The sequence below is a fragment of the Ottowia flava genome (assembly GCF_008017535.1).
In the GTDB taxonomy this organism is placed as follows: domain Bacteria; phylum Pseudomonadota; class Gammaproteobacteria; order Burkholderiales; family Burkholderiaceae_C; genus Ottowia; species Ottowia flava.
On record NZ_VRUA01000009.1, the window covers coordinates 1 to 54,427 of the forward strand.

The window sequence follows — 54,427 nt, forward strand, 5'->3', positions numbered from 1 at the left end:
CAAGAAGTAGCCGCTAGGTCAGCGTCCTACCGTAGCCCATTGCAGGCTATGGTTTGTTAAGTACATATTTCCCAATTTTTACGCAACCAGTTGGGCGCTGCGCAATCCCGCATCGAGGAACTGCAAAGCGCCGAATCGGTTTGATACATGGCCTAACCCCCGACTTGCCCCCGTATAGGGGCAGCCATCAAGAAAGGACGAGGATGCTTTTCTTTTTGCTTCGCATTCTCGCCAGCGCAATCACCCTCACGCAGCCAGCGCCGTGCACGCGCCAATGGCTAGTGAGTCACGAGGCCTCGACAGCCTATCCGGCTGCCGCCCACAGACGCTGGCGATCATGAATCGGGTGTTGGCATGCACGGCGCCAAGACCCGCCAAGAACTTCATTCACGACTTGCCGCCGTAAGCGGCAGCCTTCATCTTGGCGCCTCGGTGGGGCGCGTCCCGGAAGGGGCAAGACACTCAACAGGCAGCGGTTTGAGTCCGCGACAAAACGAGAGCCTGCCAATGCGCCGCTGGTTCGATTCCAGCGCGCCAAGATGATGGCTGCACCAGCGGTCGCAACGCGCACGGCGGCGTTCTCCACGGCGTCGTTACTCCTTTGCCAACATCCGTGCGGTTGCGTTTCCTGGGAAATCTCACAGAAATTCCGCCAGGAAGCTGCCGACTTGAGGCGGCAGAGGAATGGCGGCTCCTTTTACTGTATGGTTGAACATGTGTATATTGAGTGGCATAATCTAGCACATGCGCCGCATGAACATCTTTTTCCCTGAACCGCTGATTGCGGCGTTGAAAGCCTTGTCCAAAAATACCGGGCTTCCCGTGTCTGAGCACATCCGCCGCGCGATTGACGAATACCTGAAGCGCCAATGAGCACCAAGGTTTACCGCTACCGTGTGAAGTCGTTGAACGGCTTGCTGAACAAGCAGGCGCGGGCGGTTTCCTACGTCTGGAACTTCTGCAATGACACGCAGAAGCATGCGCTCAAGTGGCGCAAGCGGTGGCCTACCGGGTTCGATCTTGACAAGTTGACCGCGGGTAGCAGCAAGGAACTTGGCATCCATGCCGGCACCATCAATGCCGTTACCGCGCAATACGCCAAGTCTCGAAAGCAATTCAATCGGCCTTACCTTCGCTATCGCGGCAAGAAGTCGCTGGGCTGGGTGCCACTGAAAGGACGTGATCTGAAACGCGAGGGCAACGCCTTCCGGTTCGCTGGCAACACCTTCCGCGTGTTCAATTCCAGACCCCTGCCGGAAGGCAAGATCAAGGACGGAACCTGCTTTTCTCAAGACCGGCGCGGCAATTGGTTCTTGAATATCGTGGTTGAGGTGCCCGATGTGCAGGCCCGCCAGCCGTTGCGCGGCGTTGGAATCGACTTGGGCCTTAAAGACCTTGCCACCCTGTCCACCGGCGAAAAGATCAAGCACCCTCGGTGTTTCCGCCAACTTGAGGAAAGACTGGCTAAGGCTCAGCGGGCCGGGAAGAAGCGGCTTGCCGCGAAGATTCACGCGAAGATCGCCAACACCCGGCAAGACTTCTTGCATAAGGCCAGCACAGATATTGTGCGGCGCTTCGATTACATCGCTGTTGGCAATGTCAGCAGCGGCAAACTCGCCAAGACCAAGATGGCGAAAAGCGTCTATGACGCATCTTGGCATTCCTTCAAAAAGATGCTTGCGTACAAGTCGATTGCGAATGGCGCATGGTATGAAGAAGTGAATGAGGCTTTCTCGTCTGTAACCTGTTCTTCGTGCAATGCACGAAGCGGCCCTAACGGGCTGAAAGGCTTGCAAGTAAGGCAATGGGTATGTGCTGAGTGCGGTTGCGTACATGATCGTGACCAAAATGCTGCTCTGAATATCCTTGCCCGTGCGGGGCATCGCACGCCTGTAGAGGGAATCCGCCTGCTTTAGCTGGCGGAGGATGTCAAACATGTGGCCATCAAATTGCCCGCGCAGGGCGTGACCGGGCGCGCTGAAATAGCACCGGCAGAGTGGTGAAAGTCCATGATGCAAGCGGCAACCCCGCCTCTGCGAGCCGAACTCATCCTGATAGGTTGGGCTAAGGCAGCTCCGTGGAATGCGGAGCACCTTTTTTATGACGGGAAGGCGCGAATGGTGATCGCGCGGCGAATGGAAACAACCGGGCGGATAGAGCCTCCTAGGCCGGGTCTCCGGCTGCTATAAAAAACGGTGCGCCGCCCAACGCCGGAGCAACACCACCGGCCCCGTCACCCCTTACCCAGCCCGCACTACGCGGGCTTTTCTTTTTCGCGAAGCAATGCATCAGATTGAATTCGGCAGCGTCTGCAGCGGCAAGAGCCGCACGGGCCGCCCGGCGATTGATTTGCTGGGCCAGCGTTTTGGCCGCCCACCCAATACCCTGGAGCAAGACATGCAGAAGCAGTGCACCAAATGCGGCGAGACAAAGTTGCTCCCGGATGCTTTCCATCTTTCATCAAAGTCATCGGACGGCCACGCATCTTGGTGCAAAGCATGCGTGAACAGCATTCGTCGCGAAAACCGCAAGCGCACGTACACCACCGAGAACAAGCAGAAGTGGGCGATCAAGACTCGCTACGGCCTGACGCCCAGCGATGTGCAAGCGATGCTTGAAAAGCAGGGCGGCGCATGTGCCATTTGCGTTCTTCCGCTCACCAAGCACCACATCGACCACTGCCACACCACTGGCAAGGTGCGGGGGTTGCTTTGCCACAGGTGCAACACAAGACTGGGTGGCCTTGATGACAAGCAGTGGAGAGATGCCGCATTTCGCTATCTGGGGCTGCAGGCATGAACTTCATCTCCCTTTGCTCTGGTATTGAAGCGGCGAGCGTCGCGTTTGGCCCTTTGGGCTGGAAAGCCATCGCCTTCAGTGAAATTGAGGGGTTCCCATCTGCAGTTCTGGCCCATCACTACCCCACTGTCCGCAACTACGGGGACATGTCCCTGTTGCGCGACTGGCCCGATGAACTGTTTGCCGATGCTGACGCCATCGTTGGCGGCCCGCCATGCCAAGCGTTTTCCTGCGCTGGCGCGCGCCGCGGACTGCTCGATGCCAGAGGAAATCTCACCCTGATCTATGTGGAGCTAATCGACCATGCTGATGACATCAGAAGAAAGTATGGCAAGCCGCCAATTGTTGCTCTTTACGAGAACGTGCCTGGAATCTTCAGCGACAGAACCAACGCCTTTGGCTGCCTGGTTGGAGGTCTTGCGGGCGAAGACGTACCAGTTGTCCCACCAGGGAAGCGGTGGACGGACGCTGGTTGTGTGTTTGGACCCGAAAGAGCAGTGGCGTGGAGACTCTTCGACGCCCAATTTTTCGGATTGGCCCAACGACGCCGCCGTGTGTTCGTTGTCGCAAGTGCTCGACCGGGGTTTGATCCCGCAGCGGTTCTTTTTGAGTGGAACGGCCTGCGCCGGGATACTGCGCCGAGCCGAGAAACGCGGGAAGTCGCTCCCACCATCCCTGCACGCAGCACTGCAGGCGGTGGCCTTGGAACGGACTTCGACTGCGACGGAGGAGTAGTTCAGGTCTGTCCAACCCTGCGGGCGGGCGGGAACCGAACTGGTGGCGACAGGCCACCCGGAACCGATGTAGACACAGCCGACAGCCTGATCGTGCAGACGGCCCACACCCTGCGCGGCGAAGGCTTTGACGCCAGCGAGGACGGCACCGGGCGCGGCACGCCGCTGGTGCCGGTCAGCCCGATACCAATTGACATGCGCCAAGCGAGTCGCCCGGCGAACGTCAGCAACCCGAAGCCAGGCGACCCATGCCACCCGCTGGCCGCTGGGGCGCATGCGCCTGCGATTGCCTTTGACTGCAAAGCGTCTGGCCAAAACGGCTTTGGCGTAGGCGATGTGGCGTCAACCATGCGCGCCATGGGGCACGCTGGCAGCCACCAGAACGGCGGCGGCCATCAGGCTGTGGCACAGGGTATGCAAGTGCGCCGCCTAACGCCCGAGGAATGCGAAGCGCTGCAGGGATTCCCGCGTGGCTACACCGCCATACCTTGGCGCGGCAAGTCGGCTGACCAGTGCCCGGATGGCCCGCGCTACAAGGCGCTGGGCAACAGCTGGGCAGTGCACTGCGCGCGCTGGATCGGCCAGCGCCTAGAGCGCACCTATTCAACCAAGCCCGCTAGGCGGGCTTTTTCTTTGGAGCAGCCATGAACGCCCCTGACTTTGCCCTGCGCGAGCGAATCCGTGACGCCGCCCAGTTCCAGACCCGCGTTCGCTTTGCCGAGCTGGCGGCCAGGCGAGGCGATTTTCAGGCTACCTGCCGACGCTTGTTCGCGGCTGGCGTGCCTTACGACCAGTGCTACTGCGCGGCAAAAGCGCTGATTTTGAGTGTGAGGAGTGAAGCATGAGAACCCAGTACGCCGGCACACCCACCGGCACCGGCCCTGCCCTGCCGCAGTACCTAAGCGACGCCGAGGCGCGCCAACAAGACGAAGCAGCCTACGAGCGCGCCCTGTACCCAGCGCCCAGCGCAGCGGAACGAACACTGGAAGTGCTGACCGACGATCCAGACGAGTGCTTCATTGCTGCGGAAATCGGCGAATACGACGGCGAACGCGAAGCGCTGGGCCTGCTCCTGAGCGTGCTGGCCGACCACAAAGAGAACAAGACCGGGCGCGAGGCAGACATTCTGCGGCGCTGCGACCAGTTGATTGATCTCGTTTTCAAGAACCGGGGCGACGACTACTGGCGGGGCGTGGATCGGAGGAAGGCGATATGAGCTCGCCCCACGCACACGCCGAATTCCTGCGCGCCCTGGCCGATGGCGAGGTCATCGAAACGCGGCTTGAGGGCTGCGACGACGAGTGGGTGCCGGTCTTGAGTGCCAGTACCACTGCAATGCACATGCTGCTTAACCCGGCCATGTGGACAAACGCTAAGTACGAATTTCGAGTGGCACAGGAGGCCGCATGAACTGGATTCTCACCATGGTTCTGGTGACCACAGGCGCGACTTACGACGTGCCCATGCCAACACAGGCCAAGTGCGAAGCGCTGGCCAAAACCATCAACGCCAAAGACAAGGCGTACCACGCCGAATGCAAGGAGCAGAAATGATGCTGACCATCACCGCACCAGAAATGCGCGGCGCCACCGAATCACGGCGCGCCAACTTCACCACCACCAGCAAAGGAATCATCATCGGTGGATCGTGGCTCAAGAAGCCTACGCCATGGGATGCCCAGGCGATCAGCGGGCCGCACCGCAAGACTTTCATGCAGCGGCTTCGGGCGATGGCGGGGGCGGTATGACCCGCCCGTCCGGCCCAGTGCTGGCGCTCCTTCTGGTACTGGCCTTCCTATTCGCATTCGCTGGCTACCACGACGCACCCAGCGATACCGACGACCTAATCAACACCGCCGCCAATCTGACAGACGCCCAGGGTGCGGCTGTTTTGGCGGGGCTTTCGAGGAAGTGACATGAAACGCCTCCTTGACCTCATTCGCATCTACCGGCAGTACCGTCGCCATCACTCGCGCGCCCATGCTTGGCGCATCGCATGGGGCTGTGCGATTCAGGGTCTGCCTTTCTAGGAGCAAACATGGACAACATGAAACTGTGGCAATCGGTGTCCGTCACCGACCCGAAGGCAGTTAAGCCGATCACAGGCAAGCAATACAAGGGCAACAGCCCAAAGCCATACTGGATCATCCAGCGCGCGACAGAAACCTTTGGCCCATGCGGTCAAGGATGGGGTGTACAGGTCCTTGACGAGCGCTTTGAGCGCTTTGGCGAGCATGAGGCCTTGCACGTTGCCAAGGTGCGGGTTTGGTACATGCGGGACAACCAACGCTGCGAAATCGAGCAGATGGGTCAAACCCGCGCGGCCTATATGTCAGCCGCTGGCAAGCACATCGTGGATGAAGATGCGCCAAAGAAGTCCGTGACTGACGGCATGGTCAAGTGCTTATCTATGCTGGGTTTTGCTGGTGACATTTTCAGCGGCCGATGGGATGACTCGAAGTACGTCGAATGGGCCTCCGAAGAAACGCGCCGTCGCGAAACGCCACTTATTTCCGCTGAGCAGGCCGCAGAAATCAAACAGCTATTGCAGGACACCCAGAGCGACACCAAGAAGTTTCTCGCATGGGTGAGCAAAGGCTGTGGAATGACAGTGGCTAGCGTGGACGAGATGCCCGCTGACGCTTACACCCCGTCCGTAAAAAGCCTCAAAGAAAAACAGAAGGTGCCCGCATGAGCCTGACCCTATATGAACTCAAAGGCCAGTGGCTAGCCCTGGCAGAAAAGCTGTCTGACATGGACCTGGATGCGGACACCATCGCAGACACCATCGAAGGCTCGGATGAGCAGCTTGCACTTGAGGAAAAGGTGCAGGGCTATGAGCTAGTTGCCCGCACGATGGAGGCACCTCGCCAGGCCATCCAGGCGGAAATCAAGCGGCTACAGACGCTGGACAAGGCCATTAGCGCTCGTACCGACGCCCTACGCAAGCGAGTGCAGGACACGATGACCGAATTGGGCATCCAAAAGATAGCTTGCCCGCTGTTCGAGGTTCGCATCCAGAAAAATCCGCCAGCCGTCGAAGTGTTTGACGAGCAGATGATCCCATCCATGTTCTGGCGCACGCCCGACCCGGTGCTGGACAAGGCATTGCTCAAGGAGCACATGAAAGCGGGCGAGGAAATCCCCGGCGCCCGGCTGATTCAAGGCGAGAGCCTGCGCGTGAAGTAACCCCAACCCCCGCCCTGCATGTGGGGCGGCTTTTTGAAAGAGAACCATGAACGTAATCACCATTGCCGGGAATCTGGGCAAAGACATTGAAATTCGCCGCACCCCGAACGGCGATGCGGTTGGCTCGTTTTCTGTTGGCGACAGTCAGGGGCAAGACAAGCCGACCATTTGGTGGCGCTGCCAGCTCTGGGGAAAGAGGGCTGAAGCGCTCGCGCCCTTTTTGCTGAAGGGACAGCCTGTCACAGTGTCAGGCGAGGTAACGGAGCGTGAGTACACCGACAAAGACAACCAGCAGCGCAAGGCGCAAGAGGTGCGCGTGAACAACGTAAAGCTGCAAGGAAGCAAGCAGGGCAGCGCACCCGCGCCAGCACCGCAGGCACGGCGCGCACCGGCTCCGGCTCCGCATCAGGGTGGTTCATCGGGCTTTGACGATATGGACTCAGATGTCCCGTTCACCGACCCCCTAAAGCGCCGCGCCCTAGCGCTTTCAATCTAACCCACCCAGCCCTCCCAGCGAGGGCTTTTTTACGCACAAACCATGTCCCGAATCAACGCAACCGAACTCACCATCACCAATGACCCGTACATCAGCGGGCGAATTGTCCGATCCAAGTACGACCCGATCTTTGAGCAAATCGAAGTAGGCCAGCGCATCGTCTGTCCGCAGGGCACTGCCGCGCGCCTTGCGGTGCAGTTTCGCAAGTGGCTGGCTTCACACGGCTATTCCGATGTTGAAGTGAAGGCGCGGGAACGCTGCGCCGATGGCCAGGGCGGCGTGTGGTGGCTGGCTGGCGAGAAGAAGGCGCAGACACGCTGGAATACGCCAGGGAACAAGGCGCCACTGCGGAAAGCGACGTGATGACCACGAGTGCGCGTCAAGCCTCGGCCTTCAGGCCGGGGAAGGAAAGCGCGAAGCCCTTCAGGGCTTCTTTGGGCGCCACCGATCAATCAGCAGCCGTAGCGCAGGAACACCAGCCATGCGAACCTTTTCCCATTGCGCGCGCGTGAGCCGCAGCGTGCCATGCACCAATTCCTTATCCGGCGCGACAGGCGGGCGCCCGGTCTTTTTTCGTTCTTCCATGCCTGAATTATCCGTGGCACGAGAACAGCTTGCAAGCGTCGTATTTTCGTGCCACAATAACGCCATGCAGACGGCAGTGAAGACACTCAAGATTCGCATCAAGGACAAGCACGCCAGTGTGCTTCGGCGCATGGCGCGCGACGTGAATCAGGTGTTCAACTTCGCCAACGAAACCAGCAGCCGCGCCATCCGTGAGCGTGGCAAGTGGCTGAGCGCCTACGACCTACAGAAGCTCACCGCCGGCTACAGCAGGTGCGATGGCGTTACGGTCGGCAGCGGCACAGTGCAACTGGTGTGCGTGGAGTACGCCACACGCCGCAAGCAGTTCAAGAAGACCCGCCTCAACTGGCGCGTCAGCAACCCGAAGTCGCCCAAGTATTCGCTTGGCTGGATTCCATTCAAGGGCGGGCACGCCAAGTACAAGTCGGGCCAAGTCCAGTTTGGTGGGCACAAATTCAGCCTGTGGGACAGCTATGGCCTGAGCCGCTTTGAGCTGCGAGCCGGATCGTTCAACGAAGACAGCCGTGGACGCTGGTATTTCAATGTCGCCGTCGAGGTCGAGGTTCTCCCCAGCCAGGGGGCATCGGCTGTCGGCATCGACTTGGGGCTGAAAGAGTGCGCCACCACAAGCGACGGCGACAAGCTGCAAGGACGGTGGTTCCGCGAGCTTGAGCCGCAACTTGCAGCCGCGCAGAGGGCGCGGAAGAAAAAGCGCGTCAAGGCGATACACGCCAAGATTGCGAATCGCCGCAAGGATGCAATCCACAAGTTCACCACGCACCTTGTGAAAAACAACGCCGCCATCTTCGTGGGCGACGTGGCTAGCGCCAAGCTGGTCAAAACCAAGATGGCCAAGTCCACACTGGATGCGGGCTGGGCCATGTTCAAAACCGCTTTGGAATACAAGTGCCGTCAGGCAGGAGTGGTTTTTGAGGTAGTCAACGAAGCGTATTCAACCCAGGCGTGTTCTTCATGCGGAAGCGTGGAGGGGCCGAAAGGCTCGAACGACCTAGGAATAAGGCGATGGACTTGTAGTTGCGGCGCGGAACACGACCGCGACGTGAACGCTGCGAAGAACATCGCCCGATTCGGACTGGAATCGCTAGCAGTAGGAGCCCCAGCATGAGCACGGATTTTCAGAATCCCCGTGCTTCAGCGCGGGGAGCAGTCAAAGCAGAGGATATGCTGCCGTTTGAGATCAAGGCAGGCGAACGCATCGCCCAGGCCAAGGTTCAAGACGCCCCGCAATACCGCCTCGAATGGGCAGACGACCTGTCCGCGACGGCGCGGGGTGTTGGCGGGTTTGGCAGTAGCGGGGCCTAGCCATGCAATGGATTTGCACCGACTGCGCTGCCAAGCGCGGCAGCTTCAACCCCGATGGGCACATCGCTACTTGGCACGTTGGCGAGTGCGACGTGTGCCACGAACAGAAGCCAGTGACGGAGCCGAGGGACTTCCGGCCACGGCCTGACGCAGAAGGAACACCATGAAACCCAAAAAAATCTACGGCCCTTGGATCAAGTGGCACGGCGGCGAGTGCCCTGTGCCTCCAGACACACTGGTGGAGGTGCGACTCCGAATTGGGGAGCGAGGGAAGCCAGTCGCTGCAGGCGCCTACGACTGGCCGCACAGTGATGAAGACGGTGACATCGTTGAATACCGCATCGTCCCCGAGCAACCCGATCTCGACGCCGCAGAGAATCTGTTGCGCGCCAACGGCTACACCATCATCCCGCCAGTCAAGCCGCTCACGTTCGATGACGTGGCGCCGATGAAGGAAGCGCCGGAAATTGGAACGTGGTACTGGCTGGTTCAGCCTTTTAATAGTCGAGGGGTAGAGAGTTTTGCCTGGTGCGGCGATGGGTATGACTTGGACGCTTTGCGACACCGCATGGCCTACCGCGATAGAGAGCATGCCCTGATCGCAGCGCGGCACATCTTTGGATTGAAGGGGGGTGAACTGTGACCACACCACGACAACGTGCGGAGCTTGCGACCCTGTATTACTCGGATAGAACATTGAAATGTTGGGTGAAAGATAATAGCGACCGCTGGGTCCCGTTGCGCGATCCCAACTTCAAATCAAGCGCCCTCGAATACTACGTTGGCCACGAACCCCCGCCACCTGACAAGCACACCATCACCCTGACCGTGAATGGCAAAGAGTGGGTGTTGCCCGAGCCGTTGAGGGAGGAGCCAGAAAAAGGCGCAGAGTATTGGATCGTTAACAATGCAGTGAACTCCGGGGCTATGTGCCTGCACTGGGATGGCCAGATTGGCGAACGTTTGGCGCTCAACCACAACACCATTCACGCCACATCCGACGACGCCCAAGCATGGGCCGAGTTCGACAAGTGGTGTAGGGGAGGCGGGGCGTGAGTTCCGTTGTAATCGCCGTTCTCGCCGGCCTGCCAAGCGCCCATGAACTCGCGGGCAGGCATGTCCACCTTGGGAAGCTCAAGGCAGTGCAAACGTGCTGCGTGGGAGAGCCATCATGACCATCAGTGCGTTCCCTGTGCTTGAACGAGGAGGCAGCGGCCTTGAGTTGACCGACCCTGGTATGACGCTTCGCGACTATTTCGCGGCTCGGGCGATTGGGCCGCTGCTGCAGCAGATCGAAGTCTACCCAGATGAGAACTGGCGCATAGCTCTCGCAATTGACGCATATGCAATGGCTGACGCCATGCTTGTAGCGCGAGAAAGGGCGCCATCATGACCACCGACACCGAAACCCAGCAGATTACCCATGTCGCCATCAGTTACGCGGGCCGCATCTGGTCGTTACCCGCGCCGAACCGACACCACGACGTTATCCGGTTCATCGCCAAAGAAACTGGATCGGGCCTGTACGGCCCGCACAGCGAAGGCTTTCTCACCGAGAACGGCACATACCTTGATCGCCTCTCTGCCCGCTGGCTCGCTGAGAGTACCGGCCAGTTCAAGCGCGCAGCCGGTGGAACGCAAAGCCCCCACCTATTTTCGGAGGATTTATGGTGACAGACACCGAAGCGCTGCGGGCGAAGTTTGAGGCGTGGTTCTCGGGCGGCTTCCCACGCTCAGTCGAGCGCAACGTAGACGGCGAGTACAAGTACATGCCGGCCGACTCTGCATGGCGAACCTACCAAGCCGGCCACGCTGCCGCCAAGGCTGAGACTGCGGATGTGGGGGAGCCAGCGGCGTGGATGGCCGTGGTGACGCACTCACGCTCGCAAGGACCGCAGGCGCACTTTGTATCTGATGCCAAGCTGGCAAGGCAGTGGGATTACAACGGCGTTGTTGATGGCGAGCCGTGCATCGTGCAGCCCCTATTCACAGCCCACCAGCTTGCCGCTGCGGTGGCTGCAGCGCGGGAGAAATGCGCTGGTATCGTGAACGAACTCCGCATGGAATGCGCCCGCCGCAACATGCCCGAATCGGCGACCATGCTGTGGCACGCGGAGGACGCCATCCGCGCAGGGGCGAAGGAGCCGAGCGATGGCTAGCCGCAGAGCACGCCAGCGCCGTGACAAGCGGGCGCCGATACCCGACTTTGACGAACAACGCCCCGCCTAGCGGGCTTTCTTTTTGGAGGAACGCATGAGCGCACTACCGTTTCTCAGTGAGGACGAGGTAGACACCTTGTGTAAGCCGCTAACACAGCGCGCGGCCCAACTGCGCAAGCTGTGTAGCCTGCTGGGGGTGAAAGAGCTGCCCCGGCGCCCCGATGGGTTCCCGCTGGTCGGGCGCAAAATGGCTGAGGCGAAGCTGAACCACGACAAACCGATCCAACCTGGGCAATTCAACTGGAGCAAGTGATGGGACGCAAACGCGAGCGAGCCAGCGGGTTTGGCCTGCTTCCAAGGATGGAGGCTCGCCCGCACGCGAATGGTCAAACGGTGACCTACCGCTACCACCCCGTCGGCGGGAAGCCGATCAACCTGGGCACAGATCGCCACACCGCGATGCAGCGGGTCATGGATTTGCTGGGGACGGGTTCGGACGCGGGGACGCTCACCGAACTGTGGCGCACCTACCGAGAACTCCCCCAATGGAACGAGCTGGCCCCCGCCACCCAGAAGGACTATGACAAGTCCAGTAAACACCTGCTGAGGGTCATGGGCGCCGTGCCTGCCGGGCAAATCCGACCGGCAGACATTGCCCGGTATCTTCGGGTGGAGCGGGCCTCAGCGCCCGTCCGGGCCAACCGGGAAGTCGCCCTGCTCTCCAACCTGCTGAACGTGGCCGTGGAGCGCGGCGACATCGAGGTGAATCCCTGCCGTCAGGTGCGCCGGAACAAAGAGGTGCCACGCACCGAGGCGCCGGAGCCGAAGGAGCTGCGCCGGTTCCTCGAATGGCTGGACACCCAATCACCACAGCGCCGGATGCTGGGCCTAATGGCTGAGTTTGCGTCTCGAGCTGGATCGCGCCGGGTGGAGTTCTTGGGGTTAACCCTGCCGCAGATTGATGATGAGGCCGGACTGATCCGGCTTTTCCGGGCCAAGCAGCATGGTGGCAAGCGCAAGGCTGAGGCCGTGATGATTGACGGCGGCATGCAGAGCTTGGTCGAGCGCCTGAAAGCCCTTCCACGGCCCGATACGAGCCTTTCCGTGTTCACCAACAGGGACGGCAACCCGTACACGGAAGAAGCGTTTTCGACCCTTTGGCAGCGGATCATGGTCAAGGCCGAGGCAACTGGCGTGATTGAGCGCCGGTTCACCTTCCACGACTTGCGGGCCTACTACACCACCCAGCACAAAGAAATCCTGGGCGAACTGCCAGAAATTCACGCCAACAAGGCCACCACGGCGCGCGTTTACGACCGTTCCAAGGTGTCAAAACGCCGCGCCATCTGAGGCCGGATATTCCCACGATGGGTCTATATGGGAATATTCTGATGGTTTCGCATCAACTTTGATAGCGCAAAACCCGCGTGAATATTGGTAGGGCGTGCAGGGCTCGAACCTGCGACCAAGGGATTATGAGTCCCCTGCTCTAACCAACTGAGCTAACGCCCCAGACCAGCCACAATTCTAGGCGCTGCCCGCGGGCTTGCCCTGGCTGAGCGCGTTGCTGACCAATCGCGAGGTGATGTCGACGATCTGGATCATGCGGTCATAGGGCATGCGCGTGGGGCCGATCACGCCCAGCGTGCCCACAACCTTGCCGTCGACCTCGTACGGCGCACTGACCACCGAGAGCTCTTCGATGGGCACCGTCTGGCTCTCGCCGCCAATGTAGATGCGCACGCCCTCGGCCTCGCTGGAGACATCCAGCAGCCGGATCAGCTGCGCCTTCTGCTCAAACAGGTCAAATGCGCGGCGGAGCTGGTTCATGTCGGACGAAAAATCGGACACGGCGAGCAAATTGCGCTCGCCCGATATCACGACCTGCTCCTGCGCCTGCGTCATCGCGTCAGAGCCGGCGGCCACCGCCGCCTGCATCAAGGTGGCGATCTCGCCGCGCAAGCGATCCACCTCCTGGCGCAGGCGCGAGCGCACCTGATCAATCGCCATGCCAGAGAAATGCGTGTTGAGGTAGTTCGCCGCCTCCTGCAACGCGGATGCCGAATAGTCGGTTTCCGTGAACAGCACGCGGTTCTGGACGTCACCGTCTGGCGCCACGATGATCAGCAGCAGGCGACGCTCCGACAGCCGCAGGAACTCAATGTGGCGAAACACCGAACTGCGCCGCTGCGTCATCACCACACCGACAAAACTCGACAGGTTGGACAGCAGTTGCGCCGCGTTGGCGATGACTTTCTGGGGCTGGTCAGCGGCCAGCGCGGGCGTCTCAAGCTGGCCGCGCTCGGCGGTCAGCATGGTGTCGACAAACAGCCGATAGCCCCTCGGCGTGGGCACGCGACCGGCTGAAGTATGGGGACTCACAATCAGCCCAAGGCCTTCCAGATCGGCCATCACATTGCGGATGGTCGCAGGCGACAACTCAAGCCCGGGCGCGCTGGACAAGGTGCGCGAACCCACCGGTTGCCCATCGGCGATGTAGCGCTCGATCAGGGTCTTCAGCAGCAGTCGCGCACGGTCATCCAGCATTGAAATCATTATGATGTAATTTGCCGATGAGCCTTCAGTTCCCCCGCGTCGCCGTCGTAGGCAAATACCAGGATTCACCCTCGGGTGCGGCGGTCGAATCCACCCGGGAAGTGATCGCCGATATCGCCGATTTCCTGCGCGTCCAGGGCTGCGATGTCGCGCTGGCCGAGCGCACAGCCCAAACCACTGGCCTGGACACGTATCCCACACTGGCTGTCCCTGCGATCGGCAATGAGTGCGACTTGGCCGTGGTGGTCGGAGGCGACGGCACGATGCTGGGCATCGGCCGACAGCTCGCACGCTATGGCACGCCGCTCATCGGCATCAACCAGGGGCGGCTGGGTTTCATCACCGACATTCCGCTGGGGGAATACCAGGAGTTTCTGCCCGCCATGCTGCACGGGGCCTACGAGGAGGACCACCGCAGCCTGATGCACGGCACGGTGCTGCGGGACGGCCAACCCGTGTTTGAAGCGTTCGCGATGAACGACGTCGTGGTCAACCGGGGCGCTGTGGCCAGCATGGTCGAGCTTCGGGTAGAAGTGGATGGGCGATTTGTCGCCAACCACCGCGCAGACGGCATCATCATCGCCACCCCGACCGGCTCAACGGCCTACGCACTGTCAGCGGGTGGGCCGCTGCTGCACCCGCTCGTGCCGGCGTGGGCGCTGGTGCCGATCGCGCCCCACACATTGTCGAATCGCCCCATTGTGCTGGCCGATCCCGTGGAAATCGCGATCGAGATCGTCGCAGGCAAGGACGCCAGCGCGAGCTTCGATATGCAGTCGGTCACGTCCCTGCACCACGGCGACCGGATCGTGGTTCGACGCTCGGACTTTCGCGTGCGCTTTCTGCACCCCAAGGGCTGGAGCTATTTCGACACGCTGCGCGAAAAGTTGCACTGGAACGAGGGCGGGGTCTGACGTCATGGCATTGCGGCATCTGAGCCTGCGCGACTTCGTGATCGTTGATGCGCTGGAACTCGATCTTGAGGCCGGTTTCACCGCGCTGACCGGCGAAACGGGGGCGGGCAAGTCGATCCTGATCGATGCGCTCCAACTGGTCCTGGGCGGCCGGGGTGATGCCTTGTGGGTGCGCGAAGGCCAGGGGCGCTGTGACATCGCGGCAGAGTTTGACGTTCCAGCCGGCGCCAGCGAGTGGCTTGCAGACCAAGGGTTTGACTCGGGCGCTGACGCGCTGCTGCTGCGACGAACCATCGACGCCTCCGGCAAGAGCCGCGCCTGGATCAACGGCTCGGCCGCTACCCTGACGCAGCTGCGAGAGCTCAGCGAGTGGCTCGTCGACATTCACGGCCAGCACGCCTGGCAAAGCCTGACACGCCCTGCCGCCGTGCGTGCACTGCTGGACGGCTACGCCGGAGCCGACTTGCGGGCGCTTCAATCTGCATGGGACGCGTGGCAACAAGCCAAGGCGGCCTTGGCAACAGCTCGTGGCGCCCAGGACAACCTGGCGCGCGAGCGAGATCGTTTGCAGTGGCAGATCGGCGAGCTCGACAAACTGGCCCCCAGCGAAAACGAATGGGATGAGCTCAACCAACGCCATACGCGTCTGGCCAATGCGCAAGCGCTGATCGATGGCGCCTCTTCCGCGGCAAGCATCCTGGAGGGAGACGATGAAGGTGCGGCCCTTGCCTGCCTTCATCGCGCGCTGGCCCAACTGCAGGCATTGCAGGATATTGAGCCCGAGTTCCGGGCGATGGCGGAGGTGCTGGAAGCCACCATCGCGCAAGCGCAGGACACCGTGCACGGCCTGCACGCCTATTTGCGCCGTGCGGACGTCGATCCTCAGGCGCTGGCGGCATTGGATGACAGGTTGGCGCTGTGGCTGTCGCTGGCACGGCGCTACCGTCGGCCGCCGGAAGAATTGCCCGCCTTGCTGACGTCATGGCGACAAGAACTGACGGCGCTGGACGCGTCGGCCGACTTGGAGCAGTTGGAAACGGCAGCGAACCAGGCCGCCTCTGTCTACGTCAGCGAAGCACAACGCATATCCACGTTGCGCAGCACGGCCGCACCCCAACTGGCGGCAGCGGTCACCGACAGCATGCAGACGCTGGGCATGCAGGGCGGCGTTTTCCAGGTGGCGTTGGACCGGCTCGACGCGCCTTCGGCCCATGGCCAGGAATCGGTGCAATTTCTGGTTGCAGCGCATACTGGGTCAGCGCCACGCGCTATCGATAGAGTAGCATCCGGCGGCGAGCTTTCCCGGCTTGCGCTGGCCATTGCGGTAACCACCAGTGAACTGGGGAGCGCGAACACGTTGGTGTTCGATGAGGTCGACTCGGGCGTGGGCGGAGCGGTCGCGTCCACGGTCGGCCGGCTGCTGCAACGTCTCGGTCAGGATCGCCAGGTGCTGTGCGTCACCCACCTTCCGCAAGTGGCCGCCTGTGCCGATCATCACCTGCTGGTGCGCAAACAGACGGCCCCCTCCGGCACCACCAGTTCGGTGGCACCGATTGACAGCGACGCGCGCACCAGGGAAATCGCCCGCATGCTGGGCGGGGAGCGCCTTTCTGACACCTCGCTCGCGCATGCCGAGGAGATGCTGCAGGCACCTTCCCTATCCACCCAGCAAGGCGGACGCAGCCGAAAGGCCCGCGCATGACCAAGGAGCTGGTCGTCATCACCGGCATGTCGGGGTCGGGCAAGTCGATTGCGTTGCACGCGCTGGAGGACGCAGGCTACTACTGCGTCGACAACCTGCCGCCTGAGCTGTTGGAGCCGCTGCTCGCACTGGAAACCGGGCGGGGTGAACGCAAGCTCGCCATCGCCATCGACGTGCGCAGCGGGCAATCGCTGCCACAGCTGCCCTTGCTGCTGCATGGCCTGGGCGACAAGGGCATCGCTCTGCGCCTGCTGTTTCTGGACGCCAACGACCAGACGCTGGTGCGGCGTTTCTCCGAGACACGCCGCCGCCACCCGCTCTCGCTGCCCGGAGAAACCGCCGACGCCCAGACGCTGACCCAAGCCATCGCGCGCGAGCGCCATCTGCTGGCCGACCTGCGTGACCGATCACACGTGATGGATTCGAGCTTCCTGCGCAGCGCGCAGTTGGTCGCGTATGTGAAGGAGCTGATTGCCGCCCCATCGGCGCTGTTGACGCTGGTGTTCGAGTCGTTTGCCTTCAAGCGCGGCGTCACCCTGGATGCCGACTACGTGTTCGACGTGCGCATGCTGCCGAACCCGCACTATGAACCTGTCTTGCGCCCACTGACAGGCCGCGATCAGCCGGTGATTGAATTTCTGGACGCGCAACCGGATGCGCAGCGCATGCTGGCGGACATCGAGGGGTTTCTGCGTCATTGGCTTCCGGCCATGGCGCGTGACCACCGAAGCTACGTCACCGTGGCGATTGGATGCACAGGCGGGCAGCACCGCTCGGTCTATCTGGTCGAGAAATTGGCGGCCATGTTCAACGCGGATTGGTCCAGTCTGCGCCGCCACCGGGAGCTGGACGGTCTGTGAACAGCGCTGCCTGAGCGGGCACTGGCGCGCCCAGGAATCGCCGGATCGGCGCTGGTAAGCCCAGCGCAGGCCAAGCCAAGGGCGCATACCAAGCGCCTTCGCCCGTGCCGAGCACAGCCCCGGCCGACACCTCTGGAACCGAGACAAAGTGCAAATCCAGATCCCGGTGCGTTAGCACGTGTCTGACCGGCGCATGCTCAACCATCCTGGTCTGCAGTGCTGGCGGCAACGTTGCCAGCAACGCATCCCGGTCTTCAAACGCCGGCAGACAATGCAGCGCAGCCCAGATACCGCTCGCAGGGCGCTGAACCAGCCAGACCCTGTCCTGACCATCCAGCGCGTGCAAGAGCCAGATCGTCTGCTGACTGCGCCGCACCCGCTTCGTCTTGACGGGGTACTTCTGTGGGGCACCTTCGCGCCTGGCCACGCAGTGCGCCGCCAAGGGGCAAGCAACGCAGGTTGGCCGACTGCGCGTGCAAACCTTGGCGCCCAGATCCATCAGGCCTTGGGTATAGGCCGGCATTGACCGCGCAAGATCTCTTGTCGGGAGCGCCTGCTCGGCGCGCTGCCACAGCGCCCGTTCATGCGCCGCCACACTCAGATCGTCCGACACGCCCCAGGCACGTGTCAGCACCCGCTTCACGTTGCCATCCAGGATGGCTGCCCGCTCGCCGAAACAGAAGGCGGCGATTGCAGCAGCGGTCGAGCGTCCAATGCCTGGCAGGGTGGACAGTGCGGCGGCGGACCGCGGAAACCCGCCGCCGTACTCGCTCACCACCACGGTCGCGCAGCGATGCAGGTTGCGCGCACGCGAGTAGTAACCCAATCCGCTCCACAAGCCGAGCACGTCTTCCAGCGGCGCCTGCGCCAGACTGAAAACATCGGGAAACCGCGCCAGGAAACGCGGGTAGTAATCCAGCACCGTGCTCACCTGCGTCTGCTGCAGCATGATTTCGGACAACCAGACCCGGTACGGGTCGCGGGTGTTCTGCCACGGGAGATCGTGTCGGCCTGCCTGTCGCTGCCAGGCAATGACCTGGTCAGCCAACTCCCTCACGTCGTCCGTCACGCGCGAATCAGGCCTCGACCGCCTCAGGCTGCGCAGCGCTTTCCAAGCGTGGGCTTTTGTCCGCGGTCAGTTCGCGCGTCAGTGCTTCGAGCCGGCCCTGCACTTCCATCAGGTGAGCATCCATCTCGTCGATCTCGCCGATGCGTCCATCCAACCCACCCGCAGCGTCCTGGATGCGGCGAATCGCTTCGATGCGGCGGCCGAAGGCCTTGCGGCGCTCGCGCAGCTGGGCATCCAACTGACTGGACAGCGATTTATTCCACAACTCCAGTTCACCCAGCGCAGTCTCGAAAATCGACCTCACTCGCGCCACCAGCGCACGCAGCAGCTTCTCGGCGAATTCCTTGCGCGCCAACTGGACCATATTGCCCACGCCCAGGTACTGCAGATGGCTGCGCTCCACGGCAGTCAGGTCTTCCAGGAAGCGCCGCGTATCGGGCGGCGGCGTCGCCTGCAACGAAAAACCATGTTCCGTGTTCAGTTGCCGGAACGACGCCGTCAGCATCGTCTGGATATCGTTTTCCAGTGCTTGAACCTGAAGCAGCACATCGCGCAGGCTTTCAAAGCCACTGGCATAGGCTTTCTTCACGCCCAGTTTCAGGCCGGGCTCCCGCAACAGGCTGTTGAGCTCCGACAGGGACCGCTTGATCGAGGAACTGCCAAGCAGCTTGAACACATCGCGCAGCACCTTCATGTGGACCGAGCGCACCGTCAGCACACTGGCCGCGCTCCGATCGAAATCGGCTTTTTCCTTTTCCACGCGTAGCCGCATCTGCCGAATCACCGTGTGGTTCTTGCCGCGCAGCCCCTTGAGTTCGAGCAATTGCTCGGCCAACTCGCGCCGCCGCACCCCCAAGGTCCTGCCGGCCTGCGCGTGCAGCTGGCCGACCACGCTCGCGATGGCGGATGTGAGCATGGTCTGGCGCGCACCCAGCACTTGGGAGCCCAGCAGGCGCTCGAAATCCGGCAGGTGGCTGTCGTCCAACAGCGCCGCATCGCCGCGCACCTTGGCCAACAGGCCCTTCTGCGCCGACAGCGCCAGCACCTGGTCGACCGGCAGCCCCAGTGTGTGGGCCGTCTCCGTGCGCTGGCGTTCCACCTGCGCCTGCACCTGTGCGGTGGTGCTCAGTTCGTCCCACAGGGTATCGATCTTGTTCAGCACCACAAAACGTGTGGCCGTCGATGATTCCAATGGCGCCAGGTGCTCGCGCCAGATCGCCAGATCCGACTTGGTGACACCGGTGTCCGCGCCCAGCACGAACACCACGGCCTGAGCCTGCGGAATCAGGCTGACAGTCAACTCGGGCTCAGCCCCGATGGCGTTCAGTCCCGGTGTATCCAAGACGACCAGCCCCTGCTTCAGCAGCGGATGGGCCATGTTGATCAGCGCGTGCCGCCAGCGCGGCACCTCGACGCGACCTTCTGCGTCCACCGGCGGGTTGTCCTCCGGGCGATCGTCGTGCCAGAAACCGAGCGCACGCGCCTCGTCCTTGGTCACGTGCAGCACCTCGGAGACCTTCTCCATCGCGCCCGCCAACTGGTCGGGGTCGTCGACATCGAGGTCGACGCGCGTCCATTGCTCTGGCACGAGGCGCCATTCGACCAGGGCCTGCGGCTCCAGCCGCGTCTGGATCGGCAGCAGCCTCAGGCAGGGGGGCAGCGCGGCGTCATAGCCCAACTCGGTCGGGCACATCGTCGTGCGGCCGGCGCTGGCAGGCATGATGCGCCGCCCGTACGCGGCAAAGAAGACCGCGTTGATCAGCTCCGACTTGCCGCGCGAGAACTCCGCCACGAACGCGACCATCACTTTGTCGGTCTGCAGGCGATCACCCAGGCTGTGCAGCCGCTCGTCGGCGCCATCGTCCAGCAGATCCTGCTCCTTCAGCCAGTCGCCCAGCACCTTCACGCGCAGGCCCATCTCGCGACGCCACGCACCGTGCCTGTCGAAGTGCTCGTTGAAACCTGTCACAGTTGCCATCCCCGCTGGTATGAACGGCATATTACACCGGGGTGTGACCACTCGATGAATTTGAGTGCCAAATTGGCCGCCAGCGCTTTCCCCATCTGCGCAAGCAGCTATGGTTTTTGACAAACCGGGCAGAAAAACGTCGACCTCTGCCCCTGGCGCAGCTGCCGTACGGGCGTGCCGCAGACCAGGCAAGGCTGGCCCTGACGTCCATACACGGCCGCTTCAGCCTGAAAATGCCCCGACTCGCCCGTCGCGCTGGAAAAGTTGCGCAACGTACTGCCCCCGCGGTCGACCGCGCGCTGAAGCACCTCGCGCACCGCCAGGTGCAGGCGGTCGGCACGCGGGCGCGACAGCCGACTGGCGCGCGTGGTGGGCCGAATTCCTGCGCGAAACAACGCCTCCGACGCGTAGATGTTGCCCACCCCCACCACCACGTCGCCCGCCAGCAGCACCTGCTTGATCGGCGCATGGCGGCGCTTGAGCGCCGCGTGAAAGGCCTCCGGCCCGAAGTCTTCGCCAAGCGGCTCGGTACCCAGCCCACCCAATAGCTTGCGCGCCGGTTCCGTGTCGATATCGTCCGACCACACAACGGCACCGAAACGGCGCGGATCGTGCAGACGCAGCACACCGAGCGTGGTCACCAGATCGAAGTGGTCGTGCACATGGGGCGGCGGCGGGTCGGTTCGAAAACTCAGGCTGCCGGACATACCCAGATGCACCAGCAGCACGCCCCGGTCGAAGTGCAGCAGCAGGTATTTGCCACGCCGGCCGACCGAGCGCACGGTGCGCCCATGCAGCGCCTCCGGCGCAATGCCCAAGGGCCAGCGCAGGGGCTTTCCAAGGCGCACGCCCTGCACCTGTGCGCCCAGCAACCGCTGCTCGACGCTGCGCCGCGTCACTTCGACCTCAGGTAACTCCGGCATACGCGCCTGTGGACTCCAAATGCATGGATTATTATGGGTTGATGAAGCAACTGCCGCGTGTACTGGCTGCCTGGGCTCTGGCCAGTGTCAGCTGTGTCGCCCTCTCGCAAACCTCGGCTGCGCCCGCCATTGCAGCATCGGCCCCTGCCAGCTCGACGCCTCCTGCCCAGTCGGCCATGACGGCACGGCTGATGTACGAACTGCTGCTGAGCGAGCTGTCCTTTCAGCGCGGTGACGCGCCGTCCGCCACCGCCCTGATGCTGGACGCAGCGCGCCGCACCAGCGACGAGACACTTTTCAAGCGGGCGGCTGAACTGGCGGTGCAGTCGCGCTCCGGCCCGGCCGCACTGGAAGCCACACGCGCTTGGCGCCAGGCCTATCCCAAATCTGTCGCTGCGGGCCAGTACGAACTGCAGGTTCTGGTGGTGATGGGACGGATCGCAGAAACCGAAGAAGCGGTGCGCCGCTTCATCACCACGCTGCCGGCGCAAGAGCGCGTCAGCTTCATCACGGCGCTGCCCGCGATCTACCAGCGCGTGCCGGACAAGACCGAAGCCGCTGCCGTGGTCGAACGTGCGCTGTCGGATGCCATCAAGGACCCTGCGCTAGCGCCGGCCGCCTGGACATCGATTGGCCGGCTGCGTCTTCAAGCCGGCGACAAGGCCGGCGCGCTGTCGGCCGCCACATTGGGACAGACTTCGAATGTCCAGTCGGAGTGGCCTGCCTTGCTGGCGCTGCAGTTGATGGGTGCGGGCGAGGCCAGCGCCGAGGCGATGGTCAAGCGTTACCTGGCCACTGCCGGCGCGAAGCCTGAAGTGCGCATCGCCTACGCGCGCGGTCTGGTCGAGCTGGGCCGCAACGCCGAAGCCCACACCGAGCTGGCGCACATGACACAGCAGTCGCCCAACGCGCCGGACGCCTGGCTGGTGCAAGGCGCGCTGTTCGCCGACGAACGCGACTATGCGCGGGCTGAAACTTCGCTTCAGCGCTACCTCGATCTCACGGCGCCGCCCGCCAGCGAAACCGGCGTTGACCGCCGCACCGGCCGCGACCAGGCACGCATGATGCTGTCGCGTGTGGCTGAACGGCGCGGCGATCTGGCTCGTGCCGAAAAGCTGCTGGAAGCAGTTGAGTCCCCCGAGCAGGCGCTTGCAGTGCAAGTGCGCCGCGCTGACATGATGGCCCGCCAAGGGAAGCTGGACGCCGCCCGACAGGCGATCCGCTCTGCCCCGGAGCGCGGGCCAGACGACGCGCGCCTGAAAATCCAGGCCGAGGCGCAGCTCCTGCGCGATCGCCAACAGCCCGCGGCCGCCTACCAGTTGCTGGCAGAAGAGTTGAAGAAAGACCCGGACGACGAAGGTCTGCTCTACGACACCGCGATGGCGGCCGAACGCGCAGGCGATGCGGCGGAAATGGAGCGCCTGCTGCGCCAGCTGATAGAGATCAACCCCGAGGCCGCCAACGCATACAACGCGCTCGGCTACTCGCTCGCCGATCGCGGCCAGCGCCTGCCCGAGGCCAAGCAGTTGATCGAAAAAGCGGTGCAACTGGTGCCCGACGATGGTTACATCCAGGACAGCCTGGGCTGGGTCGAATTCAGGATGGGCCGCGTGCAGCAGGCCCGCCGAATTCTGGAGCAGGCTTTCAAATCGCGCCCCGACGCCGAGATTGCCGCGCACCTCGGTGAGGTGTTGTGGACACTGGGCGACCGCGACGGTGCACGCAGGATCTGGCAGGAAGGCCAGCGCCTGAACGCCGAGAACGAAACGCTGGTCAAGACGCTCGAGCGCTTCAAGGTGGCGCCGTGAGCCGCGCCGCATCCATCGAGGACACCGCCGCGCCGCCGCTGTCACGCCGCTCTGTCGGCTGGCTTTTTGCTTCTCTATTGATAGCTGGTTGCGCAACCAGCACTAAGGGCGGGGCCTCATTTGATGCAGAAACCAACCGGTGGAGCGGGCGCCTGGCCTTGAACGTGGCATCCGAGCCGCCGCAGTCGTTTTCAGCAGGGTTCGAACTCAGCGGTCAGCCCGACAAAGGCGAGCTGCGCCTGACGTCACCGCTGGGCAACATCCTCGGCGTCATGCAATGGCAACCGGGGCAAGCGCTCCTGAGTCAAGGCGAGCAGGTTCGCCAGTTCGACTCGGTCGAAGCCTTGGCGGCCGAAGTGACGGGTGCGCCCATCCCCGTGCGTGCGCTTTTTGCCTGGTTGCGTGGCCAGCCAGAAGAGGTGACGGGTTGGCAAGCGGACCTCGGTCAGCTGCCAGCGGGCCGCCTCAGCGCGCAGCGTCAAATGCCTTTGCCGACGGCCGAACTGCGCATCGTCCTCGACCGCTGAACATGCGCGCGCTGTACGACGTGCCGGCGCCGGCCAAGCTGAACCTGTTTCTGCACATCACCGGACGGCGCGACGATGGGTACCACCTGCTGCAGTCGGCCTTCATGCTCATCGACTGGTGCGACACGCTGCATTTCGAGCGGCGCGCTGGCGGCGCCATCAGCCGGGAAGACCTGGGCGCACCGTTGCCCGCCGACGACCTGATCGTTCGCGCTGCGCGGGCGCTCCAGCAAGCCACGGGTTGCGCGGAAGGCGTGCACATCGCCATCGACAAGCGGATTCCCGCGCAGGCCGGCATGGGCGGGGGTTCATCCGATGCGGCATCAACGCTGCTGGCACTGAACCGGCTGTGGGACCTGAACCTGCCTCGCGCTGCCCTCGCGGCTATCGGCCTGCAACTGGGCGCCGATGTCCCCTTCTTCGTGCATGGACACAACGCCTGGATCGAAGGCATCGGCGAGCAGATCAGCCCCATCACCCTCCCGCCGGCACGTGTGGCCGTGGTGAAGCCAGCGCAGGGACTCGAGACGGCAGAGATTTTTCGCGCAGAGGATTTGAAGCGCGATTCAAAGGCTGCTACAATCTTTGGCTTTGCTGCAGATTCTTACGGCTTTGGCCGCAACGATCTGCAACCGGTCGCCGAGCGGCTTTGTCCGCAGGTCGCCCAAGCAGTGGCTCTCTTAAAGCGCCACGGCCTTTCGGGCAAAATGACGGGTTCAGGCAGCGCGGTTTTTGCAGTGCTTCCCGATGGGTTTCAGGCGAATAGCCTGTCCATTGACGAACACGCAGACTGGCAAGTTCGCGTTTGCAGCAATCTGGAGTTTCATCCGCTCGTCGGATGGGCTTCTAGCGACGATTGAAGGTGGTTGTTTCAGCAGTATTCGAAACAACGACCGGTGTAGGGGAGTCGCCAAGTTGGTCAAGGCACCGGATTTTGATTCCGGCATGCGAGGGTTCGAGTCCTTCCTCCCCTGCCAAACCATTTCGCCAGCGCATGCGGCAAGCGCCCGCCGCCGCGCACGGGTGATGCCGTATCTGCCCGCCGTTTTTCAGTGACCTGCCGGAAAGCTCATGCAGCCCCATACCCATCCTGACTTTCTGGTATTCACGGGCAACGCGAACCCGGCGCTCGCGGCCGAGATCGCCAGCAACCTCGGCATTGGCCTCGGCGCCGCCGACGTGGGCCGCTTCTCCGACGGTGAAGTCACGGTCGAGCTCAAGCAGAACGTGCGTGCCCGCGACGTGTTCGTCGTCCAGTCCACCTGCGCGCCGACCAACGAAAACCTGATGGAGTTGCTGATCATGGTCGACGCGCTCAAGCGCGCCTCGGTCGAACGCATCTGCGCCGTCATCCCCTACTTCGGCTATGCCCGCCAGGACCGCCGCCCGCGTTCGACGCGCGTGCCGATCTCGGCCAAGGTGGTCGCCAACCTGCTGCAGACCGTCGGCGTCAACAGCGTGCTGACCATGGACCTGCACGCCGACCAGATCCAGGGTTTCTTCGACATCCCGGTCGACAACATCTACGCCTCGCCGGTGCTGCTGGGCGATCTGCGCCTGAAGAACTACGACGACTTGATCGTGGTCAGCCCCGACGTCGGCGGCGTGGTGCGCGCGCGCGCGCTGGCCAAGCAACTCGGCTGCGACCTCGCCATCATCGACAAGCGTCGCCCCAAGGCGAACGTGAGCGAGGTGATGAACGTCATCGGCGAGATCGAAGGCCGCAACTGCGTGATCATGGACGACATGATCGACACCGCCGGCACGCTCGTGAAAGCCGCCGAAGTGCTGAAAGAGCGTGGCGCCAAGAAGGTGTACGCCTACTGCACGCACCCGATCTTCTCGGGTCCGGCCATCGAGCGCATTGCCCAGGGCTCGGCCCTGGACGAAGTGGTCGTCACCAACACCATTCCGCTGAGCGACGCTGCGTCGCAATGCGCCAAGATTCGCCAGCTCTCCGTGGCACCGCTGATCGCTCAGACGATCCAGCGCATCGCCCGCGGTGAGTCGGTGATGAGCTTGTTCCAGGAGCAGGAAAACCTGTTCTGAGCGAACGGCAAGCACTGCTGACCCAAAGTTCGGTTCAGCGGTTTTTTAATCGGAGTCGCACTGGTCGCGGTCGGCTCCATCAGGAGTAATCACATGAAATTCGTCGCTTTTGAGCGCGCAAAGCAGGGTACGGGTGCGAGCCGCCGTCTGCGCAATGCTGGCAAGGTGCCCGGCATTGTTTACGGCGGTGAGGGCGAGCCTCAACTGATCGAGTTGGACCACAACGCGCTGTGGCAAGCCCTCAAGAAAGAGGCTTTCCACTCGTCCATTCTGGACATGGACCTGGGCGGCAAGTCCGGCAAAGTGCTGCTGCGCGACTTGCAAGTCCATCCGTTCCGCCAGCAAGTGCTGCACATCGACTTCCAGCGCGTTTCCGCCAAGCAGAAGATCCACATGAAGGTGCCGCTGCGCTACACGGGCGAGGAAGAATCGACCGCCGTGAAAACCGACAAAGCGCTGGTCAACCACATCCTGACCGAGTTGGAAGTGTCCTGCCTGCCGGCCGATCTGCCCGAAGCCATTGAGGTGGACCTGTCGAAGCTGGAAAAGGGCCAGACCCTGACCCTGAACGACATCACCCTGCCCAAAGGCGTGGAAGCCGTGTTGCACGGCCACAAGGCCGAAGACACCGTGCTGGTGTCCGTGGTGGCACCGGCCGCCGCCGAACCGGAAGCCGATGCTGCCGACGCCGCACCGGCTGCTGGCGATGCACCTGCTGCCGAAGGCGACAAGAAGTAAGCCTTCTGACGCGCATGGCACGCGCGCTTGGGCGCGCTACCAACGAGAACGGCCCGCCCAGTGCGGGCCGTTCTCGTTGGCGCGCCGCTCCACTCGGTCGCGCCGCACGCCACGGATAATCCCTCCATGATCAAACTCTTCGTCGGCCTGGGCAACCCGGGCCCCGAGTACGAAACCACCCGCCACAACGCTGGCTTCTGGTGGATCGACAACGTTGCCCACAGCCTGGGCGTTCGACTGGTGCCAGAACGCGGCTACCACGGGCTGGTGGCGCGCACCAGCGTCGGCGGCCAGTCGGTCTGGCTGCTGGAGCCCCAGACCTTCATGAACCTGTCGGGCAAGTCGGTCGCCGCACTGGCGCGCTTCTACAAGATTGCACCCGACGAGATTCTGGTCGCGCACGACGAACTGGACCTGCCCGCGGGCGAAGCCAAGCTCAAGCAAGGCGGCGGCCACGCCGGGCACAACGGCCTTCGGGACATCCACGCGCAACTCGGGTCTTCCGACTACTGGCGCCTGCGCCTGGGCATCGGTCACCCAGGAAGCAAGTCCGAGGTGGTGGGCTGGGTCCTGCGCCGGCCGCCCGAGGACGAACTGATCGGCATCGAACAAGTGATCGACCGCGCTGTGAAGGCTTTCCCCGATCTGGCCCGCGGCGACATGACCAAGGCAACGCAGTTGATCCACACCAGCAAGCCACCGAGGCCAAAGCCGCTTCGCAAGGAGCAGCCATCAACGCCTGCCGAGCCAGACACACCCGCCAGCGACGGTCCGGTCAACGGCGCCTGAGCGCTTCGCCCGAGGGCGGCCTGTGCCAGCCCCTCAGCTGGTCACGCCCACCAGCCGCCGGTACTTGGTCCACAGCACTTCCTGGCTTTCAACGTGGGCCGGGTCGACCGGAATGCACTCCACCGGGCACACCTGCACGCACTGTGGCTCACCAAAGTGGCCCACGCACTCGGTGCACTTGGCGGGGTCGATGACGTAGATCTCTTCGCCCATCGAGATCGCCTCGTTGGGGCATTCGGGTTCGCAGACGTCGCAGTTGATGCACTCGTCGGTGATCATCAGCGCCATGGATTCACTCTCCAGCAAAGGAAGCTTGGATTATCGGGCGCCAGGTCCGCGCGGCGATTGCCCGCGATCAAAAGCCGCTACCGATTGTGCTGATAATGCCGCCACACCCGACGCCGAGCCCGACGCCGCTGCATGAGCCTTTTTCTCTTCAAACGCATCCTCACGCTGATCGCCACGCTGATCGCCACGAGTGTGATCGTGTTTGCGGTGCTGGAAATCCTGCCGGGCAACGCTGCGCAAGTGCTCATGGGCCCCGACGCGGACCCCGTCGCGGTGGCCGCCAAGGCGACCGAACTGGGGCTCGATCGCCCCGCGGTCGTGCGCTATGGGGAATGGATGCGCGGCCTGCTGCACGGCGACATGGGCATGTCGTACGCCTACGGCACGCCGGTCGCCGAGCTGATTGGCGAACGCCTGCAGCTCACGGTGCCGCTGGCGGTGCTGGCCATGCTGCTCACCACGGTGCTGGCGCTGCTGGCCGGGGTGTACGCCGCGTCGCACCACAACCGCGCGGGGGACGTGGGGCTGATGAGCCTGGCGCAGATCGGCATCGCCATCCCCCACTTCTGGTTCGCGATGCTGCTGATCCTGCTGTTTTCGGTCAAGCTGCAATGGTTTTCCGCTGGGGGCTTTGACGGTTGGTATTTCGACGACGGGGTGTGGGCTGGCCTGTGGGAAGGCCTGAAGGCACTGATTCTGCCGGCGGTGGCGCTGGCCGTGGTGCAGGCGGCGATCCTGGCGCGCTTCACGCGCTCGGCCGTTCTGGAAGTGCTGCGCGAGGACTTCGTGCGCACCGCGCGCGCCAAAGGTCTGTCGCAGCGTGCTGCCCTCTGGGGCCACGTGCTGCGCAACGCCATGATCCCGGTGATCACCGTCATGGGTCTGCAGTTCGCCGAGCTGCTGGCCGGCACCATCGTGGTGGAAAACGTGTTCTACCTGCCCGGCCTGGGCCGCCTGATCTTCCAGAGCATCGCGAACCGCGACGTGATCGTGGTGCGCAATTGCGTGATGCTGCTGGCGGCCATGGTGGTGGTGGTCAATTTTGTGGTGGACGTGCTGTACGCGGTGATCGACCCGCGCGTGAAGGCGAGCGAGATCTGAGCATGCGGTACCACTCAATGACTACACTATTGATAGCTATCCGCGCAGATGGTTCTGGGGCCAGAGGCTTATTTCTCTTGAAATCTGTCGCCTCAATCCACCGCACGGCTCCCGCATGAGCAGCGCCACGCTACCCTCCCCCACGACCCGCGCCGCGCCGGATTTCTGGCAGCGCGCGCGCCGCCACCCGGGCTTTGTCATCGGCGGCGTGCTGACCTTGTTGCTCCTGGCCATGGCCGCGCTGTCGTACGTCTGGACGCCCTACTCCGTCTTCGACGTCGCCATGGACGACAAGCTGCTGCCGCCGTCGGCGCAGCACTGGCTGGGCACCGACGCCTACGGACGCGATGTGGTGTCCCTGCTGCTGGTGGGCGCGCGCGCGTCGATTCTGGTCGGCGTCATCGCCGTGGGCATCGGCCTGGTGATCGGCACTGCGCTCGGCCTGCTGGCGGCAGCGCAGCGCGGCTGGGTGGAAGAAGCCATCATGCGCGTGTCCGACTTCGGCTTTGCCTTCCCGGCCATCCTGTCGGCCATCATGCTCACCGCCGTGTACGGCCCGGGCATCGTCAACGCCATCATCGCCATTGGCATCTACAACATCCCCACGTTTGCGCGCATCACGCGCGCCGCCGCCAACGCGGTGTGGAGCCGCGACTACGTGCTGGCCGCGCGCGCCTGCGGCAAGGGCAAGTGGGCAATCACCTTCGAACATGTGCTGCCCAACATCCTGGCCGTGCTCATCGTGCAGGCCACCATCCGCTTTGCGGTCGCCATCCTGGCCGAAGCCGCCCTGTCCTACCTGGGCCTGGGCACGCAGCCGCCGCAGCCCAGCTGGGGCCGCATGCTGGCCGAAGCGCAAACGCTGATGTTCGACGCACCCCTGCTCGCCGTCTGGCCGGGCGTGGCCATCGCCTTGTCGGTGCTGGGCCTCAACCTGCTGGGCGACGGGCTGCGCGACGTGCTCGACCCGCGCCTGAACCGACGGAGCTGAGCGCCATGCCCTTGCTTGAAGCGCGCGGCCTGCGCGTCGACCTGCATACCCACCGCGGCACGGCGCCTGCGGTGCGTGACATGAGCTTCACGCTGGAGCGCGGCGACACGCTCGGCGTGATCGGCGAATCCGGCTGCGGCAAGTCGATGACGGCGCTCGCGCTGATGGGCCTGGCGCCCGACAACGCCACCGTTAGCGGCAGCCTGACGCTGAACGGGCAGGAGCTGATCGGCCTGCGCGACCGCGACTGGCGCGCCATCCGCGGCGCGCGCATCGCCATGATTTTTCAGGAGCCCATGACGGCGCTGAACCCGGTGCACCGCATCGGCCATCAGGTCATGGAGCCGCTGCGCCTGCACCAGCGCCTGCCTATGGCCGAGGCGCGCGCGCGTGCCCTGGCGCTGCTTACGCGCGTCGGCATCCCCGACCCAGCGCGCCGCTTCGACAGCTACCCACACCAGTTTTCCGGCGGCCAGCGCCAGCGCATCATGATCGCCTTGGCGCTGGCCTGCGCGCCCGACGTGCTGATCGCCGACGAGCCGACCACGGCGCTGGACGTCACCGTGCAAAAGCAGATCCTGAAACTGATCGCCGAGCTGGTGGCCGAACGCGGAATGGCGTTGATCCTGATATCGCACGACCTGGGCCTGATCGCGCAGAACGTGCGCCGCATGCTGGTGATGTACGGCGGCAGCGTGGTCGAACGCGGGTCGGCCGATGCCGTGTTTGCGCACCCCGCCCACCCGTATACGCGCGGCCTGCTGGCGGCGCGGCCCAGCCTGGCGCAGCGCCTGGTGGCACATCGCAGCGAACGCCTGCCGACCATTCCCGGCACCGTGCCCGACTTGTTCGCCCTGCCGCCCGGCTGCCCGTTTGCCGGTCGCTGCGCCTTCACCGAAGACGCCTGCGCCACCGATGAGCCTCCGGTGGTGCCCCTGGAAGGTGATCACAGCTTCCGGTGCAGCAGAGCCGACGTGGTCTTGCATGCTCCTGAAACCGTAGCTGCTCGCGCATGATGGACAAAGGCCAAAGCCCGTTTCTGCTCGAATTGCGCGATGTGACGCGCAACTACCCGCTGCCACGCGAATCGCTGTTCCAACCGGCGGGCGCTGTGCAGGCGCTGCGCGGCGTATCGCTGCAAGTCACGGCCGGGCGCAGCATGGGCATCGTGGGTGAATCCGGCTCGGGCAAGAGCACACTGGCGCGGCTGGCGATGGCGCTGGAAGCACCAAGCTCTGGCGAGGTGCTGTTTGGAGGCAAGAACCTGAACACCTTGTCGCCCCAGGCTTTGCGCGCGGCGCGGCGCGACTTCCAGATGGTGTTCCAGGACCCCTACGGCTCACTCGACCCGCGCCGCGCCATCTGGCGCACGGTGGCTGAGCCCGCAGCGGCGCTGGAGCGCGCCAGCCGCACCCAGCAGCGCAACCGCGCGGCCGAAGCGCTCACCGCCGTCGGCCTGCGCACCGACGCGCTGGACAAGTACCCCCACGAATTTTCCGGCGGCCAGCGCCAGCGCATCGCCATTGCGCGGGCGCTCATCACGCGGCCCAGGCTCATCGTCGCTGATGAAGCCGTGAGCGCGCTGGACGTGTCGGTGCAGGCCCAGGTGCTGAACCTGATGGCGGACCTGCGCGACCAGCAGGGCGTGACCTTCCTCTTCATCAGCCACGATCTGGCTGTGGTCAGCCACCTGTGCACCGACGTCGCGGTGATGAAAGGTGGCCTGATCGTCGAACACGGGCCGGTGCGCCAGGTGCTGCAGGCGCCGCAGCACGACTACACGCGCACGCTGCTGGCTTCCGTACCTGAGATCTGACGGAACCGAAGGCCGGCGCCTGCGCCGCCGCAGCACCAGGCCTTCGCACCTACGGTGTCAGCCGCGGCGGCGGGCATCGCCCGCCAGGCCGCCGCGCGCAAGTCCCGTCAGGAAAACGGCCAGCAGCAGCAGCGCCCACTGTCCCAGCGTTGGCACAGGCGTGGGGCCGACGTCCGCGGCCACCACCAGCGCGCCAGGGTCGACGATGTTGCCGTCTACACGCAGGTCGTCGTCGCCCAGGCCACCGTCGCGCAGGGCAAAGGTGACCATGTTGCCCTGAATGCTGGCCGGCAGTGGGTACCAGTGTGCGCTGGTGTTGTCGGCGCTCTTGCCCCATTTCCAGTACTCGGCACCCGCCGGCAGCGCGCCTGGGAAGCTGAGCTTGACGGTCACCATCGCACCCTGGTCGCAATTCTGCGTGCGCAGCGAGAACATCCCGTAAGGCAGACTGACGTCGGGGCGAGGAAGGCCCTGCGCACCTGCGGCGGCTGGCGTCAGCACCTGCGGCGACGGCACCACGCGGCAGGTCGCGCCACCACCGGTAACCGTGCCCGTCACCGGCTGTTGCCCTGACGTGCCCAGGTTGAACTGGTTGGCCGGGTCGACCGTGGTCGGTGGCGTCACGTTGAACGCCATTTGCGCCACGACGGGCGCATTGGCGCCATCGGTCAACGTGAACGTGAGGGCCGCGCCAGCGGCATCGGCGATGACTGCCGCCTGCGCCAGCAGCGCGTTGATCTGCGTTGGCGTGCCCTGCAGTTGCAGACCTGGTTGGGAGGTATCCGCGTCGGTCAGGCCCAGCAGGCGGGCGTTGCTGGCGGTGATCGTCAGCGTCAAGACCCCAGCTTCAGGGTCTGAGACGGTCAATCCGTCCAGGCCGAACGCCTCACCCGCGACCACGGTGCGCGGCGTGGTCGGAACGCCGGTGATGGCAGGCGGCAAATTGCCCATCGACAACCCCAGCACGATCGGGTTGTGGTCGCTGGATCGGTAGGGCGTCGGCGCGTAGAAGCTCGCGGGCTTGTTGAATTCGGTGTTGTAGTCCAGCGCGACCGGCTCCTGCGCGTTGATGGCCCACTTGACCACATTGCCGACGCGCGGCTGCAAGCCGGCGCTGACGAAGATGTGGTCCAGCGAGCCCCACAGACCGTCGAACGAGTATGAATCGCCGTGGCTGACCTTGATGAAGCCGTAGCCCTCCAGCGTCGTGATCGGCTGCTCCTTGCCATAGGCGTTGAAGTCGCCGACGAGCACGATATTGCTGCTGGTGGCGCCAGTGGGATTGGTGTCGAGCCAGCTCTTGAGCTGATTGGCCGCCATGACACGCGCAGCATTGTTGGCACCTTGGCCGTCGCCCTGGTCGTCGTTGCCAGCACCCGCCAGCACGCTGCCCTTGGACTTGAAGTGGTTCACCACGACGGTGACCTGATCGGTCGCTCCGGCGCCCATCGGCACGGCAAAAGTCTGTGCAATCGGCACGCGACTGCCGCCCACTGTTCCGTCAAAAGCCGGGTACGTTGCCGGGCTGGCCACAGCGGCCATGCCTGCAGGTTCGACCCGGTCGCTCCTGTAGACCAAGGCCACGGTGATGGCGTCCGACCCGGCGCCCGCCACCTGCGCCGCGCCTTCCTTGAACGGGGCCTTGACGTAGTCGTAGCGCGCGCCAGCCGGCTTGTCTGAGCTGGCATTCAGGGCGTCGGTCAAGTCTTTCAGCGCGCTGGCAGCGCCAAAGCCGTTGTTCTGCACTTCCATCAAGCCATAGACGTCAGCGTCCAGCCCAATCAGGTTGGCGACGATCTTGGCGCGTTGACGCTCCAGTTCCTGCGCGTTGTTGGCGCCACGAATGCCCTGCGAGTTGCCCAAAGGAGTATTGAACTTGACTTGCGAGGAGCCAGTGGTAGCGCCCGTCACATTGAAGTAGTTGAGCACGTTGGCCGACGCGATCTTCAGGCCCGCCGCACCCATGGCCGCCTTGAAGTCCGCTGCGGTCGGTCGCTCCGGCCCGCTGAAGCTGGGTGCAACGGTCGGCTGCACGCGGTAGCTGGTTTCGTGCGCAGCGGCGGCTGAGTCAACAAACTGGTCCAGCACCCCCACTACGCTGGCCACGGAATCGCCCGCGCGCAGCGTGTTGGCAGCCGACAGCGGCTGGCCATTGCGGCCATACACGATGGGCGGATTCTGCACACTGAGGCCATCGTCCAGGATGATCTGGCCACGCTGGGTAGCCTTAACAAAGGCCTCAAAACCGCTGGTACTGGGGGCATTCGCTTCGGTGAACTGCACCTGCGGCTGGCCGACGCTGAGTGTCACGGTACCGTATCGGCCCAGCGTTTGGGTGTCGGTCACGACCAGTTGACCGCTGGCCGGACGCATCTCGACCCGCATACCCTCGTAACGCTCTAGAACCGCCATATCGGCCACCGGCAGCGTCAGCACCACAGGGTTGGGCAACGCGGCCGGGCCCTTGACTTCGAAGCCCGTCACGTTGGTCAACTGGGTTTGGTTGCGGTACTCACCCACCACAGCCTTCAACTCGACCACTTGTCCAACGGTGGCGTCTGTCACGCCCGGATTCGTGCCCCCGTAAAACACGAAGATGCCCTCGGAGGTCTCCTCGTTGCCATCGGAGTCGGCAGCTTCTTCCTGCAGGAAGAAGCCGCTCAAGCCTGGGCGGAAGGCCGTGACGACCGCGCGCACGGTGACCGAAGCGCCGAGCTTGGGTGACGCCTCACCTGTCCCCTGGATCGCAGAAATCAAGGTGATGGCTGATGTGGGCGGGGCGCCACCCGGCGTGCCAGGCGAGCCGATGTTGGCGGCTTGGCCGGGCTGTGCGAAGCCGCCTGCCACCCCTACTGCCGCTGGCACGTAGCGTGGGGCACGGGTGGATTGGCCATCCCATACGGCGGATACCCCGTTGCCGATGGAAGTACCCGCGGCGGCGAACGCCGGACCCGCATGAGAGTCGGCCACCGGTGGGGCTTCAGCACCGCTTTGCGATGGGTTGGCGCCATAGACCGAGGTCGAACCATAGTTGAGCGCGGTGACGAGTTGGCCGTTCGGGTCGTAGAGCAGCACGGCATCGCCCTTGCCCAGGCCTTTGCCGGACACGCGGATCACGCCATCGCAGGAAGCCAAGCCCCACGCCGCGCAGAAGGCAACCGCATCGGTCTCGGACGCAACCACCAGTGCTTTGCCCGGTGCCAGCGTGGTGTTGGGCGGAAACACTTTGCCGCCGCTAAACGCTTCAGAGTTGTCGGTCCAACGCCAGTTGGCCAGGTTGACCGGCGTCCTGCCGTAGTTGTAGAGCTCGAAGAAGTCGCCACCCGCGGCGTTGGAGTTGACTTCTGTTATCAGCACGGTGCGCGTCAAGGGCGGAGGCGCACCCGTGGTAAAGGTGAGGTTGCTGCTGACCCAGGCGTTTCCGGCCTGGTCAACGACGGGATTGCCCACGGCCGCCAGAACGTACGCAGCGTTGGGGCTGAGACCCGCTGGCGGACGCAATGTCAACGTGTTGCCGCTGAACGTGGCCAAGCTCGTGTCGCCTGCTGGCAGCGTGGAGATCAAGGTGCCCCCAGCGCGCAGCTCGAACGATCCACCACCGTTGCGCACCGGCTCGCTGAACACGAGTTGGATGCTGGTCGAAGGGTCGACGCCGATGGCGCCGGCGGCTGGCGTGCTGGACTGCAGCGCTGGGGGCGTGGTGTCCACCGCGACGGGGTTGCTCAAGGTGATCCAGTTGCCCGTGAATTGCTGATCGCCGGGCGCGAGATCCTTGGACGGCTTGGTGCGGCCGGGCCAGACGGTATCGCCGTTGTCCTGCAGAAGCTGAACGCGCGTGCCCGCCGCCGTGCTGGAAGGGCTGACCAAGGTCTCGAAACTACCGCCGGTTGCAACCAACAGGGAATCCAGCGCGTTGTCCAGCCGCTGGGCGGTTGTGCTGCTGCCGTCCCATACATACAGCGCGAAATTGCTGCTGCTGGCGGAGGCCGTTGCCGACCCCGCAGGCCCGGCAATGATCAGAAACTTGCCGTCGTCCGTTCGCTCTATGGAGCGAACGCCCCGTCCACCCAGATCGAGCTCGATCGGCGCGCCAAACATGGGAGCAGCCCCGGTCAGCACGGCAGCAGGGTTGGTCAGCGGCACCAGCAGCGCCCTGGTGCGCAGCGCTGCACTGGCCTGCGGCGCGCGAAAGCCCAGCAACAGGTGCCCGCTGGCGGTTGCCGCCATGCCTTCGATTGAAAAGCCGTTGCTGGCCTCCGGCACCACGCCGTTGCCCGAAGAGGCCGCCAGTCCAAAGTAGTTTGCGCCTTTGCCATGGGCATTCCCGCCGTCCCAACTGACCAGGGCCTGCTCCAGTCCGCCGTACTGCGCGACATAGGCGAACGTTGCGCCCGCGCCCGTGCCTGTGACATCCACAGCAAACAGATGCTCACGGTTGTTGGCCTCGCTACCGTCCTTCTTGTTGCTGTGGGAGCCCGTGAAATACAGGCGGTTGCCAATGCGGGTGCTGGCCTCCAGGTCCAGTTCGGAAGAGCCGATGCCCAAGAGGCTGCCATACGACCACTCTCTGACCGCCGCGCCGCCGGCACGCGGGTAGACGCGCAACACGTTGGCCTCGTCGTCGCCCACCACCATCCAGTCGGCATCCAATGCAATGGCAGTGGATGCGTCGGAACTGCCGAACGCCGTGCCTGCGGGCGGCGTGAAGACGTTGGCGCCAGCTCCCGTCGTCAACCGAAGGTTGTCAATGGCCAGGCCATGGTCACTGCCCGCGTCGTTGGTTTCGACCCAGCGCAGCCACAGCGTGGCGCCGGGCGCCCAGCTCAGACTGCTCAGCGTGCCGCCAACGTCTGGCACGCGGCCTGCCACGTTGCCATCCACCGCCGCGGCCGTCGCCGTGTTGACCGGAGAAGACCAATCAAATGCTGCGCCTGCAGCGGTCCACGTCGCGACGTCGGCAAAGGTGCTTCCGATGCCGTATTCCAGCTTCATTGTGTGCGCACTGGTATTGCCACCGTTGCGCCACTGCTCGCCGTCAAACCGCACATTCAGTGCGTTGATCGTGGCGCCTGTCGTGTTGATGGCCGCCAGTGCGATGTAGCCCTCGAAGCTGCCCGACCCGACGCCCCCCAAGGCACGCTCCGTCGCCCCGCTGCTGCCATAGCTGTAGAAGGCGCCGTTGTTGGCTGTGCCACTGTCAGCGCGGTACGTCGCGACCGAGGACTTGTCGTGCTTGAACAAATGCCAGCCGGGAACGGTCTCGTCGTTGACCCAGGTGTTGGCGCTCCCGGAAGTCGCCAGCGTATCGAACTGCTGGGCGTACGAACCATTGAAGGCAATAGGCGCGGCATGAGCGCCGGAGCAGGCAAGGACGAACAGCCACGCCAGCCCGACAAGACTTTTTGACATGTGTGAATGACACCGAAACACCGCGCTCCCTCCTCAGGGCTCGCCACCAGTCGTTTGTCGCAGCCCTTGATGAAACGGCAATGACACGCGAACGCTGCGCTACCATGCGCGCAACTTGCCCGTCACACGAGGAGAGACTTGGAGATGAAACGCCGCGATTTCGCCCTGACCGTGCCCGCCGCTGCTGCGCTGGCGCACCTGCCCGCGCTGGCCCAGTCGCGCAAGGACAGCATCGTGCTGGGCATGACGCTGGAGCCGCCGGGCCTCGACCCAACGGCAGGCGCCGCGTCGGCCATCGCTGAAGTGGTGCAGTACAACGTGCTGGAGACGCTGACCAAAATCCAGTCGGACGGCAAAGTGACACCCCTGCTGGCCGAGCGCTGGGAGGTATCGCCCGACCTGCGCACCACGACCTTCTACCTGCGCAAAGGCGTGAAGTTCAGCAACGGTGAGCCGTTCAATGCGCAGACCGTCAAGTACAGCTTCGAGCGTGCGGCGGGCGAGAAAAGCACCAACAAGGACAAGCGCACCTTCGCCGCCATGGAGAGCGTGCGCGCCGTGGACGACCACACCGTGGTGATCGTCAACAAGGAGCCCGATCCGGACTTCCTGTTCTACCTGGGCCAGGCGACGGCGGTGATGGTCGAGCCCAAGAGCGCCGACACCAACGCCACCAAGCCTGTCGGCACCGGCCCCTACGTGCTCGACAACTGGGCCAAGGGCTCGTCCATCGTGCTGAAGGCCTCACCCAGCTACCGCGCGCCGGGCAGTCTGAAGATCAAGCGCGCCACCTTCCGCTTCATCAGCGACCCGGCGGCGCAGGTCGCGGCCGTGCTGGCGGGCGACGTCGACGCTTTCGTGCGCGTCACGCCACGCGGGGCGACGCAATTCAAGCGCAACCGGCGCCTTCAGACGCTGGTGAGCGGCTCGCGCGCCAAGACGGTGCTTGCCATCAACAACGCGAAGAAGCCCCTGAACGACGTGCGCGTGCGCCGCGCCATCAGCGCCGCCATCGACCGCAAGGCCGTGATTGCCGCGGCCGGCGACGGCTTTGGCGTGCCCATTGGCAGCCACTATGTGCCCGGTGCGCCCGGCTACATCGACACCACCGGCATCAACCCCTACAACCCCGAGAAGGCCAAGGCACTGCTCAAGGAAGCGGGCGTCACCACGCCGCTGGAGCTGAGCCTGGTGCTGCCGCCCCCGCCCTATGCACGCCAGGGCGGCGAAGTCATCGTGTCGCAGCTCGCCAAGGTCGGCATCGTGGCCAAAGTGCAGAACGTCGAATGGGCGCAGTGGCTGGCCAACACCTACGGCGGCGCGCACAACTACGACCTGACGATCATCAGCCACGTGGAGCCGTTCGACCTGGACAACTTCACCAAGCCCGACTACTACTGGGGCTACAACAACCCCAAGTTCAACGAGTTGTACGCGCGCATCAAGACCACCGCCAACGTCGCCGAGCGCAACAAACTGCTGGGCGACGCGCAGAAGATGCTGGCCGACGACGCGGTGCTCGACTGGCTTTACCAGCCGCAGTGGGTCACCGTGGCCAACAAGAACGTGACCGGTCTGTGGAAAGACATGCCGATCTTCGTCAACGACTTGTCGGCGATGGGCTGGAGTTGAGGGGTTGAGGAGTCGGGGGCTGCGCGGCCAAAGGCGGGCGCAGCAACCCGTCCACGGCAACCCGAACCGTCGTTCGCACGCTGTCAATTGCTTCCATTTTGATAGCTACCTGCGCAGATCCTTCTAGGGCTGCCGGCCGATTTCATTCATTTCACCCGTTCTCCCGCAGAACGCATCGCCATGACCGCATCGCTGCACACCCTGAGCGCCACCGAACTCCTGGCCGGCTACCGGCGCCGTGCGTTCTCGCCGGTCGAAGTGCTGCGCGACGTGTTGACGCAAATCGAGCGCTGGGAGCCCGCGCTGGACGCCACCTACCTGCTGCGCCCCGAAGCCGCGCTGGCCGAGGCGCGTGCGTCCGAAGAGCGCTGGCTGCGGCGTCGCCCCACGGGAGCGCTCGACGGCGTGCCCGTCACGATCAAGGACAACATTGCCACGCAGGGCGACCCGACGCCGCTGGGCACGCGCGCGACGCCGCTCGCGCCAGCGCTCGCTGACGCACCGCCAGTCGCCCGCGTACGCGAAGCGGGTGCCGTCTTCATCAGCAAAACCACCATGCCCGATTACGGCATGCTGTCGTCGGGCCTCTCGACCTTTCACCGCATCACGCGCAACCCGTGGGATCTGTCGCGCACGCCCGGGGGCTCCAGCGCCGGTGCGGGCGCCGCGTGCGCCGCCGGCTACGGGCCGCTGCACCTCGGCACCGACATTGGCGGCTCCATCCGCCTGCCAGCGGGCTGGTGCGGCATCGTCGGCTTCAAGCCGAGCCTGGGTCGCGTGCCGATCGACCCGCCCTTCATGGGCCGCGCTGCCGGCCCGATGACGCGCACCGTGGACGATGCGGCGCTGCTGATGCAGGTGCTGAGCGCGCCGGACGCACGCGACAGCATGAATCTGCCACCCCAGCGCATCGACTGGGCGGCCACCTGGAAGAAGCCAAAGCCCCTGCGTGGCCTGCGCGTCGGTCTGCTGCTGGACGCAGGCTGCGGCTTGCCAGTGGCGCCGCCCATCCGCTCGGCCATTGAAGACGCCGCACGCCGCTTCGAAGCCGAAGGCGCGGTGATCACCCCGTTGGCGCCATTCATGACGCCCGCGATGCTGGCCGGGCTCGACCATTTCTGGCGCATGCGCTCGCTGGTCGACCTGAGTGGGTTGACCGAGAACGCGCGCGACAGCGTGCTGCCCTGCATCCGCACCTGGGCCGAGAGCGCCGGCGCGATGAGCGGCGCCGACGTGTACCAGGCCTACGCGCAGACGCACGCCACGCGCGTGGCCACAAACCAGGCCATGCAGGGGCTGGATTTTCTGCTTTCGCCCACGGCGCCCTGTGGGCCTGCCGCGTTCGACTGGCCTTCGCCCACCAACGACCCCCTGCGCGGGCTGGAGCACATCGGCTTCACCGTACCGTTCAACATGGGCGAGCAGCCCGCCATCTCGGTCAACGCCGGGTACGACGACGATGGCCTGCCGATTGGCCTGCAGATCGCTGGCCAGCGCTTCGACGACCTCGGCGTGCTGCAAGTGGCACGCGCCTTCGAGCGCATGCGTGCCCCGCAACGCGCCTGGCCCGAGCCGCCTGCAGCCTGAGCCGCTGTCGAAACGAGGGCGCGCTCCGTAAAATGGCCTGGTGAGCTTTCCTGCCAACGCCGACCTGCACTGCCATTCCGTCGTCTCCGACGGCACCCTGACACCCGAAGCCCTGGCCGAGCGGGCCAGCGCGAACGGTGTCGACCTGTGGTCGTTGACCGACCACGACGAAGTCGGCGGCCAGCAGCGCGCCCTGGCGGCCGCGCGGACGCTGGGCATGCGCTACCTCACCGGCGTCGAAATCTCCGTTACCTTCATAGACACCACGGTCCACATCGTCGGCCTGGGCTTTGACGCCGAGGATCCGCGCATCGTCCAGGGGCTCGCCGACACGCGCGACGGGCGCGGGCCGCGCGCGCGCGCGATGAGCGAACAGTTGGCCAAGGTGGGCATCGAAGGCGCGTACGAAGGCGCGCTCGAGTACGTGGGCAATCCGCGCCTGATCTCGCGCACCCACTTCGCCCGGTTTCTGGTGGAGAGTGGCGTGTGCCGCGACACGTCAGAGGTGTTTCGGCGCTTTCTCACCGAAGGCAAACCCGGCTTCGTGCCGCACCAATGGGCCAAGCTGGGCGACGCGGTGAACTGGATCACGCAGGCCGGCGGCGTCGCCGTGATCGCTCACCCAGCGCGTTACCGCTTCACGCCGAACGAGGAATACGCGCTGTTTTCCGAATTCAAGGAGCACGGCGGGCGCGGCGTGGAGGTGGTCACCGGCAGCCACAGCGCATCGGAAGCGGTGAAGTACGCCGAAACCGCGCAGGAATTCGGCCTGCTGTGCTCGCGCGGCAGCGACTTCCACAGCCCGGATGAAAGCTACACCGATCTAGGCGCGCTGCCACCGCTGCCCCCACACCTGCCCACGGTGTGGTCGGCGCTGGCCGATCGCATCCAGTGAGTGCACAGGTTCCTCGGGACCACCATCCCGATCGGCCAGCGGCCGGACGCGATCGTTCCGCAGAGCGCACTCTGGCCGGCGTGGCCATGGCCGTGCTGGCCGTCGCCTGCTTTGCCACGCTGGACACGGCGACCAAGGTCGCGGTCGCCACCGTGCCTGTGTTGATGGGCGTGTGGTTTCGCTACACCTTCCAGGCGATGGCGACGACCGCCGTGCTGTTGCCCTTGCATGGCCGGAGCGTGCTCCGCACACGGCATCCGGGTTACCAGTTGCTGCGCGGACTGCTTCTGCTGGGCAGCACGATGTTCGCGTTCCTGAGCCTGCGTTACATGCCCATGGCGGAATTCACGGCCGTCGTGATGGTGACGCCGCTGGCGATCACCGTGCTGGCGGCAACGGTGCTCAAGGAACATGTCTCGCCGCTGCGCTGGACGCTGGTTGCGGGCGGCTTTGTCGGCACCCTTCTGATCCTTCGGCCTGGTGGTGATGCCTTTGGCTGGGCGATGCTGCTGCCGCTGGGTTTGGTCGGCACCAACGCCGCTTTCCAGATCCTGACCAGCCACCTGGTGCGCACGGAAAATCCGTTGACCATGCATTTCTATACCGGTTGGGTCGGCACGGTGGCGACCTCTTTCGCGCTGCCTTTTGTCTGGCAGGCCCTTCCTTCCTGGCACAGTTGGGGCACGCTTTTCCTGATGGGCGTAGCGGCGACGGTGGGGCACTTTCTGCTGATCCTGGCGTATCGGCGTGCGCCCGCGTCCACGCTCACGCCCTACCTCTACGCGCAGATCGCCTTTGCGATGTTGGGCGGCTGGTGGGTGTTTCATCAGGTGCCGGATACCGCCTCACTTCTCGGGATTGCCCTGATCGCCGTGTGCGGCGCGGCGGGCGCCTGGCTCACCATGCGCGAGCGGCGCATCCCGATTGAGCCGGTGGAGCCTTGAGGCTCTGACTTGGCCGCACAATAGCGCCATGGCCCAGTATTTCAGCGTCCACCCCGAGAACCCGCAGCCGCGTCTGCTGAAACAGGCGGTTGCGCTGCTCGATCAAGGCGGGGTGTTGGCCGTCCCAACCGATTCCAGCTATTCGCTGGTCTGCCATCTGGACGACAAGTCGGCCGTGGACGCCGTGCGCCGCATCCGTGGGCTGGACGATAAGCAACTTCTGGCACTGATCTGCCGCGACCTGAGCGAGTTGGCCAGCTACGCGCGGGTGGACAACGCGCAGTACCGGCTGCTGAAGCTAGGTACGCCAGGCCCATTCACCTTCGTGCTCGAAGCCAGCAAGGAAGTGCCGCGGCGCGTCAGCCACCCGCAGCGCAAGACCATCGGGCTGCGTGTGCCTGAGAACAGGGTTCTACTTGATCTGCTGGAGCTGCATGGTGGCCCCCTGCTGGCCACAACGCTGATCCTACCTGGCGAGACGGACCCGCTGAACGACCCCGAGGAAATCCGCGACCGGCTGGAAAAACAGGTGGCCGGCGTCATCGAAGCCGGCGCCTGCCCCTTGGAGCCGACCACGGTAGTCGACCTGACGACCTCGCCTCCCGAGGTGCTGCGCCGCGGCCGCGGTGATCCAGCAACGCTCGGCCTTTGATCTCTGCGGGCTGAAGCGCCCGGCCGGTCTGAGACAATGGTGGTGTGGACTTCGCCAATATCATTCAGACCATTGCCATCTACGCCCTGCCGGTGCTTTTTGCGATCACCGTGCACGAAGCGGCGCACGGCTACGTGGCGCGCCACTATGGCGACAACACCGCGGCAGCGCTCGGGCGTGTGACCCTCAACCCGCTCAAACACATCGATCCGATCGGGACGATCATCATTCCGCTGGCGATGTACCTGATGACGGCTGGCGCGTTCCTGTTCGGGTACGCCAAGCCTGTCCCGGTGAACTTCGGGCGGCTGAAGAATCCGCGGCGTGACAGCATCCTGGTGGCATTGGCTGGCCCGATGTCCAATCTGCTGCAGGCCATTTTCTGGGCCGTGGCGCTTTACCTGCTGCGCGGCACGGGTGTCGAGGAACGCTTTTTCCTGGAGATGTGCCGCGCCGGGGTGTTGGTGAACGTCGTGATGATGGTCTTCAACTTGTTTCCGCTGCCCCCGCTGGACGGCGGCCGTGTCGTGGCCGGGCTCTTGCCGCCAAAGGCGGCCATGACCTATGGCCGCATCGAGCCCTGGGGCTTCTTCATCGTGATGGGCCTGCTGGTCGCGGGGGTCATCAGCAACTGGTGGATGCGCCCTTTGATGTCGCTCACATTCGGTTTTCTCGATTTGATCTTGTCGCCGCTGGCAGCATTGCTGAGCTGACCGGCGCCTTTTCTCCAATTTTTCATGTCTTCCTCCACCGCTTCGCGCCGCGTTCTGACGGGCATTACGACCACAGGCACACCGCACCTGGGCAACTATGTCGGCTCCATCCGCGCGTCCGTGCGCGCCAGCCGGGCTCCCGGCGTCCAGAGCTTCTACTTCCTTGCCGACTACCATGCGCTCATCAAGTGCGACGACCCTGAGCGCATCCAGCGCAGCACGCTGGAAATCGCATCAAGCTGGCTGGCTGCAGGGCTTGACCCGGAACACGTGGTGTTTTATCGCCAATCGGACATTCCCGAAATCCCCGAACTGAGCTGGTTTCTCACCTGTGTGACTGGCAAGGGTCTGCTGAACCGTGCCCACGCCTACAAGGCCATGCTCGACAAGAACGCCGCCGCCGGGCAGGAGCCCGACCACGACGTGACGGCAGGCCTGTTCATGTACCCGGTGCTGATGGCGGCCGACATCCTGATGTTCGACGCACATCAGGTGCCCGTGGGGCGCGACCAGATCCAGCACCTGGAGATGGCGCGCGACATGGCCTCCAGCTTCAATCACCTGTATGGCGAGCATCTGACGCTCCCTGAGGTGCTAATTGACGACAATGTGGCCTTGTTGCCAGGTCTGGATGGCCGCAAGATGAGCAAGAGCTACGACAACACCATTGCACTGTTTGGCTCGCAGGCGCAAATGCGCAAACAGATCATGTCCATCGTGACCGACTCGCGCGCCCCCGGCGAGCCTAAGGACACCGAGAGCTCGGCGCTGTTCCAGATCTACCGCGCCTTCGCGACCGATGACGAGACCGCGGCATTTGCTCGCGCATTTGACGAAGGCATTGCCTGGGGCGATGCCAAACAGGTGCTATTTGACCGTATCGACCAGGAAGTCGGCCCGATGCGCGAGCGATATGCTCATTTGACTGCACACCCGCAGGAAGTCGAGGCCATCCTCCTTCGCGGGGCCGAGAAGGCTCGAGCCATCGCCACGCCCAAGATGAGGGTCTTGCGACGAGCCGTCGGCCTGCGTGCGTTGGGCAGCACCGCCGCCACGGCCGTCGCGCCTGTCAGAACAAAAGGGGAGCTGGCCAGTTTCAAGCAGTACCGTGACTCCGACGGCCGCTTTTACTTCAAGCTGACCGAACCGGGAGGCCGGGTATTGCTGCAAAGTAACGCCTTCGAATCACCCCGTGATGCAGGTAACGTCGTCAAACGATTGCAGACGGAGGGTGTTGCCGCGCTACCCGAACTGACAGCACACTTTGTACCCAATGATACCGTTGAACAAACGGATCTTGACGACGCGCTGACAAGGTTGGTATTGCACCACGCAGGGTGAATTCCCAAGTCTTTTTGTCCGTCGGCCCCCGGGAGTATGGGCCCGGCAGTACATAATGGGACATCGCCGTCCCATAACAACCCCATAACAATCCCAAAAAAGGGAGCGCAGGAGCACGGAGATTGACTGTATATGTGATTGATGACCACCCGTTGATGCGCGAAGCGGTGGTAATGCTGCTGCGACGCGTACGGCCAGGCGTAGAGGTGGTGGAGCTGTCTCAACTGTCCGCCATCGAGCGCGAAGTGGCCGACCGAGGAGAGCCGGAATTTTTCTGTCTGGACTTGAAGCTGCCCGACACCGTCGGCGTGTCCGGCGTGAAGTTCCTCAAGAACCAGTTCCCGGACGTGCCGGTCATCGTCATTTCCGCTTCTCCCGCTGAAGACGCGGAGGAATGGTGCCGCGCTGCCGGCGCCGATGCGTACATTGAGAAGTCGGCCGGCGCTGCGGAAATCACTACTGCACTGCGCTCCATGATGGTGATCGACAGCCAGTTGGGCGAGTTGGATGAGGCCACTGGTGAACTGGGTTTTGACACACGCCTGTCCAAACGACAGAAACAGCTCATCGTCATGCTGGATCAAGGGCTGTCCAACCGCGAGATCGCCGACCAGCTTGGCATCAGCGAGCACACCGTGAAGGTGCACCTGTGGCGACTGTTTCGTCGTCTAGGGGTCAAGTCCCGGACGCAGACGCTCCACTTCGCGCGCCGCCATGGTCTGTTGAGCCAGTGAGTCGTTGTGACTCTGGAGCAGGCTCGGAGAGCGGCACCTGCAGGCGAAACACCGTGCCTTTGGCGAGACGCGAACGCAAGGTGATCGGGTAGTCCATCAAGGCGGCCAACCTGCGTACCAGCGACAAGCCCAGGCCAAAGCCGTCTTCGGTCCCACCTTGGGGGACCTTGTAGAACTCGCCGAAGATGTGGGCATGCTGGTCGGCCGCAATGCCCATGCCCGTATCCCACACTTCGAACAGCAAACTCCCTTGGCACCGGCGCACGCCGAGCAGCACCCCGCCATGCGATGTGTAGCGAATCGCGTTCGAGATCAAGTTCCCGAGAATACGGCGCAAGATGATCGAGTCGGTCAAGATCACAGCATCGATCGAACGCGCGCGAAGCACCAATCCCTTCTGCACCGCCAGCGGACGGTATTGAACGAGCAGGTCCTTCAGCAGAGCGCCGACGTTGAGCGGCCGTAGGTTCAACTGCAGGTGATCGACATCTAGCTTAGCCAAATCGAACAGCGAATCGAACAGGCTATTGATGGCCTGGGTGGCCTGCAGGATCTTGGGCGCAAGCTCCTCCACAAGGCGGGGCTCACTGCCCAGCCATTCGGCGTAGATGCCCAGCGCGCTAATGGGCTGCTTGAGGTCGTGCGCCGCGCCGGCCAGAAAGCGGGTGCGGAACTCTGCCCCGCTGCGGGCCGCTCGCGTCTGCTCGCGCAGCGACTGGATCAGCAGCTGGTTCTGGTAGAGCAAGTCGATGACCTGCGCGTGGCGCGCGTGATGCACGCGGATCAGCCGCGCCAAAAGGAGCACGTACAGAACCAGTGCAACGGGCATCCACCAGCGTCGCGGACCCAGCGGGTCGTACAAGCCCACCACCAGTTCCACCGCGACGCTGAGCGCGAGGCAGGCTGCGAACACGACCAGATAAATCCTGGCCGAGCGCAGATGGGGTGCAAGGTAGCTCGTACGCCCAATGCCTCCCGCGATCACAGGCAGCCAGGCGATAAGAGCGTCGGTGGCCGGCAGGTAGCTAAAAAGCCCCAAGGGGGTCAGACCCCAGAACATCCCATTGAACACCCACAGGGGTTCCTGTTTGCGGGCATAGTTGAGCTGCTCTTCCATCGAATGCCCGCGCACCAGACGCTCGTAGTGCTTTCTTACCGTGGAACGCCAAACCACGTCGACCATGGCCAGCGAAGACCAGACCAGCAACACGCCCGCCGGTACATGCTCGTAAGAGAGCATGACCAAGATCGCGGCCATCATGAGGGCCGAGAGCTGTGCCCCGCTCATGCTGCTGAAAAATGCGTTGTATGACGCTGCTTCCAGCCAGTCCGCTTCCTTGCTCGGATCCACGGGCACGGTAATGGCGGCGGTAGGAATAACGGGGCGCATGGTAAATTTTACTATCTAAACAATAGCTGCCTGCGCACAACCAGACTGGTGTTCGGCTATATTTGCTCGCTACTCCGGGATCGACACGTCGCCACATTGCGCGCGCTGGCGCAGCGCGTGCTCCATCACCACCAGCGCCAAAAGCGCCTCCAGGATCGGCGTGGCACGAATACCCACGCACGGGTCGTGCCGGCCCTTGGTGATCACCTCCACCGGTTCCCCGACGGTATTGATGGACGCGCGGGGCACCAGCAGCGAACTGGTCGGTTTGACCGCCACCGCCACTTCCAGATCCTGCCCGTTGCTGATGCCGCCCAGCACGCCGCCGTCGTGATTGGTCTCGAACCGGCCGCCCGGCAGGATGGCGTCGCCATGCATGCTGCCCTTGTGCGCCACGCTGGCAAAGCCGTCGCCAATCTCCACGCCCTTGACCGCGTTCAAACCCATCATGGCCTTAGCGATGTCGGCGTCCAGGCGGTCGTACAGCGGCTCGCCCAGGCCGACGGGCACGTTCTGCGCCGTCACGCGCAGGCGCGCGCCGCACGAGTCGCCCGACTTGCGCAGCACGTTCATGTAGTCCTCGATGGCCGACACGTCGGCCACGGGGGCAAAGAAGGGGTTGCCCTGCACATGCTCCCAGCCCTCGAAGCCGATCGCCAGTTCGCCCACCTGCGTCATGCAGCCCTTGAAGGTGGTGCCGTACTTTTGCTGCAACCATTTGCGCGCCACGGCGCCGGCGGCCACGGTGGGCGCGGTCAACCGCGCGGACGAGCGCCCGCCGCCGCGCGGGTCGCGGATGCCGTACTTGCGCCAATAGGTGTAGTCGGCGTGGCCCGGGCGGAAGGTTTGCAGGATGTCGCCATAGTCCTTGCTGCGCTGGTCGGTGTTGCGGATCAGCAGGCAGATCGGCGTGCCGGTGGTCTGGCCCTGGTACACGCCCGAGAGGATCTCGACCTGGTCGGGCTCGTTGCGCTGGGTGACGAACTTGCTGGTGCCTGGGCGGCGGCGGTCCAGCTCGGGCTGGATGTCGGCCTCGCTCAGCGCCATGCCGGGCGGGCAGCCGTCGATCACGCAGCCAATGGCTGGTCCGTGCGATTCCCCGAAATTGGTGACGGCAAACAGTGTGCCGAAAGTATTGCCGCTCATGCGCCGATTATCCCCAACCGGCAGCGCGCCCGGCGCCGTGGCGGCCTCGAACGCTCAGGGGAAATCGGTATCGGTCTTGCCGTTCTCTTCCGGCCAGTCGCGGATGTAGGCCTTGAGCATGCGGTTCTCGAAATTCTGGCTGTCCACCACGGCCTTGGCGACGTCGTAGAAGCTGATCACGCCCATCAGTTGGCGGTTGTCGATGACCGGGAGGTAGCGCGCATGGCGGTCCAGCATCATGCGGCGCACCTCGTCCATGTCGGTTTCCATGGTGCAGATCAGCGGGCCGGGGTCCATGGCGCGGTACACCGTCGTGCTGCCGAAGCTGCCGCCGTTTTTCACGGCGGCCTGAATCACCTCGCGGAAGGTCAGGATGCCGACCACGCGCCCGTGCGACATCACGACGAGCGAGCCGATGTCGCGCTCGGCCATCAGTTGGGCGGCGTCCGCCAGGCTGTCTTCGGGCGTGATCGTGTACAGAACGTTGCCCTTCAGACGCAGAATATCGCTGACTTTCATGTGAAGCTCCGGTGTCGCGCGCAGGCGACAGTCCCGGGAAATATAGCCCACAATGCGTGGCTTGACCGACCCGGCCCCCGGCCACAACCAGAGGAGACGCCATGTCCGGCTACGCCGACCCTGGCTTTGACACGCTCGCACTGCACGCAGGCGCCGCCCCCGACCCCAGTACCGGCGCGCGCGCCGTGCCGATCCACCTGTCGACGTCCTTCGTCTTCGAATCCAGCGACCACGCGGCCGCCCTCTTCAACCTGGAACGCTCGGGCCACGTCTACAGCCGCATCAGCAACCCGACCAACGCGGTGCTGGAGCAGCGCGTGTCGGCGCTGGAAGGCGGCATTGGCGCCATCACCACGGCCAGCGGCCAGGCAGCGCTGCACCTGACGGTGGCCACGCTCATGGGCGCGGGCAGCCACATCGTGGCCAGCACGGCACTGTACGGTGGCAGCCAGAACCTTTTGCATTACACGATGCGGCGCTTCGGCATCGAGACGACCTTCGTCCAGCCCGGCGACATCGACGGCTGGAAGGCCGCGATCCGACCCAACACCAAGCTCCTGTTTGGCGAAACCGTGGGCAACCCGGGGCTGGATGTGCTCGACATCCCGACCGTCGGCCAGATCGCCCACGAAGCGGGTGTGCCGCTGCTGGTCGACTCCACCTTCACGACGCCCTACCTGCTCAAACCCTTCGAGCACGGCGCCGATCTCGTCTACCACTCGGCCACCAAGTTCCTCTCGGGGCACGGTACGGTGATCGGCGGCATCGTGGTCGACGGTGGCAGCTTCGACTGGGACAAGAGCGGCAAGTTCGCCGAACTGACCGAAACCTATGACGGCTTCCACAACATGGTGTTCAGCGAGGAAAGCACCGTGGGTGCCTTTCTGCTGCGCGCGCGCCGCGAAGGCCTGCGCGACTTTGGCGCCTGCCTGAGCCCGCACAGCGCCTGGCTGATCCTGCAGGGCATCGAGACCCTGCCGCTGCGCATGGAAAAGCACATCGCCAACACCGAAAAGGTGGTGCGCTTCCTGGCCGAACACCCGTTCGTGCAGAAAGTGGGCCACCCGCTGCTCGAATCGCACCCCAGCCACGCGCTGGCCGGCCGCCTGCTCAAGCACGGCGCCAAAGGCGCGGGCAGCGTGTTCAGCTTCGACATGAAAGGCACGCGCGAGCAGGGCAAGAAGTTCATCGAGACGCTGAAGATCTTCAGCCACCTGGCCAACGTGGGCGATTGCCGCAGCCTGGTCATCCACCCGGCCAGCACGACGCATTTCCGCATGAGCGACGAGGCCCTGGCCGGCGCGGGCATCGGCCCCGGCACGATCCGCCTGTCGATCGGGCTGGAGGACGCCGACGACCTGATCGACGACCTGAAGCGCGCGCTGAAAGCGGCCGAGAAGGCGGGGGCGTAACCATGAACCCCCACGTTCCTCACTTCGTGTATTCACTGCCCCCCGAGGGGGCGCAGGCCTCCCTTGGGGCGGCCCGGCGGGAGTCCTGACCATGCACATCCAAGTCAGCGGCGCGCCGCTTTACGCCTACACGGGCGGCAAGGATTTCGATGCCGCCAAGCCCACCGTCGTGTTCATCCACGGCGTGCTCAACGACCACAGTGTGTGGATCCTCCAAAGCCGCTACCTCGCCAACCATGGCTGGAACGTGCTCGCCATCGACCTGCCCGGCCAGGGGCGTAGCGGTGGGGAGCCGCCCGCGACGGTGGAGGCTGCGGCCGACACCGTGCTGGCGCTGCTGGCCGCGGTCGGCGTGGAGCAGGCCGCGCTGGTCGGTCACAGCTTTGGCTCGCTGATCGCGCTGGAGGCGGCGGCGCGCTCGCCTGCCCACGTCAGTCATCTGGTGCTGGCGGGCACGGCCTTCCCAATGAAGGTGTCGCCCGCGCTGCTGGAGGCATCGGTCAAGGCGCCCGAAAAAGCCATCGCCATGGTCAACACCTTCTCGCACAGCACGCTGGCGCCGCCGCCCTCGTCGCTGGGCCCCGGCACCTGGCTGTATGGTGGCTCGCGCGCGCTGATGCGCCGCGTGCTGGCCAGCAACCCCAAGGTGAACGTGTTCTACACGGGCTTCAAGGCCTGCGACGACTATGCCGGTGGCGAGCAGGCGATGCCCGCGGTGCATTGCCCCACCCTGTTTCTGGTGGGCAAGCACGACCAGATGACGCCGCCCAAGTCGGCCAAGGCATTGGCGCAGCATGCGCGGCTGGCGCAGATCGTCGAAGTCGAGGCCGGACACGCGCTGATGACCGAAGCGCCGGACGAAGTGCTGTTCGCATTGCGCGATTTTCTGGCGGCCTGATCCAAGCGCTCGATGGGCGAGAATCACGGCGTCAGCTACTTTTTCAATAGCTGGCCGCGCTTATTCCCGTAGGACTGAGGCCTGATTTGACTTGAAATCGCCTTTGGCCTTCGCCTGCGGCAGAGCATCGGCCGCGTGGGGCGCGGGCACGTTCAGCAGGTCGGCCACGGTGAGGCCGGCCACCCCTTCGTTCTGCCACCAGGCGTCCAGCGCGCGGTCGGGCTTGAGCAGCAGGCGCTCGACCAGCGGGCGCAGGGGCTCCTTGGCGGGCTCGATCAGCAGCACGTGGCGCGGCTCTTCGTTGTCGCGGTCGGTCGCCAGCTGGCCGACCCAGTCCAGCGACGCCAGGGCTTCCAACACCGGGCTGAGCTGCAAGCTGTCGACCCGCAGCAGGTTGGCCAGCTGCGGCAGCTTCAGGCCCCGCGTGGCCGTGCCGCGCATGCGTGCCAGGGCCTGCAGCACTTCTACCGCCAGCTGAAATTCCCAGCCCGGCCCACCGCCGCGCCGCGCCACGCCCGAGAGCAGGCTGGGCAGGTAGGCCGCGATGACGGCGCCGAACAGCACGATCAGCCAGCTGAGGTAGATCCACAGCAACAGGATCGGCACCGTGGCGAAGGCCCCGTAGATCAGCGAATACGTGGGCATGCTGGACAGGTACCAGCCCAGGATCTGCTTGGCCAGACCGATGCACACGGCCACGAACACCGCGCCAGCCAAAGCGTGCTTCCACTTCACCGGCGTGTTCGGCACGAAGCGGTACAGCAGCGTCAGGCCACCGACCATCAAGGCGGCCTGCAACGTGTCCAGCGCCAAGTTCAAACCGCCGGGCATCACGGGGATCAGTCCGCGCGAATGGCTGACCACGTAGGAGGTGATCGCCAGGCTGCCGCCCAGCACCAGCGGCCCCAGCGTCAACGCGGCCCAGTACACCAGCAGGCGCTGGCCCAGCGGGCGGCGGGCGCTGACGCGCCAGATGGCGTTCAGCGTGTGGTCGATCGTCAGCATCAGCGACAGCGCCGTGATGAACAGCACGGCCAGGCCAACGGTGCCCAACTCGCTCGCCTTGGTGGCGAACTGGGTAAGGTAGTCCAGCACGTTGCGGGAGATGCTGGCGGGAATCAGGCTGTCGATCAGCCACTGCTCCAGCGCGTCCTTCAGCTCGGCAAACAGCGGGAAGGCCGTGAACACCGCTAGCACCACGGCAAAGAACGGCACCAGTGCCAGCGTGGTCGTGAAGGTGAGCGAGCTGGCCGTCAGGCCAAGGCGGTCCTGCTGGAAGCGCTCCCACAGCGTGGCGGCCGTCGGCAGCACCGGGAAGTCGGTGATGTCCGTGACAAAGGTCCGCAGCCGGTTCTTGAGCCCGTCCAGATTCATGGTCGGTATGATGCCACCGCCCATGCCCTCGCCTTCCGTTCCTGCACCAGCGCCCTCCCCCTCGTCCGCCCGCACCACGCGCGCCATCGCCGTGCTGGCGCTGCTGGCGCTGACCGCGCTGTGCCTGGCGTGGGAGCTCTGGCTGGCGCCGCTGCGCCCGGGCGGTTCCTGGTTGGCACTCAAGGCGCTGCCGCTGCTGCTGGCACTGCCCGGACTGCTGCGCATGCGCATGTACACCTACCGCGCTCTGGCCTTGTTCATCTGGCTGTATTTCGTCGAAGGCGTGGTACGCGCCACCAGCGACCGCGCGCCGTCGTCTTACTACGCGTGGGGCGAAGTGGTGTTGGTGGTGATCCTGTTTGTGGCGTGCACCGCGCACATCCGCCTGCGACAGCGCGAGGCCAAGGCGGCGGCCGCGGTTTCAGGCACCTGACCTGCCGCCCGCGGAGCGCGCGGCGGACGCGGCTCAGCGCAGGATGCCCGCGAAGAACGCCGCCAGCTCGTCAAAGCCATTGAGCGGCAGCACGTGCGCCACGTACTGGTCCGGCCGCACGACCACCATGCAGCCCTTTTCGCGGTCGATGCGGCGCATGTCGAAGATGTCGCCCGCGCCCTTGTGGTCGACGCAGAACACCTTTTCGTGGTCCTGCAGCCCCAGCTTGCCGGTCTGAGGCTTGAGCAACGAGGGCATGTGCTCGTAGGCCAGCTCATCAAAGGTCTGCTGGAAGATGGCGCGGAAGTCGATGACGGCGTCCACGTCCTCGCCGGGGCGGGTGTGCTTGACGACCGGGGATTGGGGGTCTTTTTCCAGCCAGTCCGCCAGTTGGTGGATGGCCGAACCGGGGTTCGAGCCGTCCGCCTTGCCAGCGAAGGCGTAGATGCGCCAGCGCGCGTCGGCCTCAGCGGCGTGGCCCAGTTGCATCTGCTTGGCGTCCGACACCCGCACCACCGGCGCCGAATGGAAGCGCCGGCCGATCGCCTCGCCCTTGGCCAGCGACTGGTGCGTGCCAGGCGCGAACAGGTTCGAGGTGTCGTACTTCACGGCCGTGCCGCCGGTGAATTCAAGGTTTTCCTTGAACTGGCGAATGATGCGCGGCTCTTCGGTGCCGTCGCGCTCGGCCTGGGTAGTGGGGGCAGACATCACGCGCGACCAGTGGTGGTCGGTGTCGACCAGGCGCTTGGCCTCGGTCAGGCGCTCTTTCGAATAGCTGCGCAGCAAACTCGCGTCGGCGCGGCCCTGCAGCACGTGCACCAGCTTCCAACCCAGGTTGAAGGTGTCCTGCATCGACACGTTCATGCCCTGCCCCGCCTTGGGCGAATGCGTGTGGCAGGCATCGCCCGCGGTGAAGACGCGCGGTGCCCGGTCCGAGCCCTCGGGCACGTCGTCGAACTTGTCGGTGATGCTGTGCCCGATGTCGTAGATCGACCACCAGACGACTTCCTTCACGTCCAGCGCATACGGGCGGATGATGCGGTTGGCCGCCGCGATCATGTCCTCTTGCGTCAGCTTACGGTTGGCCGCTTTCTCGTCGGGGTTGAGCTTGTCCAGCTCGACATACATGCGGAACACGTACCCGCCCTCGCGCGGCAGGATGAGCACGTTGCCCTCGTTCGCCGACGAGATCAGGCATTTTTGCCGCACGTCGGGAAAATCGGTATTGGCCAGGATGTCCATCACGCCCCAGGCCTGGTGCGCTGCGTCGCCGTGCAGCTCGCCGCCGATCGCCTTGCGCACCGCCGAATGGGCGCCGTCGCAGCCGACCACATAGTTCGCACGTACCGTGCGCGTCGCCCACCAGTTGATGCCGGACGAATCCTTCAGCGTCACCGTCACGGGATGGTCGTCGGTCTTCGGGTCCACCGTCAGGCCGACCACTTCCCAGCCGTAGTCGGGCTCCAGGCGCGAGGCCGAGTTCTTCATCACCTCCAGGAACAGCTCGTGCAGCCGCGCCTGGTTGATCAGGATGTGCGGCATTTCCGAGCTGTCGTCGGCCACGTCCTGCACACGGCCCACGCGGCGGATGTGCGCAGGGTTGGCCGGGTCGGGCATCCAGAACGCGGTCTGGTTGACCCAGTAGGTCTCGCGCTTGACCTTGTCGGCAAAGCCGAAGGCCTGAAACATCTCCATGCTGCGCGTGTTGATGCCGTCGGCCTTGCCCTTGATGATGTTGCTGGGCATGCGTTCGACGATCATGGTGCTGATGTCGGGGAACTGCGCCAGCTGCGCCGCCAAGCAGAGGCCGGCCGGCCCAGTGCCCGCGATCAGCACGTCCACCTTCTCCGGCAGCGGCTCGTTGGTGCCGCGGTTGCGGCGGTGGGGCGCGGCCTCCTTGATGTCGGGGTTGCCGCCGCGAAATCCATTCTTGTAGAACTGCATCACCTGTCTCCTTGCGTCTG

The 54,427-nt window shown here is 64.3% G+C and carries 58 protein-coding genes and 2 tRNA genes; 47 read left to right on the plus strand and 13 right to left on the minus strand.

Going from position 1 to position 54,427, the window contains the following annotated elements; all coding sequences use genetic code 11:
- Positions 1–753 precede the first annotated feature (753 nt).
- The 13 genes from FVQ98_RS10420 to FVQ98_RS10475 all read left to right on the plus strand — a co-directional run bounded on the left by FVQ98_RS10420 (position 754) and on the right by FVQ98_RS10475 (position 7,580).
- Positions 754–873 (plus strand): ribbon-helix-helix protein, CopG family, encoded by a 120-nt coding sequence (locus FVQ98_RS10420; RefSeq protein ID WP_187265698.1) that lies wholly within the window; start codon positions 754–756, stop codon positions 871–873.
- The gene (locus FVQ98_RS10425) at positions 870–1,916 is read left to right on the plus strand and encodes an RNA-guided endonuclease InsQ/TnpB family protein (protein WP_147913380.1); all 1,047 of its coding nucleotides are present in this window, start codon (positions 870–872) and stop codon (positions 1,914–1,916) included. The genes FVQ98_RS10420 and FVQ98_RS10425 overlap by 4 nt, the downstream gene beginning before the upstream one ends.
- Positions 1,917–2,283: 367 nt before the next feature.
- Positions 2,284–2,799, plus strand: coding sequence for an endonuclease VII domain-containing protein (locus FVQ98_RS10430; RefSeq protein WP_147913381.1), 516 nt, complete (start codon positions 2,284–2,286; stop codon positions 2,797–2,799).
- Positions 2,796–4,181: a DNA cytosine methyltransferase gene (locus FVQ98_RS10435; protein WP_147913382.1), complete on the plus strand. Its 1,386-nt coding sequence runs from the start codon at positions 2,796–2,798 to the stop codon at positions 4,179–4,181. The genes FVQ98_RS10430 and FVQ98_RS10435 overlap by 4 nt, the downstream gene beginning before the upstream one ends.
- Positions 4,178–4,378: a hypothetical protein gene (locus FVQ98_RS10440; RefSeq protein ID WP_147913383.1), complete on the plus strand. Its 201-nt coding sequence runs from the start codon at positions 4,178–4,180 to the stop codon at positions 4,376–4,378. Before FVQ98_RS10435 ends, FVQ98_RS10440 begins: the two co-directional genes overlap by 4 nt.
- The gene (locus FVQ98_RS10445; RefSeq protein ID WP_147913384.1) at positions 4,375–4,749 is read left to right on the plus strand and encodes a hypothetical protein; all 375 of its coding nucleotides are present in this window, start codon (positions 4,375–4,377) and stop codon (positions 4,747–4,749) included. The genes FVQ98_RS10440 and FVQ98_RS10445 overlap by 4 nt, the downstream gene beginning before the upstream one ends.
- Positions 4,746–4,943, plus strand: coding sequence for a hypothetical protein (locus FVQ98_RS10450; protein WP_147913385.1), 198 nt, complete (start codon positions 4,746–4,748; stop codon positions 4,941–4,943). The genes FVQ98_RS10445 and FVQ98_RS10450 overlap by 4 nt, the downstream gene beginning before the upstream one ends.
- Positions 4,940–5,086: a hypothetical protein gene (locus tag FVQ98_RS19655; RefSeq protein ID WP_187265699.1), complete on the plus strand. Its 147-nt coding sequence runs from the start codon at positions 4,940–4,942 to the stop codon at positions 5,084–5,086. The genes FVQ98_RS10450 and FVQ98_RS19655 overlap by 4 nt, the downstream gene beginning before the upstream one ends.
- Positions 5,083–5,280 carry a hypothetical protein gene (locus FVQ98_RS10455; protein ID WP_187265700.1) on the plus strand — a complete coding sequence of 66 codons (198 nt, stop codon included), beginning with the start codon at positions 5,083–5,085 and terminating at the stop codon, positions 5,278–5,280. Before FVQ98_RS19655 ends, FVQ98_RS10455 begins: the two co-directional genes overlap by 4 nt.
- A gap of 290 nt (positions 5,281–5,570) precedes the next feature.
- Entirely contained in the window at positions 5,571–6,227 is a 657-nt protein-coding gene (locus tag FVQ98_RS10460) for a hypothetical protein (RefSeq protein ID WP_147913387.1), read from the plus strand.
- Positions 6,224–6,721 (plus strand): siphovirus Gp157 family protein, encoded by a 498-nt coding sequence (locus FVQ98_RS10465; protein WP_147913388.1) that lies wholly within the window; start codon positions 6,224–6,226, stop codon positions 6,719–6,721. The genes FVQ98_RS10460 and FVQ98_RS10465 overlap by 4 nt, the downstream gene beginning before the upstream one ends.
- A 46-nt stretch (positions 6,722–6,767) precedes the next feature.
- Positions 6,768–7,217 carry a single-stranded DNA-binding protein gene (locus tag FVQ98_RS10470; RefSeq protein WP_147913389.1) on the plus strand — a complete coding sequence of 150 codons (450 nt, stop codon included), beginning with the start codon at positions 6,768–6,770 and terminating at the stop codon, positions 7,215–7,217.
- Between the two features lie 42 nt (positions 7,218–7,259).
- A complete protein-coding gene (locus tag FVQ98_RS10475) occupies positions 7,260–7,580 on the plus strand; it encodes a hypothetical protein (RefSeq protein ID WP_147913390.1) in 321 nt (106 codons plus the stop codon).
- A gap of 60 nt (positions 7,581–7,640) precedes the next feature.
- Here the strand turns inward: FVQ98_RS10475 and FVQ98_RS19660 are convergent, their stop codons facing one another.
- On the minus strand, positions 7,641–7,802 hold the full coding sequence (locus FVQ98_RS19660; protein WP_187265701.1) for a hypothetical protein: 162 nt from the start codon (positions 7,800–7,802) through the stop codon (positions 7,641–7,643).
- Positions 7,803–7,866: 64 nt separating this feature from the next.
- Here FVQ98_RS19660 and FVQ98_RS10480 point away from each other — a divergent pair, with 64 nt between their 5' ends.
- The 9 genes from FVQ98_RS10480 to FVQ98_RS10515 all read left to right on the plus strand — a co-directional run bounded on the left by FVQ98_RS10480 (position 7,867) and on the right by FVQ98_RS10515 (position 12,634).
- Entirely contained in the window at positions 7,867–8,928 is a 1,062-nt protein-coding gene (locus FVQ98_RS10480; protein WP_147913391.1) for an RNA-guided endonuclease InsQ/TnpB family protein, read from the plus strand.
- Positions 8,925–9,125: a dCTP deaminase/dUTPase family protein gene (locus FVQ98_RS10485; protein WP_147913392.1), complete on the plus strand. Its 201-nt coding sequence runs from the start codon at positions 8,925–8,927 to the stop codon at positions 9,123–9,125. The genes FVQ98_RS10480 and FVQ98_RS10485 overlap by 4 nt, the downstream gene beginning before the upstream one ends.
- A 163-nt stretch (positions 9,126–9,288) precedes the next feature.
- Positions 9,289–9,768, plus strand: a complete 480-nt coding sequence (locus FVQ98_RS10490; RefSeq protein ID WP_147913393.1) for a hypothetical protein — start codon at positions 9,289–9,291, stop codon at positions 9,766–9,768.
- On the plus strand, positions 9,765–10,181 hold the full coding sequence (locus FVQ98_RS10495) for a hypothetical protein (protein WP_147913394.1): 417 nt from the start codon (positions 9,765–9,767) through the stop codon (positions 10,179–10,181). Before FVQ98_RS10490 ends, FVQ98_RS10495 begins: the two co-directional genes overlap by 4 nt.
- 115 nt (positions 10,182–10,296) lie before the next feature.
- The gene (locus FVQ98_RS19665; protein ID WP_187265702.1) at positions 10,297–10,518 is read left to right on the plus strand and encodes a hypothetical protein; all 222 of its coding nucleotides are present in this window, start codon (positions 10,297–10,299) and stop codon (positions 10,516–10,518) included.
- Positions 10,515–10,799 carry a hypothetical protein gene (locus FVQ98_RS10500; RefSeq protein ID WP_147913395.1) on the plus strand — a complete coding sequence of 95 codons (285 nt, stop codon included), beginning with the start codon at positions 10,515–10,517 and terminating at the stop codon, positions 10,797–10,799. Before FVQ98_RS19665 ends, FVQ98_RS10500 begins: the two co-directional genes overlap by 4 nt.
- Positions 10,793–11,284, plus strand: coding sequence for a hypothetical protein (locus FVQ98_RS10505; RefSeq protein ID WP_147913396.1), 492 nt, complete (start codon positions 10,793–10,795; stop codon positions 11,282–11,284). Before FVQ98_RS10500 ends, FVQ98_RS10505 begins: the two co-directional genes overlap by 7 nt.
- 94 nt (positions 11,285–11,378) lie before the next feature.
- Entirely contained in the window at positions 11,379–11,597 is a 219-nt protein-coding gene (locus tag FVQ98_RS10510; protein WP_147913397.1) for a hypothetical protein, read from the plus strand.
- Positions 11,597–12,634 (plus strand): tyrosine-type recombinase/integrase, encoded by a 1,038-nt coding sequence (locus FVQ98_RS10515; RefSeq protein ID WP_147913398.1) that lies wholly within the window; start codon positions 11,597–11,599, stop codon positions 12,632–12,634. Before FVQ98_RS10510 ends, FVQ98_RS10515 begins: the two co-directional genes overlap by 1 nt.
- Positions 12,635–12,719: 85 nt before the next feature.
- Here FVQ98_RS10515 and FVQ98_RS10520 read toward each other — a convergent pair.
- Together FVQ98_RS10520 and hrcA are read right to left on the minus strand one after the other, a co-directional pair.
- Positions 12,720–12,796: transfer RNA gene (locus FVQ98_RS10520), tRNA-Ile, on the minus strand.
- A gap of 15 nt (positions 12,797–12,811) precedes the next feature.
- A complete protein-coding gene (hrcA, locus tag FVQ98_RS10525; protein WP_147913399.1) occupies positions 12,812–13,831 on the minus strand; it encodes a heat-inducible transcriptional repressor HrcA in 1,020 nt (339 codons plus the stop codon).
- 26 nt (positions 13,832–13,857) lie between these two features.
- On the opposite strand from hrcA, the gene FVQ98_RS10530 reads away from it, so the two are divergent.
- From FVQ98_RS10530 to rapZ, 3 genes are read left to right on the plus strand one after another with little or no spacing between them, the layout of a single operon-like run.
- The gene (locus tag FVQ98_RS10530; protein WP_147913400.1) at positions 13,858–14,754 is read left to right on the plus strand and encodes an NAD kinase; all 897 of its coding nucleotides are present in this window, start codon (positions 13,858–13,860) and stop codon (positions 14,752–14,754) included.
- Between the two features lie 4 nt (positions 14,755–14,758).
- Positions 14,759–16,456 carry a DNA repair protein RecN gene (recN, locus tag FVQ98_RS10535; protein WP_147913401.1) on the plus strand — a complete coding sequence of 566 codons (1,698 nt, stop codon included), beginning with the start codon at positions 14,759–14,761 and terminating at the stop codon, positions 16,454–16,456.
- Positions 16,453–17,316 (plus strand): RNase adapter RapZ, encoded by an 864-nt coding sequence (gene rapZ, locus FVQ98_RS10540; RefSeq protein WP_147913402.1) that lies wholly within the window; start codon positions 16,453–16,455, stop codon positions 17,314–17,316. Before recN ends, rapZ begins: the two co-directional genes overlap by 4 nt.
- Here rapZ and mutY read toward each other — a convergent pair.
- The 3 genes from mutY to mutM form a co-directional block, all read right to left on the minus strand.
- The gene (gene mutY, locus FVQ98_RS10545) at positions 17,264–18,385 is read right to left on the minus strand and encodes an A/G-specific adenine glycosylase (protein ID WP_147913403.1); all 1,122 of its coding nucleotides are present in this window, start codon (positions 18,383–18,385) and stop codon (positions 17,264–17,266) included. The genes rapZ and mutY overlap by 53 nt on opposite strands.
- A gap of 7 nt (positions 18,386–18,392) precedes the next feature.
- Positions 18,393–20,363: a dynamin family protein gene (locus tag FVQ98_RS10550; protein ID WP_147913404.1), complete on the minus strand. Its 1,971-nt coding sequence runs from the start codon at positions 20,361–20,363 to the stop codon at positions 18,393–18,395.
- A gap of 98 nt (positions 20,364–20,461) precedes the next feature.
- Positions 20,462–21,277: a bifunctional DNA-formamidopyrimidine glycosylase/DNA-(apurinic or apyrimidinic site) lyase gene (gene mutM, locus FVQ98_RS10555; RefSeq protein WP_147913405.1), complete on the minus strand. Its 816-nt coding sequence runs from the start codon at positions 21,275–21,277 to the stop codon at positions 20,462–20,464.
- A 41-nt stretch (positions 21,278–21,318) separates the two neighbouring features.
- Between mutM and FVQ98_RS10560 the strand changes: the two genes are divergently transcribed.
- The 7 genes from FVQ98_RS10560 to pth all read left to right on the plus strand — a co-directional run bounded on the left by FVQ98_RS10560 (position 21,319) and on the right by pth (position 27,188).
- Positions 21,319–23,085 (plus strand): tetratricopeptide repeat protein, encoded by a 1,767-nt coding sequence (locus tag FVQ98_RS10560; protein WP_147913406.1) that lies wholly within the window; start codon positions 21,319–21,321, stop codon positions 23,083–23,085.
- Entirely contained in the window at positions 23,082–23,612 is a 531-nt protein-coding gene (locus FVQ98_RS10565) for an outer membrane lipoprotein LolB (protein WP_255507736.1), read from the plus strand. The genes FVQ98_RS10560 and FVQ98_RS10565 overlap by 4 nt, the downstream gene beginning before the upstream one ends.
- A 2-nt stretch (positions 23,613–23,614) precedes the next feature.
- On the plus strand, positions 23,615–24,472 hold the full coding sequence (gene ispE, locus FVQ98_RS10570; RefSeq protein WP_147913407.1) for a 4-(cytidine 5'-diphospho)-2-C-methyl-D-erythritol kinase: 858 nt from the start codon (positions 23,615–23,617) through the stop codon (positions 24,470–24,472).
- A 40-nt stretch (positions 24,473–24,512) separates the two neighbouring features.
- Positions 24,513–24,589 (plus strand) — tRNA-Gln (locus FVQ98_RS10575).
- 94 nt (positions 24,590–24,683) lie between these two features.
- The gene (locus tag FVQ98_RS10580) at positions 24,684–25,661 is read left to right on the plus strand and encodes a ribose-phosphate pyrophosphokinase (protein WP_147913408.1); all 978 of its coding nucleotides are present in this window, start codon (positions 24,684–24,686) and stop codon (positions 25,659–25,661) included.
- Positions 25,662–25,754: 93 nt separating this feature from the next.
- A complete protein-coding gene (locus FVQ98_RS10585) occupies positions 25,755–26,399 on the plus strand; it encodes a 50S ribosomal protein L25/general stress protein Ctc (protein WP_147913409.1) in 645 nt (214 codons plus the stop codon).
- Between the two features lie 126 nt (positions 26,400–26,525).
- Positions 26,526–27,188: an aminoacyl-tRNA hydrolase gene (gene pth / locus FVQ98_RS10590; RefSeq protein WP_147913410.1), complete on the plus strand. Its 663-nt coding sequence runs from the start codon at positions 26,526–26,528 to the stop codon at positions 27,186–27,188.
- Between the two features lie 33 nt (positions 27,189–27,221).
- On the opposite strand, the gene FVQ98_RS10595 is transcribed toward pth, so the two are convergent.
- Positions 27,222–27,476, minus strand: a complete 255-nt coding sequence (locus FVQ98_RS10595; protein WP_147913411.1) for a YfhL family 4Fe-4S dicluster ferredoxin — start codon at positions 27,474–27,476, stop codon at positions 27,222–27,224.
- A 132-nt stretch (positions 27,477–27,608) separates the two neighbouring features.
- On the opposite strand from FVQ98_RS10595, the gene FVQ98_RS10600 reads away from it, so the two are divergent.
- From FVQ98_RS10600 to FVQ98_RS10615, 4 genes are all read left to right on the plus strand, one after another.
- A complete protein-coding gene (locus FVQ98_RS10600) occupies positions 27,609–28,577 on the plus strand; it encodes an ABC transporter permease (protein WP_147913412.1) in 969 nt (322 codons plus the stop codon).
- Positions 28,578–28,692: 115 nt separating this feature from the next.
- A complete protein-coding gene (locus FVQ98_RS10605; RefSeq protein ID WP_147913413.1) occupies positions 28,693–29,568 on the plus strand; it encodes an ABC transporter permease in 876 nt (291 codons plus the stop codon).
- Between the two features lie 5 nt (positions 29,569–29,573).
- On the plus strand, positions 29,574–30,584 hold the full coding sequence (locus FVQ98_RS10610) for an ABC transporter ATP-binding protein (protein ID WP_147913414.1): 1,011 nt from the start codon (positions 29,574–29,576) through the stop codon (positions 30,582–30,584).
- Positions 30,581–31,384, plus strand: a complete 804-nt coding sequence (locus tag FVQ98_RS10615) for an ATP-binding cassette domain-containing protein (RefSeq protein WP_147913415.1) — start codon at positions 30,581–30,583, stop codon at positions 31,382–31,384. Before FVQ98_RS10610 ends, FVQ98_RS10615 begins: the two co-directional genes overlap by 4 nt.
- A 57-nt stretch (positions 31,385–31,441) precedes the next feature.
- Here the strand turns inward: FVQ98_RS10615 and FVQ98_RS10620 are convergent, their stop codons facing one another.
- The gene (locus FVQ98_RS10620; RefSeq protein WP_147913416.1) at positions 31,442–36,793 is read right to left on the minus strand and encodes an ExeM/NucH family extracellular endonuclease; all 5,352 of its coding nucleotides are present in this window, start codon (positions 36,791–36,793) and stop codon (positions 31,442–31,444) included.
- Positions 36,794–36,937: 144 nt separating this feature from the next.
- Between FVQ98_RS10620 and FVQ98_RS10625 the strand changes: the two genes are divergently transcribed.
- The 8 genes from FVQ98_RS10625 (at position 36,938) to FVQ98_RS10660 (ending at position 45,291) form a co-directional block, all read left to right on the plus strand.
- On the plus strand, positions 36,938–38,425 hold the full coding sequence (locus FVQ98_RS10625; RefSeq protein WP_147913417.1) for an ABC transporter substrate-binding protein: 1,488 nt from the start codon (positions 36,938–36,940) through the stop codon (positions 38,423–38,425).
- Positions 38,426–38,605: 180 nt separating this feature from the next.
- Positions 38,606–40,012, plus strand: a complete 1,407-nt coding sequence (locus FVQ98_RS10630) for an amidase (protein ID WP_147913418.1) — start codon at positions 38,606–38,608, stop codon at positions 40,010–40,012.
- A gap of 40 nt (positions 40,013–40,052) precedes the next feature.
- Positions 40,053–40,907, plus strand: a complete 855-nt coding sequence (locus FVQ98_RS10635) for a 3',5'-nucleoside bisphosphate phosphatase (RefSeq protein WP_147913419.1) — start codon at positions 40,053–40,055, stop codon at positions 40,905–40,907.
- An 86-nt stretch (positions 40,908–40,993) separates the two neighbouring features.
- A complete protein-coding gene (locus FVQ98_RS10640) occupies positions 40,994–41,851 on the plus strand; it encodes a DMT family transporter (RefSeq protein ID WP_147913420.1) in 858 nt (285 codons plus the stop codon).
- A gap of 28 nt (positions 41,852–41,879) precedes the next feature.
- The gene (locus FVQ98_RS10645; protein WP_147913421.1) at positions 41,880–42,503 is read left to right on the plus strand and encodes an L-threonylcarbamoyladenylate synthase; all 624 of its coding nucleotides are present in this window, start codon (positions 41,880–41,882) and stop codon (positions 42,501–42,503) included.
- A gap of 44 nt (positions 42,504–42,547) precedes the next feature.
- Positions 42,548–43,216 carry a site-2 protease family protein gene (locus tag FVQ98_RS10650; protein ID WP_147913422.1) on the plus strand — a complete coding sequence of 223 codons (669 nt, stop codon included), beginning with the start codon at positions 42,548–42,550 and terminating at the stop codon, positions 43,214–43,216.
- Between the two features lie 24 nt (positions 43,217–43,240).
- On the plus strand, positions 43,241–44,557 hold the full coding sequence (locus tag FVQ98_RS10655) for a tryptophan--tRNA ligase (protein ID WP_147913423.1): 1,317 nt from the start codon (positions 43,241–43,243) through the stop codon (positions 44,555–44,557).
- A 122-nt stretch (positions 44,558–44,679) separates the two neighbouring features.
- Complete coding sequence (locus tag FVQ98_RS10660) at positions 44,680–45,291, plus strand: LuxR C-terminal-related transcriptional regulator (RefSeq protein WP_147913424.1); 612 nt, start codon at positions 44,680–44,682, stop codon at positions 45,289–45,291.
- On the opposite strand, the gene FVQ98_RS10665 is transcribed toward FVQ98_RS10660, so the two are convergent.
- The 3 genes from FVQ98_RS10665 to FVQ98_RS10675 form a co-directional block, all read right to left on the minus strand.
- A complete protein-coding gene (locus FVQ98_RS10665; RefSeq protein ID WP_147913425.1) occupies positions 45,233–46,681 on the minus strand; it encodes a sensor histidine kinase in 1,449 nt (482 codons plus the stop codon). The genes FVQ98_RS10660 and FVQ98_RS10665 overlap by 59 nt on opposite strands.
- Before the next feature lie 69 nt (positions 46,682–46,750).
- The gene (aroC, locus tag FVQ98_RS10670; RefSeq protein WP_147913426.1) at positions 46,751–47,827 is read right to left on the minus strand and encodes a chorismate synthase; all 1,077 of its coding nucleotides are present in this window, start codon (positions 47,825–47,827) and stop codon (positions 46,751–46,753) included.
- 54 nt (positions 47,828–47,881) lie between these two features.
- A complete protein-coding gene (locus FVQ98_RS10675) occupies positions 47,882–48,346 on the minus strand; it encodes a CBS domain-containing protein (RefSeq protein ID WP_147913427.1) in 465 nt (154 codons plus the stop codon).
- A gap of 101 nt (positions 48,347–48,447) precedes the next feature.
- Between FVQ98_RS10675 and FVQ98_RS10680 the strand changes: the two genes are divergently transcribed.
- Both FVQ98_RS10680 and FVQ98_RS10685 read left to right on the plus strand, forming a co-directional pair.
- Positions 48,448–49,758 carry an O-acetylhomoserine aminocarboxypropyltransferase gene (locus tag FVQ98_RS10680; protein WP_147913428.1) on the plus strand — a complete coding sequence of 437 codons (1,311 nt, stop codon included), beginning with the start codon at positions 48,448–48,450 and terminating at the stop codon, positions 49,756–49,758.
- Between the two features lie 91 nt (positions 49,759–49,849).
- Complete coding sequence (locus FVQ98_RS10685) at positions 49,850–50,656, plus strand: alpha/beta fold hydrolase (RefSeq protein WP_147913429.1); 807 nt, start codon at positions 49,850–49,852, stop codon at positions 50,654–50,656.
- A 60-nt stretch (positions 50,657–50,716) separates the two neighbouring features.
- On the opposite strand, the gene FVQ98_RS10690 is transcribed toward FVQ98_RS10685, so the two are convergent.
- Positions 50,717–52,030, minus strand: a complete 1,314-nt coding sequence (locus FVQ98_RS10690) for a YihY family inner membrane protein (protein ID WP_147913430.1) — start codon at positions 52,028–52,030, stop codon at positions 50,717–50,719.
- Positions 52,031–52,052: 22 nt separating this feature from the next.
- Between FVQ98_RS10690 and FVQ98_RS10695 the strand changes: the two genes are divergently transcribed.
- Complete coding sequence (locus FVQ98_RS10695) at positions 52,053–52,463, plus strand: DUF2069 domain-containing protein (RefSeq protein WP_147913431.1); 411 nt, start codon at positions 52,053–52,055, stop codon at positions 52,461–52,463.
- A 33-nt stretch (positions 52,464–52,496) separates the two neighbouring features.
- On the opposite strand, the gene FVQ98_RS10700 is transcribed toward FVQ98_RS10695, so the two are convergent.
- Positions 52,497–54,407, minus strand: coding sequence for an FAD-dependent monooxygenase (locus FVQ98_RS10700; RefSeq protein WP_147913432.1), 1,911 nt, complete (start codon positions 54,405–54,407; stop codon positions 52,497–52,499).
- Between the last annotated feature and the right edge of the window lie 20 nt (positions 54,408–54,427).

Excerpts from the sequence above, each read along its gene's own strand:
- FVQ98_RS19655 (WP_187265699.1), top strand. The coding sequence starts at position 4,940 with ATGAACTGGATTCTCACCATGGTTCTGGTGACCACAGGCGCGACTTAC.
- recN (WP_147913401.1), top strand. The coding sequence starts at position 14,759 with ATGGCATTGCGGCATCTGAGCCTGCGCGACTTCGTGATCGTTGATGCG.
- hrcA (WP_147913399.1), bottom strand. The coding sequence starts at position 13,831 with ATGCTGGATGACCGTGCGCGACTGCTGCTGAAGACCCTGATCGAGCGC.
- FVQ98_RS10695 (WP_147913431.1), top strand. The coding sequence starts at position 52,053 with ATGCCCTCGCCTTCCGTTCCTGCACCAGCGCCCTCCCCCTCGTCCGCC.
- FVQ98_RS10420 (WP_187265698.1), top strand. The coding sequence starts at position 754 with ATGAACATCTTTTTCCCTGAACCGCTGATTGCGGCGTTGAAAGCCTTG.
- FVQ98_RS10445 (WP_147913384.1), top strand. The coding sequence starts at position 4,375 with ATGAGAACCCAGTACGCCGGCACACCCACCGGCACCGGCCCTGCCCTG.
- FVQ98_RS10480 (WP_147913391.1), top strand. The coding sequence starts at position 7,867 with ATGCAGACGGCAGTGAAGACACTCAAGATTCGCATCAAGGACAAGCAC.
- FVQ98_RS10675 (WP_147913427.1), bottom strand. The coding sequence starts at position 48,346 with ATGAAAGTCAGCGATATTCTGCGTCTGAAGGGCAACGTTCTGTACACG.
- FVQ98_RS10470 (WP_147913389.1), top strand. The coding sequence starts at position 6,768 with ATGAACGTAATCACCATTGCCGGGAATCTGGGCAAAGACATTGAAATT.
- FVQ98_RS10475 (WP_147913390.1), top strand. The coding sequence starts at position 7,260 with ATGTCCCGAATCAACGCAACCGAACTCACCATCACCAATGACCCGTAC.
- FVQ98_RS10485 (WP_147913392.1), top strand. The coding sequence starts at position 8,925 with ATGAGCACGGATTTTCAGAATCCCCGTGCTTCAGCGCGGGGAGCAGTC.
- FVQ98_RS10580 (WP_147913408.1), top strand. The coding sequence starts at position 24,684 with ATGCAGCCCCATACCCATCCTGACTTTCTGGTATTCACGGGCAACGCG.
- FVQ98_RS10645 (WP_147913421.1), top strand. The coding sequence starts at position 41,880 with ATGGCCCAGTATTTCAGCGTCCACCCCGAGAACCCGCAGCCGCGTCTG.
- FVQ98_RS19665 (WP_187265702.1), top strand. The coding sequence starts at position 10,297 with ATGACCATCAGTGCGTTCCCTGTGCTTGAACGAGGAGGCAGCGGCCTT.
- FVQ98_RS10530 (WP_147913400.1), top strand. The coding sequence starts at position 13,858 with ATGAGCCTTCAGTTCCCCCGCGTCGCCGTCGTAGGCAAATACCAGGAT.
- mutM (WP_147913405.1), bottom strand. The coding sequence starts at position 21,277 with ATGCCGGAGTTACCTGAGGTCGAAGTGACGCGGCGCAGCGTCGAGCAG.
- FVQ98_RS10610 (WP_147913414.1), top strand. The coding sequence starts at position 29,574 with ATGCCCTTGCTTGAAGCGCGCGGCCTGCGCGTCGACCTGCATACCCAC.
- FVQ98_RS10640 (WP_147913420.1), top strand. The coding sequence starts at position 40,994 with ATGGCCGTGCTGGCCGTCGCCTGCTTTGCCACGCTGGACACGGCGACC.
- FVQ98_RS10430 (WP_147913381.1), top strand. The coding sequence starts at position 2,284 with ATGCATCAGATTGAATTCGGCAGCGTCTGCAGCGGCAAGAGCCGCACG.
- FVQ98_RS10460 (WP_147913387.1), top strand. The coding sequence starts at position 5,571 with ATGGACAACATGAAACTGTGGCAATCGGTGTCCGTCACCGACCCGAAG.
- aroC (WP_147913426.1), bottom strand. The coding sequence starts at position 47,827 with ATGAGCGGCAATACTTTCGGCACACTGTTTGCCGTCACCAATTTCGGG.
- FVQ98_RS10510 (WP_147913397.1), top strand. The coding sequence starts at position 11,379 with ATGAGCGCACTACCGTTTCTCAGTGAGGACGAGGTAGACACCTTGTGT.
- FVQ98_RS10490 (WP_147913393.1), top strand. The coding sequence starts at position 9,289 with ATGAAACCCAAAAAAATCTACGGCCCTTGGATCAAGTGGCACGGCGGC.
- FVQ98_RS10700 (WP_147913432.1), bottom strand. The coding sequence starts at position 54,407 with ATGCAGTTCTACAAGAATGGATTTCGCGGCGGCAACCCCGACATCAAG.
- FVQ98_RS10605 (WP_147913413.1), top strand. The coding sequence starts at position 28,693 with ATGAGCAGCGCCACGCTACCCTCCCCCACGACCCGCGCCGCGCCGGAT.
- FVQ98_RS10600 (WP_147913412.1), top strand. The coding sequence starts at position 27,609 with ATGAGCCTTTTTCTCTTCAAACGCATCCTCACGCTGATCGCCACGCTG.
- ispE (WP_147913407.1), top strand. The coding sequence starts at position 23,615 with ATGCGCGCGCTGTACGACGTGCCGGCGCCGGCCAAGCTGAACCTGTTT.
- FVQ98_RS10625 (WP_147913417.1), top strand. The coding sequence starts at position 36,938 with ATGAAACGCCGCGATTTCGCCCTGACCGTGCCCGCCGCTGCTGCGCTG.
- FVQ98_RS10505 (WP_147913396.1), top strand. The coding sequence starts at position 10,793 with ATGGTGACAGACACCGAAGCGCTGCGGGCGAAGTTTGAGGCGTGGTTC.
- FVQ98_RS10595 (WP_147913411.1), bottom strand. The coding sequence starts at position 27,476 with ATGGCGCTGATGATCACCGACGAGTGCATCAACTGCGACGTCTGCGAA.
- FVQ98_RS10585 (WP_147913409.1), top strand. The coding sequence starts at position 25,755 with ATGAAATTCGTCGCTTTTGAGCGCGCAAAGCAGGGTACGGGTGCGAGC.
- FVQ98_RS10655 (WP_147913423.1), top strand. The coding sequence starts at position 43,241 with ATGTCTTCCTCCACCGCTTCGCGCCGCGTTCTGACGGGCATTACGACC.
- FVQ98_RS10560 (WP_147913406.1), top strand. The coding sequence starts at position 21,319 with ATGAAGCAACTGCCGCGTGTACTGGCTGCCTGGGCTCTGGCCAGTGTC.
- FVQ98_RS10615 (WP_147913415.1), top strand. The coding sequence starts at position 30,581 with ATGATGGACAAAGGCCAAAGCCCGTTTCTGCTCGAATTGCGCGATGTG.
- rapZ (WP_147913402.1), top strand. The coding sequence starts at position 16,453 with ATGACCAAGGAGCTGGTCGTCATCACCGGCATGTCGGGGTCGGGCAAG.
- FVQ98_RS10680 (WP_147913428.1), top strand. The coding sequence starts at position 48,448 with ATGTCCGGCTACGCCGACCCTGGCTTTGACACGCTCGCACTGCACGCA.
- FVQ98_RS19660 (WP_187265701.1), bottom strand. The coding sequence starts at position 7,802 with ATGGAAGAACGAAAAAAGACCGGGCGCCCGCCTGTCGCGCCGGATAAG.
- FVQ98_RS10435 (WP_147913382.1), top strand. The coding sequence starts at position 2,796 with ATGAACTTCATCTCCCTTTGCTCTGGTATTGAAGCGGCGAGCGTCGCG.
- FVQ98_RS10440 (WP_147913383.1), top strand. The coding sequence starts at position 4,178 with ATGAACGCCCCTGACTTTGCCCTGCGCGAGCGAATCCGTGACGCCGCC.
- FVQ98_RS10685 (WP_147913429.1), top strand. The coding sequence starts at position 49,850 with ATGCACATCCAAGTCAGCGGCGCGCCGCTTTACGCCTACACGGGCGGC.
- FVQ98_RS10425 (WP_147913380.1), top strand. The coding sequence starts at position 870 with ATGAGCACCAAGGTTTACCGCTACCGTGTGAAGTCGTTGAACGGCTTG.
- FVQ98_RS10465 (WP_147913388.1), top strand. The coding sequence starts at position 6,224 with ATGAGCCTGACCCTATATGAACTCAAAGGCCAGTGGCTAGCCCTGGCA.
- FVQ98_RS10665 (WP_147913425.1), bottom strand. The coding sequence starts at position 46,681 with ATGCGCCCCGTTATTCCTACCGCCGCCATTACCGTGCCCGTGGATCCG.
- FVQ98_RS10620 (WP_147913416.1), bottom strand. The coding sequence starts at position 36,793 with ATGTCAAAAAGTCTTGTCGGGCTGGCGTGGCTGTTCGTCCTTGCCTGC.
- FVQ98_RS10515 (WP_147913398.1), top strand. The coding sequence starts at position 11,597 with ATGGGACGCAAACGCGAGCGAGCCAGCGGGTTTGGCCTGCTTCCAAGG.
- FVQ98_RS10500 (WP_147913395.1), top strand. The coding sequence starts at position 10,515 with ATGACCACCGACACCGAAACCCAGCAGATTACCCATGTCGCCATCAGT.
- pth (WP_147913410.1), top strand. The coding sequence starts at position 26,526 with ATGATCAAACTCTTCGTCGGCCTGGGCAACCCGGGCCCCGAGTACGAA.
- FVQ98_RS10450 (WP_147913385.1), top strand. The coding sequence starts at position 4,746 with ATGAGCTCGCCCCACGCACACGCCGAATTCCTGCGCGCCCTGGCCGAT.
- FVQ98_RS10630 (WP_147913418.1), top strand. The coding sequence starts at position 38,606 with ATGACCGCATCGCTGCACACCCTGAGCGCCACCGAACTCCTGGCCGGC.
- FVQ98_RS10690 (WP_147913430.1), bottom strand. The coding sequence starts at position 52,030 with ATGAATCTGGACGGGCTCAAGAACCGGCTGCGGACCTTTGTCACGGAC.
- FVQ98_RS10550 (WP_147913404.1), bottom strand. The coding sequence starts at position 20,363 with ATGGCAACTGTGACAGGTTTCAACGAGCACTTCGACAGGCACGGTGCG.
- FVQ98_RS10455 (WP_187265700.1), top strand. The coding sequence starts at position 5,083 with ATGATGCTGACCATCACCGCACCAGAAATGCGCGGCGCCACCGAATCA.